The following is a 55,209-nucleotide window of genomic DNA, read 5'->3' on the forward strand; positions in this document are numbered from 1 at the left end:
CGACATCGCCCGTGACCTCACCATCTGGATGGCCGCCCGAGACTTCCCCGGACGGCCAAACAGGCAGGTCACCGCGTTCTAAAACACCGCCTAGGGCCGTACGCGCGAAGGGGCCGCCCCGGCCGGGGCGGCCCCTCGACGCGCGGAACGTCAGCCGTTGGCCACGCCGTTGCCCGAGAGGATCGGGATGTCCTCCAGCAGGTGCGACAGCGGCTCGTCGCCCTTGGCCTGCGTCGAGTTCTCGACGCACTGCTGGTTCTGCGGGGAGGACAGGACGTTGACGTCCTGGACCGAGATCGGGACGAGACCGACGAGCGAACCGGCGTTGAGCTTCGCCGGCAGGCCCACGCACGGCTTGTTCAGGGAGCCCTGGACGAGCGCGAACTGCGGGCTCATGTTCCCGTAGGTGGCGGAGTTGCCGTACGACTGGTGGGCGAAGTTGCCGCTCGCGGAGGTGGTGCCGCCGTCGTCGGCGATGGCGAGGGCGGGGGTGGCCGCGGCGGCGGAGGCGCCGACGATCGAGGCGGCGGCAGCCGCGGTGGCCATGACCTTCTTGATCACGGGAGTTCCCTTCTAGAACCGGCTCCGTGCAGGGAGCCACCTGATCAACTCGCTCCGGACCGGCGGGTTCCGCCCTGTCACCCCGATGGCGGAGCGCACGTGGCAGCGCTCGGGGCGCACCCCAGTCGATCGGGTGAAGCCCCGGAACCTCCCTCCGTACCCGCAGGTTGATCGGTCGCATCAATCAGGTCGATTGGTGGGAACAGAACGGATTCACCGTGATCAAGAAGATGATGACTGCCGCGGCCGTCACCGCTTCGGCCGTCGGCGTCGCCGCCGCGGCCGCCGCCCCCGCGATGGCCATCGCCAACGACGGCGGCACGACCTCCCTCTCCGGGAACGGCGCCCACCAGGCGTTCGGCAACTCCAAGACCGCCGGTGACATGAGCCCGCAGTTCTCCGCCGTCCAGGGCTCGCTGAACAAGCTCTGCCTGGGTGTCCCGGTCAAGGGCAACGTCGGCTCGGTCGTCGGTGTCCTCGTCCCGGTCGCCGTCCAGGACGTCAACGTCCTGTCCTCCCCGCAGAACCAGCAGTGCGCGGAGAACTCGACCCAGGCCAAGGGCGACGAGCCGCTGTCGCACGTCCTGGAGGACATCCCGGTCCTCTCCGGGAACGGCATCGGCAACGGCTGATCCGCAGCGCCGCCGCAGGGCCGGAGGAATTCCTTCCTCCGGCCCTGTGTCGTGCGCGCAACGGAGTGAATGCCGGAGTGGGAACCGGATCCGCGGTTTCCTTCGCGAGAGGTTGTCGTTGTCCCTGTGTGTGACGGAAGCCGATCTTCCGCCGCGGAAAGGAACCAGACGAAATGAAGTGCAAGAAGGCTGCTGCCGTCATTGCCGGAGTCATCATGGCCATGGGTGCGGCCACGCCCGCCTTCGCCGACGCCGACGCGCACGGTGCCGCCGTCGGTTCGCCGGGTGTCCTCTCGGGCAACGTCGTCCAGATCCCGATCCACGTGCCGATCAACCTGTGCGGCAACAGCATCAACGTCATCGGCGCGCTGAACCCGGCCGCCGGCAACGTCTGCGTCAACGCCTGACCCAGGCCGCCGCGTTCGCGGGCCCGGCACGGACCGGCCCCGGGGAGAGCATCCGCTCCCCGGGGCCGGTCCGCGTCTACGCCCCCACCGCCGCCGCCCGCTCCCCGCTGCGCGGCCGGCCCACCGAGCCGCCGCCCCGTCCGCCGGACCGCAGCCGCTGCCGCACCCCCCTCACCAGCCGCCCCGCCGTGTACCCCGCGCCGAACACGAACCGCATGGAGGGGCCGTACGAGGGGGCGGTGAGCAGCCCGGCGAGGAAGAGGCCCGGCCACGAGGACTCGAAGAGGACGCCGGTCTCCGGGGCCCCGACCGGCCCGACCGTGCGCAGCGCGGAGCGCAGCGCCGGGTCCAGGACACCGGCCCGGTCGAGCGAGGGGACGAAGCCGGTGGCCGCGACGACGTGGTCGGTCTCCAGGGCGACCGCACCGCCGGGCCCCTCGATCTCCAGCCGGAGGCGGTCGTCGCCGGTGACGGCCGCCGCGGTGATCCGGTGGCCGAGGCGCACGTCGGCGACGGCGCCGAACCGCTCGCGCAGCCACCAGGCGCCGGCCGGCCCGAGCGCCGAGTCGAAGAGGCGCGCCCGCGTGGCGGCGGGCAGCCGGCGGAAGACGCCCGGGGCGTCGGCGTAGAGCTTGTTCCGCCAGCCGCAGCCGAGTCCCGTGTGCGGTGCGCGCAGACCGCGCCACGGGCCGCGGTCGAGGGCGGGCGGCAGGGTGTTCCAGTTCAGCCGGTCCGCCCGGGCGACGATCCGGACGGCGGCGGCCCCGGCCTCGGCGAGGAGCGCGGCGGTCTCCAGGGCGGCCTGTCCGGCGCCGACGACGGTGACGTCCCGCCCGGCGAGGAGGCCGAGTTCGCCGTGGTGGCCGGAGTGGGTGACGTACCGCCGGGGGAGGTGCCGGAGCGGGCCCGGTACCTCCAGGAAGGGGAGGACGCCGACGGCGAGGGCGACCGTGCGGGCCCGCAGCCGGGCCCCGTCCTCGGCGGTGAGGAGGAAGCCGTCCGGCGCGGGTGCCACCGAGGTGATCAGCCGCTCGTCCACGGCGGGGACGGCCTGCCGGGCGAACCAGTCGCCGTAGTCGGCGAAGAAGGAGACCGGCAGCGGCACCCCGTGCTCGGCGCGGACGCCCCGCCGGGCCGCGTAGGCGTCGAGCCCGTACGCCCCCGCGGGGTCGGAGAGGTGCGAGGCCCAGGGCTCGGACTTGAGGAACATCCCGGACGGCATGGCGTGCCAGGACTCCATGGGGCGGCCGAAGGTCACCGGTTCGAGCCCGTGGGCCGCCGCGTGCGCGGCCACCGAGAGCCCGTACGGACCGGCCCCGACGACCACGAGGTCGTGCACCGGATTCGCCTTCGCCATCGCGTTCGCCATCGTGTCTTCCGTCTTCATCGCTGGGTGAGCTGGGTGGAGGAGCCGCGGCCCGAGGGGCCGGGCAGGGTGGCCGGGTGCCGGGGCCGTTCGGCCGCGAGCCGCCGGCGCACCGCCGCCAGGGACCTGCGCAGCAGGTGGGCGGACCAGGCGCGGCCCATGGCCAGCGCGGGCGCCGGGTCGTCGGCGGCGAACCAGGCCCGCTCGGTGGACCGCAGGGCGGTGTCGGGTCCGGCGGCGTACCGGCGGCGCGGCGAGGCGAGCAGCGACAGCGCCGCGTAGTTCTCCACCACGAACCGGCGGCCGTACGCGGGGGAGTGCGGCGGCACCGGGCGGCCGGTGAGGTCCAGGTGCAGGGCCCGCACCACGTCGAGCCCGGAGTGGTCGGCGAAGAGCCGGAACTGGGCGCCGGGGCGCGGGTTGAAGTCGAGCAGGTGGTACGCGCCGGTGGCCCGGTCGAGCCGGAAGTCGAGGTCGCACACGCCCCGGTAGCCGAGCGCGTCGAGCAGTGCGCGGGCCGCCCGGTCCACCTCCGGGTTGGGCGCCCAGCGGCCGACGGCGGTGAGCCCGGCCCCGTCCGGCCAGGAGCGCTCCTTGCGGCCGGTGGCCCCGGCGGCGCAGCCCCCGGCCGAGTCCGCGTACCCGTGGAAGAACCAGTCCAGGCCCCGGCCCGGCGGCAGCAGCTCCTGGAGCAGCAGCCGGCTGCCCGCCTGCGGGGTGCGGCCGTACAGCTCCCGCACCTCGGCGAGCGACCGGAGGATCGTCGTGCTGCGCAGCCCCGAACCGGTGGGCAGCAGCCAGGGGCGGCTCCACTTGGCGACCACCGGCAGACCCAGGTTCCACGCCATGGCGGCGGCCTCGTCCGCTCCGGCGGGAAGTTCGGTGCGGGGGTGCGGCAGTCCCAGTTCGGCGCAGGTCGCGGCGAGCGCCGCCTTGTCCGCGACCCGCAGCAGCTGCTCCTCGCTCTGCTCGGGCAGCAGGATCCTGTCCGCCAGGTCGGCGCGGCGGCGGGCGAGCGCGAGGGCGCTGATGTCGTCCAGCGGCACGGCGAGCACCGGATCTGACGGCGTGTCGGTGATCTCGCCGGCCACGCGCAGGAGCAGCGCGGCCAGTTCGGTGGAGACCGGGGAGCCGGGACGGGGCCGGGCCGAGCGCACGTACCGCGAGCGGGCGACCGGGCTGTCGGCCGCCTCGACGACCGCGTGGACGGGGATCCCGGCCCGGCCGAGGGAGCGGGCCGCGCCCAGGGTTCCGTGATGGAAGGGGTTCCGGTCGAGCCGCACGAGGACTGCGGGTACGCGGGTGTCGAAAGGCGGCACGGGCATTGCACCTTCATCTCGGGTGCCCCAACTGGGCGATGAAATCCTCTAATGGACTACGGAGGGGTGGATAGCGGCGTTCACGGTCGGCTCATTAGGAATACTTTCGGAACATCGGAATGACTGATCGTCAAGTGGCATGCGTGTGAAGGAGCGGCCCGTGGATCCTTTCGGAGGAACACCGAGAAAGAGAAGAAGATGGCTGGGGGTGATCACCGCGGGCCTCCTCGTCTCGGGTTCGGTCGTGCTGTCGGCACCCGCCCACGCCGCCGCATCCCTAACGACGGAGGACCCCGGTCCGACTCTCTCCGCCGCCACCGCCATGGGGGCCTTCCTCGATTCCGGTTCGCTCGGGGTCGCCCGGATCGGCCAGCTGGAGCGGTGGCTCGGCGGCCGTGAACTCCGCGTCGGCCACACGTACCTGCCCGGCGACCTCTGGTCCAACATCGAGGGACCGCCCGGCTTCCTCGACGCCTGGGCCGACTGGCGCAACGCGAAGCGGGACCGGCTCTTCGTCCTCAACGTCCCCATGCTGGAACGGAACGAGGCCGGCGTCTCCGACCCGGAGGTCCGCCGCCAGCTCCGGCTCGGCGCCGCCGGCTACTACGACCACCACTTCCGCACCCTCGCCCGCCGCCTCGTCGAGGCCGGAGCCCTGGACACGGTCCTCGTCCTCGGCTGGGAGATGAACGGCACCACGTACACCCACCGCTGCGGTCCGGACCCGGAGGCCTGGAAGAAGTACTGGAACCGCATCGTCACGACCATGCGGTCCGTGCCCGGCCAGAAGTTCCGCTTCGACTTCAACCCGAGCCGGGGCCGGGACGCGGTGCCGTGGACCGAGTGCTACCCGGGCGACGACGTCGTCGACATCATCGGCATGGACTCGTACGACCAGCCGCCCGGCTCCGACTTCGACCGCCACGTGAACGAGCCGTACGGGCTCCAGAAGCAGGTCGATTTCGCGGCCGAGCACGGAAAGCAGATCTCCTATCCCGAATGGGGGCTCTTCCGGAACGGCGACAATCCGACGTACATGCGGCGGATGCTGGAATGGATCCGCGACCACAAGCCGCTCTACCACACGATCACGGACTACTGTCCGCACGGCGTCTGGCAGTGCGACAGCAACCCGCAGTCGTCCCGGGTGTTCCGGGAAATGCTGTACGGGGTGGAGCCGTCGGTGCCGGTGGATCCCGTGGATCCGGTGGATCCCGTTGACCCGGTGGACCCGGTGGACCCGGTGGACCCGGTGGATCCTGTGGATCCTGTGGATCCTGTGGATCCTGTGGATCCTGTGGATCCTGTGGACCCGGTGGATCCCGTTGATCCGGTCGATCCCGTGGATCCGGTGGACCCGACCAAGCCTGAGCCGAAGCCTGAGCCCAAGCCGGAACCGAAGCCTGAACCGAAGCCTGAGCCGAAGCCGGAACCGAAGCCGGAACCGAAGCCGGAACCGAAGCCTGAGCCCAAGCCTGAGCCCAAGCCGGAACCGAAGCCGGAACCGAAGCCTGAGCCGAAGCCTGAGCCCAAGCCGGAACCGAAGCCCGAGCCCGCTCCTGATCCCGACTGCTGGAAGGTCGAGCTCGGGGAGTGGGTGGAGAGCTGGATCGGCGGGCCGGTGTGCGTGCCGAACGACACCGGCGCCGTCGACACCGGACCCGTGGTCACCGGACCCGTGGACACCGGCGCCGGTGCGGACGGCACCGTCCTGGAGGACACCGGCTGGAAGGAGCAGTTGAGCGACGCACTCGACTGGAAGGGGGCCCTGAACGGCGTCTGGCCCTTCTGACGGTCAGCCGCCGGGCGTGCGGGCGGGCAGGCGGGCGAGGAGCCGGCCCGCCCAGGCCCGCTCCCGCGCCTGCCGGGCCGCCCAGCGCCGCGCGTCGGCCGCGCCGGCGTGGAGCCAGAGGAGCGGGGCCGTACCGCGACCGGTGAGCAGCAGCCGCCGGTTGCGGACCGGCTCGGGGCGCCAGTGGTGCTTGTACGGTTCGCTGCCCCGCAGCATGCTCAGCGTGGCCCGGCCGCCCGCGCTGGTCTCCCGGGCCCCGTGCCGCAGCAGCATCGCGGCGACGTCGACCTTGCGCTCCCGGAGCACCGGGTCCGCGCCGTACAGGTAGCCGCCGGCGAGCCGCGGGGACATCAGGGTCAGGTCGGCGGCGACGACGTCGCCGCCGAGCCGGAACTCGGTGACCATCGCGTCGCCGCGCTCCACCATCGGCCGGACCGCCCGGGCCAGGTGCTGGGCGAACCGCTCGCTGGTGTGCTCGGCGGTGACCCCGCGTCCCCGCCACTGGAGCCGGTGGAGGGTCAGCAGGCGGTCGAGGGCCGCCGGCACGTCGGGCGCCGTCACCACCCGCGCGTCGATGCCGAGGGCGTCGAGCTTGCGCAGCTTGGCCCGGACCCGCTGGGCCTTCCCGGAGGGGATCCGTTCGAGCAGTCCTTCCATGGGGACGGCGGGCAGCTCCAGGCAGAGCGAGTCGGGCAGCCGGCGGCGCGGTCCGCGCCAGTGGGTGAAGATCCGTTCGGCGGCGGCGCCCGGGCGTACCTCCCGCAGGTCGACGACCGCGCCCCGGGCCGTCCGGGCGATCGCTCCGGCCAGTGCCTCCGCCGCCTCGGGGCGCTCGTCGTCGAGGAGGACGTCGGTGAAGTCGGTGATGGCGCCGCCGAGCTGGGTCAGCACCGGCAGCGGCCCGCGCGCCCGCATCAGGGGCGCCGCGGCGACGAGCGCGCCGGCCCCGTCCCGTACGAGCACCACCCGCAGGGCGCCGGGACGCCCGTACGAGACCCACCAGGAGTGCAGCCAGGAGTGGGACTGGAACGGGGTCGCCGAGGAGCAGCGCGCGTACAGGTCCGTCCACTCCGCCGCCAGCCGCCCGAAGGCCTCCGTGTCACGACAGAGCTCGATCCGCGGTGTTCTCGGCGTGGTCACACCGCCTCCGGTGCCGGCTGGTGGGCGGCGGGCGCGGGCACGGCGGCCCCGCCGGTGGGGGCGGCGGGGCGCGAGTGGCGGCCCTCGGGGCGCCCCGCGGCCCGCTTCGGCCGGACCAGCAGCGCGAGCCCGCCGAGGAGCCCGCCGGCGCAGGCGCCGACCAGCGCGGAGAGCGGTGCGGACGGCGACACGGGGGCGGTCGGCCGGGTCGCGCGGGAGAACTGGACGACCTTCACGCCCGTGCTGGCGGCGACGTGCGAGGAGTTGACGACCAGCGAGCGGGCCACCCCGTCGGCGATCGTCACCGCTCGCGAGGGCTTCGCGGCGCGGGCGGTGACGGCGATCATCGGCGCGTCCGGGGAGGTCTCCGCCAGCACGCTCTCGCGGAGGGTGGCGGCGGTGACTCCCGCCCACACCTGGGCGTCGCCGGTCACCGCGATGTCGGTCGCGACCTTCCCGTACGCCTGGGCGAAGCCGAGCGCCGCCGCCGGGTCGGACTTCTCGCCGGGGACGACGATGACGTAGCTGGTCGCCGCGTACTCGGGGGTCTTCAGGACCCCGTAGCCGCCGCCGAGGGCCGCCCCGGCGACCACGGCGGCGGGCAGCACCGCCCAGCGGCCGGGGGAGCGCAGTCGGGCGGGGAGTCGGACGGCACGGGGTGGTGTGGTGGTCATGACGGGCTCTCTCGCTTCACGGGACGCCGACAGGGACGTCGGAGGGACAGGGGCAGGGGCTTCAGGGGGAGGGCGCGGGGGCGCCGCGGCCGTGGACGGCCCGGTCGTACAGGGTCATCAGCCGGTCGGCGCTGCGCGCGATGTCGTAGCGGCGGGCGGCGGCGGGCGCGGGGAGGCGTACGGGGAGGGAGCCCCGCGCGGCCCGCAGCTCGCCCAGGGCGCCGATCAGTTCCGGCACCGACTCGCCGATCCGGCGGGCGCCCGGCGCCGCGTCCGTCGGCAGGTCCTCGATCGCCGGGCACGCCACGTAGAGCACAGGCAGCCCGGCGGCGAGCGCCTCGACGACGGCGAGGCCGAAGGTCTCGTCCGGGGAGGTGGAGACGAAGACGTCCATCGCGGCGAGGAGTTCGGGCAGCATCGGCCCGGCGGGGCCGTCCGAGGGCGGATCCTCGCAGGCGCCGAAGAAGAGGACGCGGTCGGCGGCGCCGCACTCGCGCGCCACCGCCCGCAGCTCCTCGCGCCGCTCCCCGTCGCCGACGAGCAGCAGCCGGGCCTCCGGCACCGACGCCACGGCCCGGATCAGCCGGTCGAAGCGCTTCCCCGGCGCCAGCCGCCCGACCCCGCCGACCACGAACGCGTCCTCCGGGATCCCGAGGACACCCCGGGTGAGGCGGCGGGCGCGCGGGGCGAAGGCGAAGCGGCCGGTCTCGATGCCGTTCGGCACCACCTCGATCCGCTCCGGCGCCACCCCCCAGTCGGCGAGCCGGCGGGCGACGCTCGCCGAGACCGCGACCGTCGAGGTGCCGAGCCGCTCCGACGCCAGATAGAGCGCGCGGGTGCCCGCGGAGAGCGGACGGCCCTCGATCTGCGTGGTGCCGAGCGAGTGCTCGGTGGCGATGACCCGGCGGACCCCGCCGAGCCGGGCGGCGAGCCGGCCGTAGACGCAGGCCCGGTAGAGGTGGGTGTGGACGAGGTCGTAGCCGCCCTCGCGGACGAGCCGGGCCAGCCGGGGCAGCGCGCCGAGGTCCCTGTTCCCCGTCATGCCCAGGTGGGTGACCGGGGTGCCGTCGGCCTCGATGCCGAGCGCGACCGGGCCCGGGTTGGTGAGGGTCACCACCCGCCCCTGGACCGGCAGATGGCGCAGCAGCAGCCGCAGCTGCTGCTCGGCGCCGCCGATGCCGAGACCGGTGATGACGTGCAGGACCTTCAGCCCGCTCATCCCAGCACCGCCGCGGCCGGGCCCGCCTGCGCGGGGATCAGCTCGGCGGGGTGGCGGCGGCGCAGCGGGTGCAGGGCCCGCTTCGCGGTCAGCCGCCACGAGGTGTCGGCCTCGCCGATGTGGATCCGAGGAAGTGCGTACGTGCTGGTCAGCGGGCCGGGATCGATGGCGCAGGCGTAGCCGTACCCGGCCTTGCGCACCGCGCGGACCACGCGCGGGTCGACCGCCCCGTACGGGTAGCAGAAGCCGTCCACCGGCCCGCCGGTGATCTCCTCCAGGAGGGTCCGGGAGTGCCGGGTCTCGTCGGCGAGGGTGGCGTCGTCGGCCTCCGTCAGCCGACGGTGGGTCAGGCCGTGCGAGCCGATCTCCATGCCGGCGGCGGCGATCCGCTCGATGCCCTCCTCGGTGAGCAGCCGCTTGCGCGGGCCCGCGGTGTCCCATTCGTTGGCGCCGCCGAGGCGTCCCGGCAGGACGTACACGGTGGCGGTGAAGCCGTGCCGGCGCAGCAGCGGCAGCGCCGAGTCGAGGAAGTCGGCGTAGCCGTCGTCGAAGGTGAGGCCGACCAGCCCCTTCGCCCGCCCCGCCGCGGTCGCCGCGAGCAGCTCCCGCACCGACACCCCGCGCAGCCCCCGGTCGCCCAGCCAGTGGAGCTGCCGGGCGAAGCGCACGGGCGAGACGGTCACCCGGTACGGGTCGTCACCGGTGTCCGTGATCGAGTGGTACATCGCCACCCACAGGGGCGGCTTCGCCCACAGGGGCGGCTTCGGCAGCAGACGGCGCAGCGCGGTGGGGGCGGGCATGGGCGGTCCTTCGGCGTCGGAGGGAGCGGTGGGGGAGGGGAGGGATCTCCGGCGCCTTGGCGGCGCAGGCGATGAAGAGCAGGAAGACGCCGGCCACGACCAGGCCGGCGACGGCGAGGGAGAGCGCGGCGGGGCCGATCGCCAGGGAGCAGAGCCACCCCGCGCCGGTCGCCCAGGCGGCCGCGGTGGCGAGCCGCAGCAGGCCCTCGCCGAGCCGGTCCGCGCGCACCGGCACGGTCTGCCGGTGTGCGCCGCGCAGCAGCAGGACGGCGGTCAGGGTGATGCCGAGGGCGTTGGCGGCGGCGATCCCGACGGCGCCCCAGGCACGGGCGCCGGGCACCCCGGCCGCGGCGGTGGCGGCGAGCCCGGCGGCCATCGCGGCGGCCGGGTACCAGAGGGGGCGGGCGGCGGAGAAGTAGCAGCGGACGAGGGCGCCGACCATGGTCTGGCCGAGCAGGCCGAGGGCGTAGACGCGCATCACCGCGGCGGTGGCGACCGTGTCCGTACGATCGAACTCGCCGCGCTGGAAGAGCAGTTCGACGATCTGGGGGGCGGCGGCGATCACCACGGAGGCGCCCACCAGGACCACCACCGCCGCCAGCAGCAGATCCCGCTCGACCCGCCGCCGCGCCCCCTCCGGATCGCCGGCGGCCAGTGCCCGCGCGACCACCGGGAAGCTGACCGTGCACAGCATCAGCGACAGGATCATCGGCATCTGCGCGATCTTCTGCGCGTAGTTCAGGTGCGAGATCGCCCCGGACGGCAGCGGCGCGGCCAGGAAGCGCTCGATCAGCGTCTGCGACTGGCGGATCAGCGAGAAGGCCACCACCGGCGCGATCAGCCCCAGCACGATCAGCCGCCCGTCCACGCCCGCCCCCGGCGCGAGCGCCTCGGGCTCACGCGACGGCACCGGCCGCGCGCGCAGCTCCCGCACCAGCGCGGGCGCCTGCACCAGCACCATCAGCACCCCGCCGACCGCGACCCCGGCCGCCGCCGACCGCACCCCCCACGGCTCCCGGAGCAGGACCATCGTGCCGATGATGCCGACGTTGTACGCCACGTAGATCGCGGCCGGCGGCAGGAAGACGTGGTGCGCGCGCAGCGCCGCCGAGCAGTAGCCGACCAGCGCGAAGGTCAGCACGCAGGTCGAGGTCAGCCGGGTGCAGTCCACCGCGAGCCCCGGGTCGGAGAGCCCCGGCGCGAGGACCCCGACGACCGCCGGGGCCGCCACGATCAGGCCGGCCGCGACGAGCCCCACCCCGAGCGTCAGCCGCGGCAGCGTCCCCCGCACCAGATCCCGCACCGGATCCCCGGACAGCGCCCCCGGGCGGCGGGCGAGCGCCCGCGAGAAGGCCGGCACCAGGATCAGCGCCATCGCGTCCTCGATGAGCAGCGTCGACGCGAACTCCGGCACCGTCCACGCCACCAGGAACGCGTCCGTCTCCGCGCCCGCCCCGAAGTACCCGGCGAGGATCTGGTCCCGGACGAGCCCGAGCACCGCCCCGACCGCGGTCAGCGCCGCCGTCACCGCCGCCGCCCTGGCCAGGAACCCGCGCCCCTGTCCGCCCGCCGCCGGACCCTTCACCCGCGCGTGCGCCCGCCGCCCGGTCCGCGGAACCGCCGGACGGGCGGTCGTCGGCGTGGCCGCCGCGGGGCCGGGCGCGGCCGGACGCGGGGACCCCGCGGGACCGGGCACCGCGGGACCGGGCACCGCCGTACCGGACACCGTCGCACCCCCGGACACCCCAAGCCCGGAGGACACCGCCGGCGCGGCCCCGGCCGCCGCCCCCTCGCCCGCTCCCGTACCGGCCCCCGGCAGCACGGCGGCCCCCGGGGCGCACGGGGAGTCCGTGGCGCCCGGGGGCATGGGGGACCAGGGGTCGGTCAGCGGCTCGCGGCGCGGTGGGCACGGCGGGCACGGCGGGACGGCGCCGGGACCGCCGGGCCCCGGGGGCGCGACGGACGCGTCCGTGGGATCCGGCGGACCGGCCCACGGGTCACGCACCACGCACCCCCACCGCACCCTCCGGGCCGGGCGCGAGGGCCCACCACGCGGCGAGGCCGAAGACCACCGACATCAGCACCGTCGACGGGCCGCCGATGTCCGCGTAGAAGAAGTCGATCAGCTGCCAGGCGAGCAGCCCGCTCGCCACCAGCGCGCAGTCCGCGCCCGCCCGGCGCCGCCGCAGCGCCCCCACGAGCAGCGCCAGCCAGCTGCCCGCCAGCGCGAGCAGCCCGATCAGACCCTGCTCGCCGAGCACCAGCAGGTACATGTTGTGCGGGGAGAGCAGCGGCTGCTTCCGGAAGCCCGCGCCCGCGCCGGCCGTGTCGCTGCCGGAGGAGAGCGCCACCGACGCGTGCGAGTCCCGGTACTGCGGGAAGCCCTTCAGCCCCACGCCGGTCAGCGGCTCCGAGCTCCACATCCGGCCCGCCGCCGCCCACATCGTGTACCGGTCCGTCACCGACTGGTCCGGCGCCGCCGTCACCCGCGTGATGCTGGCGACCCGCTCCTTCACCATCGACGAACCGATCCCGAGGCCGCCGACCAGCACCACCGCGAGCGCGCCCACCGCGAGCGCCACCCGCGCCGCCCGGCGCACCCCGCCCAGCAGCAGCTGGATCCCGCAGGCCAGCACGGTCGCGATCCACGCGCCCCGGCTGAACGACAGCACCAGCGGCACCACCAGCAGACCCGCGCAGACCAGCGCCGCCGTCCGGGTGCGGCCGGCCGGCGAGCCCAGCGCGATCCCGGTGACGACCACCAGCCCGTACGCCACCACCGTCGCCATGCCCATCACGTCGGTCGCCCCGAAGGTGCCCACCGCCCGGATGTCCTCGCCCTGGTACGAGGCGCCCGTCCCCGTCAGGTACTGCGTCACGCCCACCGCGCCCTGGAGCAGCGCCAGCGACACCAGGCCCCACGCCACCACGGCGAAGTCCCGCCGGTCCCGGATCGTCAGCAGCACCGCCGCCGGGACCAGCACGAAGACCTGCACGTACCGGGCGACCCCGGGCAGGCTCGACGCCGGGTCGTTCGAGGTCACCGCCGCCAGGCAGACCCCGAACACCGGCAGTCCCAGCACCACCGCCGCGGTCCGCGTCAGAGGCCGGTGGCCCCCGCGCAGGATCCGTACGAGGCAGATCAGCACCAGCAGCCCGGAGGCCGCGTCGGCGACCGTGCCCGTGCCGCCCGTCCCGCCCTGCGCGCCGCCGCCGCCCGGCACCAGGAGCAGCGCGATCACCGCGAGGACCGGGGAGAGCGCCCCGGCCCGGCGCGCCCACCCCCGGACGTCCGGCGACCCCGCGAGGACCGGCACCGTCGTCACGGCCGCGGCCATCCTCAGCTCCCCGTCGGTCGGACGAGACCGGCCGCGGTGCGGACCAGGATGCAGACGTCCTGCCAGAGCGACCAGTGGTCGATGTAGTGGTTGTCGAAGCGGCAGCGGTCCTCGATCGAGGTGTCGCCGCGCAGGCCGTTCACCTGTGCCAGGCCGGTGAGCCCGACCGGCATCCGGTGGCGGGTCGCGTACCCCGCGTGGATCTTGCTGAACTGGGCGACGAAGTACGGGCGTTCCGGCCGCGGCCCGACCAGGCTCATGTCGCCGCGGAGCACGTTCCACAACTGCGGCAGCTCGTCCAGCGAGGACTTCCGCAGGAAGCCTCCCGCCGCGCTCATCCGCCGGTCCCCGGCCACGTTCCACCGGGTCGCCGACTCCGTGTCGTCGGACGGCCGGAGCGTACGGAACTTCAGCAGCGTGAAGAGGCGCCCGTGCTGCCCCACCCGCTCCTGCCGGAACAGCACCCCCGGCCCGTCCGAGAGCCGCACCGCCAGCGCGCACACCGCGAGCACCGGCAGCGCGAGCGCCAGCGCCGGACCGGCCAGCGCGATGTCCAGCGCCCGCTTGGCCCGCGCGCCGCGCCGCTCGGTCACCGGGACCAGCCGGCGGCGGGCGTACCCCCACACGTGCTCGCCCATCGGCCCCTCGTACCGCTCCCCGCCGACCCGCCAGGTCACACAGCCGTAGTGCTGGAAGAGCGTCACCAGCTCCGGCTCGTCCCCGAGGAAGACCGCCTCGCGGACCGTGTTCTGGATGACCGCCCGGCGGATCTCCTCCGCCGTCGTCAGCAGCGGCAGCCCCGGCTCCACCGGGCGCTGCTCACCGACCGTCCCGTCCGGCAGCCCCACCACGCCGACCGGCCGCATCCCGTACTCGGGGTGCTGGAGCGCCGCCGCCGCGAACCGGCGCGCCGCCGCCGGCGGGCCGACCACCAGCGCGGACCGCGGCCGTTCGCGGGCGATCCGCCGCCCGCGCGCGAGCAGCACCGCCCGCAGCACGGCCGCCACCCCGACGTGCACGGCGTACGCCCCGCACAGCCGCAGCGGTCCGATCGCCAGATCCGGGGACCAGGCGGCGGCCGTCGCGGCGGCCACGCACCACACCACCCCGGCCCGGGAGGCCAGCGCGGGCAGCTCGTCGAGCAGCCGGACGTGCGCCGCCGGCCGGTACAGCCCGCCGCGCCCGTCCAGGACGAGCAGCAGCGCGAGGACCGGCAGCAGCAGCCGCGGATCCTGATGGACGGGGCCGAGCAGCGCGGCACCGGCGAACACGGCGAGGCAGTCGACGGCCCGCAGCCCCGTCGGACCCGGAACCGGCGCGGCGGCCGCCCGCGGGCGCGGAAGCGCCGGCCGGCGGGACCGCCCCCGGCGGGGGGCGAGCGTGACGGGCCCGAACGCCGGGCCGGCGACCGGCCACGGGCCGGCAGAGGAGGGAACGCTGGTACTTTCCGTGGTCACTGCGCAATCGGCTCTCTGTGTTCGGGGCCCCGCACTCCGGCCAGCTCGCGGTAGATCTCCGCGACGGCCGCGCCGGTGCGCCGCACATCGAAACTGCTGAGGACGTGCTCATGGGCCTCGCGGCCCAGGCGGTGCCGCAGCTCCGGCCGGCCGAGGAGGCGGCCGAGAGCGGCGGCGAGGGCGGCCGGGTCCTCGGACGGGACCAGGCACGGGGCTTCATGACCGGGCGGCAGGCTCTCGCGCGCCCCGTCGACATCGGTGACGACGACCGGCCGGCCCGCCGCCATCGCCTCCAGCGGCGCCAGGGCCATGCCCTCCCAGCGGGAGGGCAGCACGACGACGTCCGCCGCCCGGTACCAGGGCGCGGTGTCGCCGACAGCGCCGGTGAACCGCACCGAGGGCCCGGCGGCGGCCCGCAGCCGCTCGCCGTCCGGCCCGTCGCCGACCAGCACCAGACGCGCGTCCGGGACCTCGGCGAGGACCGCGGGCCAGGCGGCGAGCAGCACGTCCTGGCCCTTCTGCCGGCAGAGCCGGCCCACGCACACCGCGGTCGGCGCCGGGTTCCGGGCCGGGCCGTCGGTCGCGAAGCGCGCCACGTCCACGCCGTTGTGCACCACCGACCAGGCCGCCTCGACCCCGGCCGCCTCGCCGGTACGCCGCTCCGCCCCGCTCACGCACAGGATCCGGTCGGTCCAGCGGGCGCCGAACCGCTCCCAGCGGCGGGCCAGTTCGGCGGTGGTGCCGGTGACGGCCTCGAAGGACCAGGCGTGCGGCTGGTACACGGTGGGGATCCGGCCGCGCACCGCGAGCCGGGCGCACAGGCCCGCCTTCGCGGAGTGCGCGTGGACGAGTCCGGGCCGCACGGCCCGGACCACCCGGGCCAGTTCACGGGTCTCCCGGACCAGCGCGGGGCCGGGGTCGCGGCCGGCCCGCCAGTCGTGGACCTCGGCGCCCTCGGCGCGCAGCTCCGCGGCGAGCGCGGTGCCGGGCGGACAGGCGGTCACGGGGCGCAGCCCGGCGGCGCGCTGGGCGCGCACCAGGTCGACGACGACCCGGGCGACCCCGCCGTCGCCGGGCTGGACCGCGTGCAGGACGGTGACGGACCCGGGGTCCGCCTCGACAGTGCCCACGTCAGCGCCGCACGTCCGCCTGCAGGAAGAGCGCACCGAGCCAGACGGTGTCCTCACGGCTGCCCAGCCGGACGTGGACACGGTCGGCTCCTCGGTGCAGCGCCCCCCGCAGATCGAAGACGTCGGAGTCGTACCCCAGGGTGTTCCCGGCGTTCGGGAAGCGCGTGCTCCCGGCCTTGCCGAATTCGGTGATGCTGGAGTTCAGGACGTCGTTCACGGAATTGGCGGAATCGCCGATCGGGGTGATCTTCCGACGGCTCGTCCGCACCTCCAGGTAATCCCCGGAAGTTCCCCGGTCACCGTCATAGGCGATGACTCCGAGCCGTCCCTCCGTGCCCTTCGGATAACGGTGCCGGTCGAGGGTGACGCGCAGCTCTCCGGAGCGCGGGCCGACCGTCTCGAAGCCGTCCCAGACGCTCAGCCGGCGCAGCGGTTCGTCCGCCTTCTCGTACGCGGCCACCAGCGTCCAGCCGCCCCAGCCGCCCACCGCGCTGCGGCCCATGGCGACGTTCACCTGCGCGACCGTCCACTGTCCGGGCGTGGCCCAGCGGACCAGCTCGGTCACGTCCGCGGACGCCTGGAAGGCGTCGGCACCCTCGGCGGTGCGGTGCCCCACGAGGGTGTCGGCGAGGACCGCCTTGTACCGCCCGCCGGGCTCCGCGACCAGCACCCGCCCGTTGTCCTTCGGCGGCTTCTGCTCGCCGACCCGCAGGTTCCCGCCCCAGTACAGCCGGGCCCAGGCGACCCGGGCCCCCTCCGGCACCCGCAGTTCGGCACGGCTGGAGTTGTACGTGTCGGGGTTGTCGTCCACGTCGACATAACCGATCGCCACCCCGTCGTTGGCCGTCCCGGTGCCCTCGCCGCCCTTCGCCGAGGCGTTGGCGGCGCGCACGATCCCGCCGTGCAGTTCGGCCTGGTAGCGCGCGGCGAAGGGGACGCGGGCCGCCTCCCCGGGCACGGGCGCCGCGGCGGAGGCGAGTGCCGGCGTGGCGGCCAGCACCGCGCACGACAGGGCACCCGACACGCCGCGACGCACGGCAAGAACCGCTGAATTCCGCATACAGGTTCTCCGCTTTGATGAGAGAAGGGAGGGAAGACCCGCGAAGACCGGGGGAGGGGAAGGTGTCGTCCGCACGAAATGGGTGAACGCGCGGCGGGCCCGGAAGCAACGTTCGGGAACGTTATAACCCCGGCGCGGAGCGATAGTAAGCATTAGATGCTCGGAAACGCTAACTCCCGTATCCGTGCGGCAGGTTCCTCGTTGTGCGTGTTGCGCCATTCCCAGGGCCGTCGCCCGAATGGCCCTCCGCCGGGCCAAAGATCGGTTGAACGTCACCCGTTCGGGAGAGCAACCGATGGAAATCCGCGGCGTTGTTGAGGGAGCCGGGCCGAACAGTCCGCGCAGTCCGAGTTGGAATTCGATCGAGGAGAACTTCTCCATGTCCCGTATCGCGAAGGCCGTTGTCCTGACCGTGGGTGCCGCCGCCGCCGTCGCCGGTGCCGCCGGTGCCGCCGCCGCCGACTCCATCGCCGAGGGCGCCGCCGTGAAGTCCCCCGGCGTCGGCTCCGGCAACGTCGTGCAGGTCCCGGTCCACGTGCCGGTCAACGTGTGCGGCAACACCGTGAGCGTCATCGGCGCGCTGAACCCGACCTTCGGCAACGCCTGCGTCAACGCCTGATCTCGCACGTCGGATCGGTCCTTCCGAAGCCGGTGCGCCCACCCCTCGGGGTGGGCGCACCGGCTTTTCCCTTGTGTCCGTTGGGTCGGTACTCGTTCGGACGCACCCCCGTGCGCGCCGCCCGGTGCAACGGCGTACGCCCCTCGGAGGGGCAGTCCGGCGGACAGATTCACTCGAACGGAGGCGTGGCGCTCAGTAGTTCTGCGGTTGCGGAGGGCTATACCCGCAGGCACGGTGGGAGAGCAGTTGTCCGACGCATAAGGAAAAGGAACACATATGCGTCCCCTGGCTTCACGCCGTCTCACCGCCCTGGCGATATCCGCCGCCCTCACTCTCACCCTCGGCATGGCGGGATCCGCCGTCGCCGACGAGCTCCCCCCGTCCCTCGCGGCCGACCGCGCCGCCCGTGCCCCGCTCCCCGACGCGGCCGCCCTGCTGGCCCAGGCCGAGGCCCTCGGCGACGTCGGCGGGGTGACGACCCCCGTGGCCGAACTCGTCACGGCGGCCCTGGAGGCCGACGACGGTCAGGTCCCGGCGGCCGACGCCGAGGCCCTCAAGGCCAAGATCCAGGCCGCGGTCGACCAGGCGAAGGAGACCGCCCCCGCCCCGCTGCCGGAGACCCCGGCCGCCCCGGAGGCCCCGGTCTCCCCGCCCACCGACGACGCCCCCGTCGCCCCGCCTGCCGTGGAGGCCCCGGGCGGGCTCCCCGTGGCGCCGCCGGTCGCCCTGCCCGTCGCGGCCGGGGCCAAGGCCGCGCAGGCCGCGCCCGCCGATCTGGTGGACGACGCCCTCGCCTCCGTGGAGGAGGCCGTCGCCGGACTGGTCGCGGTCATCACCTCCGGGGGCGCCGCCGGAGTCGTCCCGCAGGTCACGGCCGCGCTGACCTCCCTGGTCAACCTCGCCGTCGCCACCGTGCTCGGCAGCGGACTGCCCGCGCCGGACCTGGCCGGACTGCCCGCGCTGCCCGCGCTCCCGGTGGAGGCGCCCGAGCTGCCCGCGGTCCCGCCGGCGGAGGTCCCGGAGCTTCCCGCCGACGTCCCGGCGGCGCCGCCGGTGGCGGCGCCCGAGCTCCCGGCGCCGCTGCCGCTCCCCGTCGGCTGACGCGCGACCGCACCCCCGACCCGTACCGGTCCGGCCTCCCGCCGGGCCGGTACGGGCATGCTCGGGTCCGGTCATCCGACCATCACACCGGTCCCCTTCGATCGGGTGCAGTGTCGAGAAATCCTTCCTTCTGGAGTTTCCGGGGAGCGCACCTCTCGTTACAGAAGGGAAAGCGCGTACAGGAATTCCCCAAGAACCCTGTATGGAACGCGAGTTGAAAGTACAGAGGAAGGATTCTCCTGATGAAGCCCACCAAGGTCGCCGCAGTCGTCGCCGGTTCGCTCATGGCCCTCGGAGCCGCCGCCCCCGCCATGGCCGCCGAGGCGATGACCCCGACCAGCCTCAACGGCGGCCTGGAGGCGATCGCCGCCAACGGACTGAAGTCGGACGTGCTCAGCAGCACCACCGACGGTTCCCCGGTCAAGACCGTCACCGACACCGCGACCCAGCTGAACCAGACCGGCAAGGGCCTTCCCCTGATCGGCGGCCTGCCGGCGAGCCCGCTCGGCGGCTGATCGAATGATTTTCTGACCGGTCGCCGTGTGGCCTGGGCTCCACACGGTGCGCCGCTCCCTACTCTCTGGACCGTCCCCACGCGAACGTCGGCGGGGACTCGGCCGGACGGAGCGAGGGGGGATCCTCGCCGGTCTCTCCCTTTCTCCCGAGGAAGAGCGGTATGCGGTCCATCATCAACAGGAAAGTACTCACGGCGGCGGCTGCGACCGGCATCCTGTCGCTGACCGGCGGCCTCGCACTGGCCGCGAGCGCGCACCCCGGTACGGGCGATTCCCCGGGACCGGGCAGCGGGCAGGCCCACGCCCCGCTCCCGCCGGAACTCTGCGGCGCGAGCATGGACCTGGGCGGCTACGTGGCGTCGGCCGTCGGAGACCTCTGCGCCCACGCGGCGGAGGACCCCGACGGCGGCTACGGCGAGGAGCCCACTCCGACGCACCCGCCCACCAAGCCCCCCACCAAGCCCCCCACGCATCCGCCGACCAAGCCCCCCACGCATCCGCCGACCAAGCCTCCGACGACTCCGCCGACGAAGCCGCCCACGACTCCGCCGACGAAGCCGCCGACCAAGCCGCCGACCAAGCCCCCCACGAAGCCTCCGACGAAGCCTCCGACGACTCCGCCCACGAAGCCGCCGACGAAGCCTCCGACGAAGCCCCCCACGAAGCCTCCGACGACTCCGCCGACGAAGCCGCCCACGACTCCGCCGACGAAGCCGCCGACCAAGCCCCCCACCAAGCCCCCCACCAAGCCTCCGACGAAGCCTCCGACGACTCCGCCCACGAAGCCGCCGACCAAGCCTCCGACGAAGCCGCCGACGCACCCGCCCACCAAGCCGCCCACCACGTCTCCGCCCACCACCCCGCCGGGGGAGTGCGAGGAGCCGAAGCCGGGCTGTGAGCCGACCAAGCCGCCCACCAAGCCGCCGCACGGCGGTCCCGGCAAGCCGGAACTCCCCGACACGGGCAGCGATCCCGCCCTGTGGGGAGCGGCAGCCGTCAGCGCCGCCCTCATCATCGGCGGCACCGTCGTCCAGCTCCGCGGCGGACGCCTCGTCCGCAACCGCCGCCACTGACGTACCGACGCCACCGATGTGACGCCGCCGCCGACCCACCGGCGCCGCTGACGTGACGTCGACCGAGGCCCCCGCCTGACCGGCGGGGGCCTCGGGCGTTGCTGCACATGGGGGAACGCGCCGCGACGTTTCGGCCAAGAGACTCGTTCACACGTCATGACTCTGCGCTCCCAGGCCGGCATGGGCCTTCTCATGACCGCGCTCGCCTCCGCCGCCATGGCCGTCCCGGCCTCCGCCGTCGAGGCCCCGGTGGTCGTCCCGCTCCAGGGCCTCGAACCGGTCCTGCCGATGGACGCCCCCACCGTCGCGACCGGGGTGCCGGTGCCGGTGCCCGGCGCCCCGACCGGATTCCAGAAGGGCCTCGGCGCGCTGCCCGACGTGACCCTGCCGAGCGTCCCGCTCGCCGGCACCCTGCCCGAGACCGCCGTGGACGCCCCGCTCCCCGAGGTCCTGGAGGGCAGCGAGCCCGGCAGGGCGCTCTTCTCCTCCCCGCACTCCGAGATGCGGGCCTCGACCCCCGGCGCCACGCTCGGCAACCCCGTCGAGGCCCCCCGCGGCGACGGCCTCGCAGGCCTGCCCGACCTCGCCCCGCCGCAGCTCGGCCTCATCGCCCCCACCCTGAGCGGCGCTCTCGACTCCCAGCTCGGCCTCGCCCCCGGACAGCGCTGAACCCCTCCGGGATTCCCACCCCCTCTTTCGAAATTCCGTACGGAATCGGTCCGCGCGGGTGAAGACACGATTCTTCCCCGCTACCGCAAGGGTCTTCCGTCGTTGCACCGGAAGGCTTGTCGCATGGCCGCGGCCCGCGGTCCGGTGCGTCGCCGTCGTAATCCGACGACGGTCGACCACCGGACCGCGGGCCATTTCTCCGCCTCCGTCCGAGGACTTTTCGATTTCGTTTCTCCCGTTCGGCCCCAAAGCCGTGACCCGGTCCGTGGTGCGGCGTTGAACGGGAGTGACGGCCGTGATCCCTGCGGTCGCTCGACCCACCCAAGGAGTTCTGATGTCTCGCATCGCCAAGGCTGCCGCCGTTCTGGCCGGCACCGGTGCCGTCGCCCTCACCGGAGCCGGCCTGGCCGTCGCCGACTCGGGCGCCGAGGCCGTCGCCGCCCACTCGCCCGGTGTCGCCTCCGGCAACGTCGTCCAGGTCCCGGTCCACGTCCCGGTCAACCTCTGCGGCAACACCGTCAACGTCATCGGCCTGCTGAACCCGGCCTTCGGCAACAGCTGCGCCAACGTCGACGCCCCGCACGACAACGGCGGCTACGGCGGCTGAACCCGCCCCCGCTCCCCCCAGGCGTCCCCCCGGCCCCACCAGGGCCGGGGGGACGCCCGCGTCCGGAGCCGTACCGCGCTCAGGCGTACCGGTAGACCGCGGAGTGGTCGAACATCTCCGCCGGCGTCACGCCCCACGGCGCCATCGGCTGGTGCCGGGCGACCACCTTCCGGTACTGGGCGTCGCCCAGCGGCGGCGGCTCCGCCGGCAGGTACGCGGCCCCCGGATTGCGCTGCTGCCACCGCGACCACACCAGGTCGACGAAGGAGTGGTGCAGCCAGAACACCGGATCGTTCACCGAGCCGCCGCCCAGCATCAGGCCGCCCACCCAGCGGTGCACCCGGTTGTGGATCCGGAACCGCTCGTTGCCCGAGCCCGGCGCCCAGCCCTCCAGGCGGTTGCGGAAGCCCGACGGGCTGGTCGAGTTCCACGGAGCCGTGTCGTACGTCCGCTCCCGCATCACCTCGTCCAGCTGGGCCGACGTCGGCAGTGACACCGGGTCGCGCGGCCGGCCGAAGTCCCTGGTCAGATACGAGATCTCGGTCATCGCGTGCCGCACCGTCCACTTCCCCCCGGCGTACGCGAAGGGGCCGGTGGTCACCTGGAGGTCCGAGCGGCGCCCGTTGCCGCCCATGAAGTCCGCCGACCAGATCGACGCCGCCGGGGAGGAGTCCCGGGTCCAGTCCCAGTACGGGACCGTCACCGTCGCGTCGATCCGGCGCAGCGCCCGCTCGAACTCCAGCAGGAACTTCCGGTGCCACGGCAGGAAGCTCGGCGCCATGTGGGCCGTCCGCAGCCGGCCCGCGCCGTCGGCCGTGTAGTGGTCGATGTGCAGGCGGACGAACTCGTCGTACGTGCCCCGGCGCTTCATCTCGAGCACCGCGGCCACGAACCGGCGGCGTTCGGACGCCGTCAGATCGCGCTGGTTCTTACGCGTGTACACCACGGGGGTTCCCTCCCGTCGGGTCGGAGTGGAGGCCGTGCCCCGCCGCGTACCGGGAGAGCGGAGCCGCCCCCGCGGCGTCCACCGCCGCGCGGACGGCGGCGACCGGCGTCGGACAGGACGCGTAGTGGTCGAGCGGGGTCACCCAGCCGCCGTCGGCGCACCGCATCAGATGCAGCGGCCGGCCGTCCACCAGTGCCACCGGCTCACCACCGGGTCCGGTGAGGCCGCGGATCCGGCGGCCCGCGTACATCTCGTCGAAGAGGTACGGTCCGGCTTCCGGGGAGCGGGCGGCGATCCGGCCGAGGGCGCCGCCGGTGACGGCGGTGACGGCCAGCGCGAACAGGGACCGGAGGGCGACACGGCGCGGGAATGGCATCGGCGATCTCCTGGTGTCGACAAGGGGGCCTCAGGGCACAACGATGAAAACCCGTGTTCGTTGCGGCCGGGAGTTCGAGCGGGCGAATGTCGGCCGGATGAGTGAATTCGGTACGGGGAAAGGGTGGTTGCCCCACTAGCATCCCCTTCCATGACCACTCCCCACGTCCTTTCCGAGGCGCGCAGCGTCTCTCCGCTGGGTACGCTCACGGTGATTCCGTGGTCCAGCGAAGTCACCGAAGACTCCGCCGGCACGCCTTTCCTCATGGCGTATTCGCTCGGCGACGGCCGCGACGGGCCGGACGCCGGTCAGCAGGCGATGCGCACGGCCCTGGAGTCCATGGGCCTCTCCGTCGGCGACCGGCTCTTCGACCTGGAGAAGGACGCCGGGATCAGCGCCACGCTGCTCGTCGAGGCCGGCACCGCCGTGCTCACCCTGCCCTTCCTGAAGGTCCAGTGCCCGGTGCCGGACGAGTGGCAGGCCGCCGCCCGCGAGGCCGGCAAGGTCTACTTCCTCTGCTCGGTGCGCCCCTGGGCCGAGGGCGTCCCCGGGCAGCCGGTGGACGAGGACCGGCTGCGCGCCTTCGTCGCCGACGAGGAGACGCTCGCGGACTGCGCCCACGTCCTGCTGCCGGTCCGGCGCGTGCAGGGCTGAGCGGAAGGGGCGGCGCGATGACGACGCTCGGGGTACGGGACGGTGCGCCCGGCCGGTGGCAGGAGGACGGTCCGGCGGAGGCCGGCCGGCGGGCGGACGGGACGGTCGGCGCGGGCCGTGCGCTCGGTTGGCTGCTGATCGTGACCGGCGCGGCCGGGATCCTGGCCGCGTGGGTGATCACGATCGACAAGTTCAAGCTCCTGGAGGACCCGGGCTTCCAGCCGGGGTGCAGCCTGAACCCGGTCGTGTCCTGCGGGAACATCATGAAGAGCGAGCAGGCGGCGGTCTTCGGCTTCCCCAACCCGATGCTCGGTCTCGTCACCTACGGCGTCGTCGTCGCCGTCGGTGCCGGACTCCTCGCGGGGGCGCGGTACCGGGGATGGTTCTGGCTCGGGCTGAACGGCGGGATGCTCTTCGGCGTCGGCTTCTGCACCTGGCTGATGCAGCAGTCGCTGTACGAGATCAACGCGCTCTGCCTGTGGTGCTGCCTCGCCTGGGCGGCGACCATCACCATGTTCTGGTACGTCACCGCGCACAACGTCAGGACCGGCGTGCTGCCCGCCCCGGCCGCGGTGCGGGGCTTCCTCGGCGACTTCGCCTTCGCCCTGCCCGTCCTGCACATCGGGATCATCGGGATGCTGATCCTGACCCGCTGGTGGGAATTCTGGACCGGATGACGTGACCCGGTCCTCCACGTGGCCGCGGGCCGCACTCCTGGTGCTGCTCGCGGCCGCTCTCGCGCTCCTGCTGGTGCCCGAGCGGCTCGCGCCCGGCGAGCGGCACACCGGCGCCCGGGCCGCGCCCGATCCCGTACCGCCGCCGGAGGTGGCCTCCGGCTTCTTCACCGGCTCCGACGAGGAGGGGGTGCGGCGGATCTCCGGGGTGGAGGCATGGCTCGGCGGCGGCGAGCTGCGGGTCGGACACACCTATCTGCCGGGCGACCGGTGGTCCAACATCGAGGGGCATCCGGCGCTCTTCGCGCCCTGGGCGCGGTGGAAGGCCGAGCGGCCGGGGCGGCTCTTCGTGCTGAACGTGCCGATGATGGACCGCAACGAGGCCGGGCTGACCGACGCCGAGGTGCGCGCCGGGCTGCGGCGCGGCGCGGCCGGGGACTTCGACGGGCACTTCAGGACGCTGGGCGGGCGGCTGGTGGAGCACGGCCTCGGGGACGCGGTCCTGGTGCTCGGCTGGGAGATGAACGGCACCACGTACGGGCACCGCTGCGGTCCCGACCCGGCGGCCTGGAAGGCGTACTGGCGGTCGGCGGTCGGCGCGCTGCGCGGGGTGGCGGGCCAGCGCTTCCGCTTCGACTTCACGCCGAGCCGCGGCCGGGACGCGGTGCCGTGGCCGGAGTGCTACCCGGGGGACGACGTCGTCGACATCATCGGGATGGACGCCTACGACCAGCCCGCCGGGGTCACCTTCGAGGAGCAGGTGAGCGAGGAGTACGGGCTCGCGCACCACGTGGCCTTCGCCCGGGCGCGCGGCAAGCCGGTCTCGTACCCGGAGTGGGGACTCTTCCGGAACGGGGACAACCCGGCGTACGTGCGGGGGATGCTCGAATGGTTCGCCGCCTACCGGCCGGTCTACCAGACGGTGACCGACTACTGCCCGCACGGGGTGTGGGGGTGCGCGGACAATCCGCGCTCGGCCGAGGTGGTCAGGGGCGCGCTGGGAGCGCCGGCCCGGCCTTGAGGGTGTCGACGGTGCGGTGCAGCAGCGCCATCAGATCCTCGGTGAGGCCGCGTTCCGCCCAGTAGAGGGTGGCCTCGCGGAGCGCGCCGAGGACGGCCGCGGTGAAGACCCGTACCTCCAGGTCGTCGGGGGCGCGGCCGGTGCGGTCGGCGAGGGCGCGGGCGAGCCGGCGGCCGGTCTCGGCGGTGGTCTCGGTGAGCCGGGCGCGGACGGCGGGCGTGCCGGCCATCAGCCGGGCGCGGAGCCGGATCTCCTCCGGGTCGGCCTCCAGGGCGGTGCCGATCGCCTCGGTGAGGACGGCGCGGAGCGATTCGAGCGGGTCCTCACCGGCGGGGCGGGCGCGCAGCAGCGCTTCCAGGCGCTCGTCGTTGTCGTCGGTGAGGACGATGTCCTCGCGGACGGGGAAGTAGCGGACGACGGTGGAGGGGGAGACCTCCGCCTCTGCGGCGATGCGCTCGATGGTGGCCGCCTCCCAGCCGTGGGCGGCGGCGATGCGGCGCGTGGCCCGGCGGATGTCCGCCCGGGTCCGTTCCTTCTTCCGTTCCCTCAGGCTCTGGGACATGGGGTCGTCCTGCCTGGTCAGGACTGGTAGGCGACGAGCGAGATGCCGACGTAGTGGACGATGAACGCGGCCAGGGTCAGCGAGTGGAAGACCTCGTGGAAGCCGAACCAGCGCGGGGACGGGTTGGGGCGCTTCATGCCGTAGATGATCCCGCCGGCGCTGTAGAGGAGCCCGCCCACGATGACGAGGACCAGGACGGCGATGCCGCCGGTCCGCATGAAGTCGGGGAGGAAGAAGACGGCGGCCCAGCCCATCGCGATGTAGCAGGGGGTGTACAGCCAGCGGGGGGCGCCGACCCAGAAGACGCGGAAGGCGATGCCGGCGAGCGCGGCGGCCCAGACCGCCCACATGAGCGGCTTCGCGGTGGAGTCCGGGAGCAGCAGCAGGGTGAGCGGGGTGTAGGTGCCCGCGATGATCAGGAAGATGTTGGCGTGGTCGAGGCGGCGCAGGACGGCCTCGCCGCGCGGGCCCCAGTCGCCGCGGTGGTACAGCGCGCTGATGCCGAAGAGCAGGCAGGCGGTGAGGACGTAGATCCCGCAGGCGATGCGGGCGCGGGGGGTGTCCGCGAGGGCGACCAGGACCAGGCCGGCGACGATCACGGCGGGGAACATGCCCGCGTGCAGCCAGCCTCTGAGCCGTGGCTTGATCGGGAGCGACGGGGTCAGGGCGGTCGTAACGGGCTCGACCGGGGTGACGTCCGGCGTGGCTGCAGTCATGACACCGAATCGTACCTACGGCCCCGTAGGTCCTCGATATGAGTGGCGATGCTCACGTGTGCACCCCCCTGGACATATGGGCGTTCTCGGCGGATGATCAAATGAGTGCGGTCGGCACCGGATGAGCAGCTACGACGCATCCGGGTCGCAGCCCCCACGGGGCATACAGCGAACAAACCCCTCTACAAGGAGCAATCGTGGCGCGCGACAACGCGGCTCCCCTTCCCACCCAGCACCAGGAGCTCGTCTCCTGGGTGAACGAGATCGCAGAGATCACCCAGCCGGACAGCATCGTCTGGTGCGACGGCTCCGAGGCCGAGTACGAGCGCCTGTGCGAGGAGCTCGTCGCCAAGGGAACGTTCACGAAGCTCGACCCGGTGAAGCGCCCGAACTCGTACTACGCCGCCTCCGACCCGACCGACGTCGCGCGCGTCGAGGACCGGACCTTCATCTGCTCCGAGAAGGAGGAGGACGCGGGCCCGACCAACCACTGGAAGGCCCCGGCCGAGATGAAGGAGCTCTTCGCGGGCTCCCAGGGCATCTTCCGCGGCTCCATGAAGGGCCGCACCATGTACGTGGTCCCCTTCTGCATGGGCCCGGTCGGCTCCCCGCTCTCCGCCATCGGCGTCGAGATCACCGACTCCGCGTACGTCGCGGTCTCCATGCGCACCATGACCCGCATGGGTCAGGCCGTCCTCGACGAGCTCGGCACCGACGGCTTCTTCGTCAAGGCCGTCCACACCCTCGGCGCCCCCCTCGCGGAGGGCCAGGAGGACGTGCCATGGCCGTGCAACTCCACCAAGTACATCTCGCACTTCCCGGAGACCCGCGAGATCTGGTCCTACGGCTCCGGCTACGGCGGCAACGCGCTCCTCGGCAAGAAGTGCTACGCCCTGCGCATCGCCTCCGTCATGGCCCGTGACGAGGGCTGGCTCGCCGAGCACATGCTCATCCTCAAGCTCACCCCGCCGCAGGGCGAGGCGAAGTACGTCGCCGCCGCCTTCCCGTCGGCCTGCGGCAAGACCAACCTCGCCATGCTGGAGCCGACGATCCCCGGCTGGACGGTCGAGACCATCGGCGACGACATCGCCTGGATGCGCTTCGGCGAGGACGGCCGCCTCCGCGCCATCAACCCCGAGGCCGGCTTCTTCGGCGTCGCCCCCGGCACCGGCGAGCACACCAACGCCAACGCCATGAAGACCCTCTGGGGCAACTCCGTCTTCACCAACGTCGCGCTCACCGACGACGGCGACGTCTGGTGGGAGGGCATGACCGAGGACGAGCCCAAGCACCTCACGGACTGGAAGGGCAACGACTGGACGCCGGAGTCCGCGACCCCGGCCGCCCACCCGAACGCCCGCTTCACCGTTCCGGCCGCCCAGTGCCCGACGATCGCCCCCGAGTGGGAGGACCCCAAGGGCGTCCCGATCTCCGCGATCCTCTTCGGCGGCCGCCGCGCCTCCGCCGTACCGCTGGTCACCGAGTCCTTCGACTGGAACCACGGCGTCTTCCTCGGCGCCAACGTGGCCTCCGAGAAGACCGCCGCCGCCGAGGGCAAGGTCGGCGAGCTGCGCCGCGACCCCTTCGCGATGCTGCCCTTCTGCGGCTACAACATGGGCGACTACATGGCCCACTGGGTCAAGGTCGGCGCCTCCGCGGACGCCGCCAAGCTGCCGAAGATCTACTACGTCAACTGGTTCCGCAAGAACGACGCCGGCCAGTTCGTGTGGCCCGGCTTCGGCGAGAACAGCCGCGTCCTCAAGTGGATCGTCGAGCGCCTCGACGGCAAGGCCGAGGGCGTCGAGACCCCCATCGGCGTCCTGCCGACCAGGGACTCCCTCGACACCGACGGCCTGGACCTGGCCGACGAGGACCTGGAGTTCCTGCTCACCGTCGACAAGGACGTGTGGCGCGAGGAGGCCGGCCTGGTCCCCGCGCACCTGGAGACCTTCGGCGAGCACACCCCGAAGGAGCTGTGGGACGAGTACAAGGCGCTGGTCGCGCGCCTGGGCTGATCCCGCAGCACCACCGAGACTCGTGGTGGGCTGCCCCGACATTCCGCCCTGACCAGTGGGGTCACGACGGTTCACCACGACGCATCCGGCCCCGGAGCCCCCTCAGGCTCCGGGGCCGGCGCAACTCCCCGGCCCCCGGTCCTCCAGGTAGCGGGTGTGCGCCCGCTGGCGGAGTTCCTCCGCCTCCTGGAGGGCCGCGGCGATCCCGCCGGCCTCCTCGCGCAGTGCCGCCAGCTGCCGCTCCAGATGCCGCTCGGGCGGCTCGGAGCCCGGATTCACCCGGGACCACCAGCGGGTCCGCACGAAGGCGTCGACCGCCTCCGGCACGTCCTGCCGCACCGCGCGCGCCAGCACGCGCAGATGCTCCGGGTCGCTGACCCAGCCCGGCTCCAGCAGCGCCTCGACGAGCGCGTCCAGTTCGTCGAGCCGCTCCCGCGCCGCCTCCGGCAGCTCCACCTCCGCCAGGTACTCCCGCAGGGTCGCGTGGTCCGCGCGCAGCGACTCCAGCTGCTCGTCGGTGCTCGGGAAGTCCGGGGCGTCCGGCCGCTCGGGCGGGGCGATCAGCGCGCCCGCGCCGTACAGCCCCAGGACCACCAGCGGCCACAGGCCGCCGGCCGCGCCGGTCAGGCCGATGCCGAGACCGGCCAGGCCGCAGACGCAGCCCGTCAGGTTCTTGCGGGACTCCGCGTAGCGGAGCACCGGGTTACTGGTAGCCACGGATCTCCTCGAAGGCGCCGTTCAGGGAGCCCTCCGCCGACTCGAAGAGCCTGCCGCCGGTCAGGTCGGCGATGTGTTCCAGCTCCTCCCGGTCGGAGTCGCCGAAGAGGATCGGGAAGACCGGGGTGCGCCGCTGCTCGGCGGGGAGGGCGGCGAAGAAGGCGTCGAAGTCGCCGGCGGGCATCCCGTCGGTGTTCTCGCCGTCGGTCATGAGCACGACCGAGGTGAAGGTGTCGCGGGGGGCCGCGCCCAGGCTGCGGTACGCCTCCGTGAGGCTGGAGTAGACCGCCGTGCCGCCGGAGGCGGACAGCTTCCCCGCGTCGGCCCGGATCGCGTCCCTCGCCCGCGCCGGGTCCGCCGGGTCCACCGTGTACGTCCGCACCTCGCTGGTCTTCACGGAGCTGCCGAAGGGCATCAGGGTGACCTCCTCGCGGTCCCGGAAGTCCCCGGTCAGCTCGACCAGCGCCTCCTTCAGCCGGTCCAGCCGCTCACCGCCCATCGACCCGGAGGTGTCCAGGACGTAGACCGTGCGGGAGGGCCTGCGGAGTGTGTTGTCGTACGCGTCGAGCAGGCCGTCCGCGACGGACCGGCTGCCCGGGAAGGGCAGTTCGCGCCGCAGGCCGCGGTCGAGCCGGGGCGACGGGGCCACTCCCGCGACCACCGGGCGGCGCAGGGTGGTCTCGGTGATCCGGCGCTGCGCCTCGGGGGTGCGGAGCCAGGTGGTGAGCCGCTGGGCGGTCTCCTTCGCCCCGGCGGAGGCCGCGGTGAGGAGGGTGAGCGGGTAGTCGGCGGTGACCACGCCGTCGGAGGGGCGGATCACGGTGAGCGCGCCGGGCGCGGAGAGCAGCACCGACTCGTAGTTGACGAGCGCGTCGACGTCCTCGCGCCGGCCGTAGGCGGTGGCGAGCCAGCCGGAGGACCCGGAGGTGAGCTTCTGGCCGGTGAAGAACTCGCGGAGCTTCGGCGTCGCCTTCCGCACGTCGCCGTCGCTGAGCGCGGACTGGGCGCCGGAGAGCCCCGAGGCGACCGAGACCAGCGCGGCGAAACCGGAGTTGGAGCGTTTCGGGTCGGTCATGCCGTATGTGAGCTTGCCGGCGGCGACCGCCTGGTGGAGCTGTGACCAGGTGACCTTCCCCGGGTCCCAGCCGAGCCGGGTGACGGCCTCGGGGCGGACGCCGAGCGCCACCGGGGAGGTCATCACGGGCGTCTCGTTGGTGATCCGGCGGGCGGTGTCGGGGCGGAGCCTGAGGTAGTCGTTGGAGGAGAGCCAGACGGCGTCGTACTCCTTCTCGGCCCGGCCCGAGGCGATCTGCTCGACGGCGTCGAGGGTGCCCGCGTACGTGGCGCGGACGGTGACGCCGGTGGCCTTGCGGGCCTCCTCCAGGACCGGTGCCATGTCGGCGAGTTCGGAGGAGGCGAGGACCCGCAGGGTGCCGGGGGCGGCGGGTGTGCCGTCCCTCCTGTCGAACTGCTCGCCGGTGCCGCCGGCCGAGTTGTCGACCGTGCCGCAGGAGCCGGCGGTGGAGGTGAGGAGGAGGGTGAGCGCGAGACCCGCCAGCAGGCGGTGCAGGGTGCGGCCTCTCATGCCGGGGAACCGCCTTCCAGTGCGCCGGTGCGCCGGCTGCGGTCCACGTGGGCGCTCGCTTCCCGGAGTTCGCCCGTGAGGGAGGAGACCGTCGCGGCCATCGCCTCGGTCGCCCGGACCTTGTAGGTGTCGATGGCGTCGAGCGTGCGGTAGATCTGCTGGAAGGCGGTGCGCAGGGTCTCGGCGCCGACCGCGGGGTCGGCGGCGATCCGCTGGATCTCGCCGGCCTGGGTGGACAGCATCTCGGCGTTGCCCCTGATCAGGTCCTCGGTGGTCGCGCGCAGCACGCCGACCTGCTCGGCGACCTTGCGCTGATCGTCCAGGGCGGAGGCGAGCATGACCGCGATCCGCAGCGCCGACAGGGTCGTCGTCGCGGCCCGGTCCACCCCCTTGACCAGCTCGTCGTTGTTCCGCCGGACCACGTCCATCGCCAGGTACCCCTGGGCGCAGACGGCGAGCTGGGTGAGCAGGTCCTGGTGCTTCTGGCGGACCGGGAAGAGGACGTCGGCGCGGAGCGCGTCGGCCTGCGCCGGGTCGCCGGTGCCCGCGATCCGCTGCTCCACCGCCGCGTCGAGGGCCTCGGTGAGGACGGCGAACTCCTGGAGCTTGCCCATGGTCTCCCAGAGCCGGGCGCGCTCGGTCTGCAAGGCGGCGTTGTCGCGCCGGAGTTCGTCCTGGCCGCCGCGGAGCGAGCCGACGATCCGGTTGAGGGTGGCCTGCGAGGAGGCGTACTTCGCCACGTGGTCGCGGAACCTGCTGCCGCCGGGCAGCTTCGCCAGGAGGCGCCGGGCACCCCTGGCGGGGGCGTCGCGCGGGTCGAGGTCCTCGACGGTGCGGCGCAGCTCCACCAGGGAGGTGCCGACGCGGGCCGAGGCGTCGCCGCCGCCCCTGCCGAGGGAGCGGACCGTGCGGTCCAGCATCCGGTTGGACTGCTGGGCGGCGGCCCGCATCTCGCCGGAGCCGAGCGAGGCGATCTCGCCGATACGGCCGGCGAACTCGGGGGAGCGCGGGTCGAGTCCGGCGAGCGAGCCGACGTACTCCTCGGCGCGGCGGGACATCTCCGCGCGCACCGACTCGTCCAGCGGCACGAGGCCGGAGGCCTGCTCGGCGCGGATCGCGGGGGGCGGCGCGGGCGGGGTGAGGACGAGCGGGGTGTCGTGCTCGGGCGGGGTCAGGACGAAGGTGCCCTCGGGCGGCCCGGCGTACGGGTTCCGGGGCTGCCCGCCGGAACGCGGGTCGGTGTGCTCGGTCATGCGGTGCCCCCCTGGTCACGGGCCCGCCGCGCCATGTCGCGCAGCACCGCGCCGGTCGGCACGGGTGCCTGGCGGACCCCGGTCAGTGTCTGGTTCAGGTATTCGCCGTGCTTGCCGGTGGCCTCGGTGAACTCGGGCGAGGCGCCCTGCGGCCGGAAGCCGTGCCGGACGGCGAGGCGGCGCAGCTCCGGGTCCTCGGCGAGCAGCCGGCCCAGCTCCTTGCCGCCCTCGCTGAGCGGGACGAGGGTGTGGTCGCTGTTGACCGTGGTGTCCGGGTAGAGCACGACGAGGTCGCCCATCGGCCGGCCGGCGATGAGCTGGGCGGCGACCTGCGACTCGTACACGAGCACCAGCGGGTTGCCGACTCCGCTCACGAAGTCCCGGAAGGGCGCGTCGGAGCTGGTCTGCTGGGCGCCCTGCACCTGGGTCAGCTTGCGCAGCAGCGGGGCGGTGCGGCCGACGGCCTCCTTGCCGTCGGCGACCCGTCCGCCGTCGGCGACGTAGCTCGCGGCGGCGAGGTAGAGCGCGCCGGAGTTGGAGGCCACCGGGTCGGTGGAGGTGATGAAGAGGGTGCCGCTCAGTTCGGCGTGCCGTTCGGCGCCCTTGAGCTGCCGCCAGCCGCGGTCGGCGCGGACGGCGGCCAGGTAGGCGTCCATCTTCAGGATGCCGCTGGTGCCCCGGGTGCCGAGGGTGGCCAGGCCGTTGCCGGCGAGGACGCGGGCGGCGTTGCTGTGCGCGACCACGACCAGCGGCGAGTAGAAGGGGCGCAGGGGTGCGGCGACGGCCTTGTCGGGGGCGTCGGCGCGCAGTTCGTCGGCCGGTCCCTTCGAGGACGGGAACGCGAAGTCGTATCCCTTGAGGGGGAGTTGCTCCATGTCCCAGGACCCCGAGGTCTCGGTCCGCACGGTGAGGCCCTTGGCTCGCAGGGCCTCCACGACGTCGGGATCGGCGAAGAACTCGCTCTTCTCCGACCCGATGACTCCTCGCACGGTCTTCGTCGCCGTGCCCTTGTCCTGATCGCCGCCCGTCACGAGGACGACGGCCACGCCGCCGAGGAGCAGGACGGCCAGGACGATTCCCAGAATGCGTCTCACGCGGGCAGAGTGCTCGCGGAAACCCACATTCCAGGGCGAGTTGGGTGGACGGGGGGTGAAGGAGCGATCCCGGTAGGGAACCGGAGGAGGACCCGCCGGAACGGGCCGGTGGCGCCCGGGTGGAGGGCGCCCGGGTCGCGCGGTTCGTGCCGCGCGGCCCGGGGCCGTCTAGGGGGCGGCGACCAGGGAGTCGCCGGTCAGCGCCGCGGTGTGCGCGTCCATCCGCTCCGCCGCGAGGATCGCGGCGGCGGTGTCCGCGCGGGAGGCGGCGACGACCAGCGCGCGGCCCGCGAGCGCGTGCGCCTTGCGGTGCAGGGTCTCGGGGGAGGCGCCGCTCAGTCCGGCGTGGCGGGCGGGCGGCGCGCCGCGCAGGCGGGCCACCTCCCGGGCGATCAGCTCGCCGCCCTCGTCGTCGCCGAGCTCGTCGGTCACGGCGAGCAGGGCGGAGAGGTGGCCGGCGAGCTGGATGTCCAGCTCCTCCTCGCGGGAGCGGTGCGGGTATGCGCCGGGGTCGCCGGCCGTCGTGTGCACCGACTTGGCGCGGATCGGTTCGTACATGGGGACGGCCTCCTGACTGCTCGGAGACCAGCCTAGCTTAGATTCTGTCTAAAGTTGATTCCGGTCCGATTCAAGGGCGGGTCAAGAACGGAGGGGGCGGTTCAGCGTCGACCGCGAGGGGCGGTCCCGTGCCGGCACCGAGGGTCCGGGGCCGGCTCCGGCGGTTCGGGCCCGGGTCCGAGGGCGCGCGGTTCAGGGCTGGCTGTAGCCGTCCAGGAAGCGGCCGATCCGGGTCACCGCGTCCGTGAGGTCCGCCACCGACGGCAGCGTCACGATCCGGAAGTGGTCCGGCTCGTGCCAGTTGAAGCCCGTCCCGTGCACCACCATGATCTTCTCGGCCCGCAGCAGGTCCAGGACCATCTGCCGGTCGTCCTTGACCTTGTAGACGTTCGGGTCGAGGCGCGGGAAGAGGTACAGCGCGCCCTTCGGCTTCACGCAGGTGACGCCCGGGATCGAGGTCAGCAGCTCGTACGCCGTGTTCCGCTGCTCCAGGAGCCGGCCGCCCGGCAGGACCAGGTCCTCGATCGACTGCCGCCCCTGGAGCGCGGCGGCCACCGCGTGCTGGGCCGGCATGTTCGCGCACAGGCGCATGTTGGCGAGGATCGTCAGCCCCTCGATGTACGAGGACGCGTGGTGCTTCGGACCGCAGACCGCGAGCCAGCCGGAGCGGAAACCGGCCACCCGGTAGTTCTTGCTCATGCCGTTGAAGGTGAGGCAGAGCAGGTCGGGGGCGATCGCGGCGGTCGGGGTGTGGGTCGCCCCGTCGTAGAGGATCTTGTCGTAGATCTCGTCCGAGCAGACGACCAGGCCGTGGCGGCGGGCGATCTCGGTGAGCGAGCGGAGCGTCTCGTCGTCGTAGACGGCGCCCGTCGGGTTGTTCGGGTTGATGATCACGATCGCCTTGGTGCGGTCGGTGATCTTCCGCTCGATGTCCGCGAGGTCCGGCATCCAGTCCGACTGCTCGTCGCAGCGGTAGTGCACGGCGGTACCGCCCGCGAGGGAGACCGAGGCCGTCCACAGGGGGTAGTCCGGGGCCGGCACGAGGACCTCGTCGCCGTCGTCGAGCAGCGCCTGCATCGACATCTGGATGAGCTCGGAGACGCCGTTGCCGAGGTAGATGTCCTCGACGGAGAGGTGGATGCCCTTGGTCTCGTAGTGGCTCATCACCGCGCGGCGGGCCGCGAGGAGGCCCTTAGCGTCGCCGTACCCGTGCGCCTCCGAGAGGTTCCGGAGGACGTCCTCCAGGATCGCGGGCGGGCACTCGAAGCCGAAGGCGGCCGGGTTGCCGGTGTTGAGCTTGAGGATGCGATGACCCGCGGCTTCGAGCCGCATCGCCTCTTCGAGCACCGGACCGCGGATTTCGTAACAGACGTTGGCGAGCTTCGTGGACTGGATCACCTGCATGACGAGAGCTTACGGCGGGGGCGGGGGGAGTGCGGCGTGTTCTGGGCCACGTCGGGGGTGGCGCGGGGCGGAGCGGCCGCCGTCGCCGCGGCCGCGGTGACGGCGGTGGAGCCGGACCGCGGGGCCGGGGGCCGGGGCGGGCGGGGTAGGTTGGCTGGTCATGTGGGTGGTGAGTGCTTCCGGGTGCCGGTGGCTGGGCGCGGCGGGGTCGCTCGCCGTGGCCGTGGGCGGGTACGCCGCGGGCGCGCTGCCCGTCATCGGCGGGGGCCCGCTGTGGTCCCCCCGGGCGAGCGGCGCCGAGACCGCCGGCGCCGTCCTGGCGGCCCTCGGTCTCACCCTGCTCGTCGCCGCCTGGTGGCGGTACGGCGTGCTGCTCGCCCGCGGGGCGGCCGGCGGCGCGCTCGGCACGCTCACCGCCTGGGCCGCGCCCCTGCTCCTCGCGCCACCGCTGCACAGCGCCGACGTGTACAGCTACATCGCGCAGGGCGCGATGGTCCTGGAGGGGTACGACGTCTACGACGCCGGGCCCTCGGCGCTCCGCCCCGACCAGCTCGGGGCCGACGCGGCCGCGAGCGTCGGCGGGAACTGGACCGACACCCCCGCCCCGTACGGTCCCGCCTTCCTCCTCCTCGCCGAGGCGGTCGTCCGGCTGACCGGCGGGGCCGTCGTCCCGGCCGCCCTGCTGTTCCGGCTGGTCGCGGTCGGATCGCTCGCCCTGATCGTCTGGGCCGTCCGGGGCTTCGGGCGCGGCGACGGGGCCCTCTGGCTCGCCGCGCTCAACCCGCTGCTCCTCGTCCACGTCGTCGGCGGCGTGCACAACGACGGGCTCATGATCGGACTCATGCTCGCCGGCGTGCTGCTCGCCGTGCGCGGCCGGTGGGTCCTCGGCAGCGTGCTCGTCGGCTGCGCCGTGATGGTGAAGTCGCCGGCCGCCGTCGCGCTGCTCTTCATCGCGGTGATCGTCGCCCGGCGGGGCACCCTCCTGAAGGGGCTGCTGCCCCCGGCCGTCGCCGGCGCGGTGGCCGCCGGCGCGAGCCTGCTCTCCGGCACCGGCTTCGGCTGGCTGGGGACGCAGTCCGTGGCCGGGGCCATCCACACCCCGCTCTCACTCACCAGTGACCTCGGCCTCGCGCTCGGCACGCTCGTCGCGGACGACCCCGAGCCGGTCAAGGGCGTGGTGCAGCAGCTGGGACTGCTCGCCGCCGCGGTGATCATCGCGGTCCTGGCCCTGCGCGCGTACCGGGGGCGGATCGACCCCGTCCTCGGGCTCGGGTACGGGCTCGTCGCGCTGGTCGCGCTCTCGCCGATGGTGCAGCCCTGGTACCTGCTGTGGGGCACGGCCGTCGTCGCGGCCGTCGCCTGGCACAGCCGGGCCGGTCAGGTGCTCGCCGTGTTCTCGGCGGCGCTCGTCTACGAGACCCAGCCCGCCGGCCACACCCCCTGGTACGGCTTCGCCGCCGCCGGGCTCGTCCTCGCGATCGGCCTCCTGTGGCTCCGCCGGGAGCGGTGGCCGGCCCCCGCCCCGCCGGCACCGCTCCCGACGACCGCCCGGCCGGCCGGACCCTAGAGCCGGTCGGCCTGGAACGGCGTCCGCCGGATCGCCCGGCCCGCCAGGATGTCCGTGCGGCGCCCGTCCTCGATCACGAAACGCCCGTCGACGAGCACGTGCGGGATGCCGGTGGGCAGGGTGCGCGGGGCGTCGTACGTGGCTCCCGCCGCGACCGTCGCCGGATCGAGGAGCACCAGGTCCGCCACGTACCCCTCCCGCACGAGCCCCCGGTCGGGGAGGCGCAGCCGGGCCGCCGGGCGCGAGGTCAGATGGGCCACGCACTCCTCCAGGGAGAGCACGCCCTCCTCGCGCACATAGCGGCCCAGGTACTCCGGGAAGGTGCCGTAGGCGCGCGGATGCGGCTTGGCGCCCTGGAGGATGCCGTCCGAGCCGCCCGTGTGCACCCGGTGGCGCATGATCGCCCGGACGTTCTCCTCGTGCCCGACGTGCTGGAGGATCGTCGAGCCGAGACGGTCGGCCAGGAGCAGCCCGCGCGCCTCCGCCCAGGAGGTGAGGCGCCGCCCGACCCGGTCCGTCAGGGACGGGTCCGCGGTCCCCGAGATCTCGATCGTCGACCAGTCGACCGGCACCCCGTGGCAGCCGTCCGAGCCGGTCACCTCCAGGTCGTGCCGGATCCGCTCCGCCGTCGTCCCGTCCGCGAGCCGCCCGAGGACCGCCTCCGGGCCGCCCTCCTGCGCCCACGAGGGCAGCAGCGCGAGCAGGGTCGTGCACCCGGGGGTGTAGGGGTACGTGTCGAGGCTGATGTCGCCGCCCGCGTCCAGCGCCCGGTCGAGGAGGGCCAGCAGCTCCGGCGCCCGGCCCTCGTTCTCCCCGAAGTTCATGGTGGCGTGGGCGAGGTGGAGGGCGCAGCCCGCCTCCCGGGTGAGCGCGATCATCTCCTCGTAGGCGCGCAGCGCCCCCGCCCCGTAGCTGCGGTGGTGCGGGCAGTAGTAGCCGCCGTGCGCCGCCACCACCCGGCACAGCTCGGTCAGCTCGGCGTCGGGGGCGTACATCCCGGGGGTGTACGTCAGGCCGGAGGACATGCCGACCGCGCCCTGTTCCAGGCCCTCGGCGACCAGCCGGCGCATCCGGTCCAGCTCGGCGGGGGTCGCGGGCCGGTCGTCCCAGCCCATCGCGTACATCCGGACGGTGCCCTGCGGGACGAGGTAGGCGGCGTTCACCGCGATGCCCTCGCCGCCGTGGGCGCCGTCGAGCCGGTCCAGGTACTCGCCGACCGTCCGCCAGTCCAGGTCGACGGTCGTGTCGTCGGGGCCACCGCCGTTCCAGCCGACGATCGTCCGCCGGACCTCTTCCCGGGTGCGGTCGTCCACGGGCGCGTACGACAGGCCGTCCTGGCCCAGCACCTCCAGGGTCACGCCCTGCGCGGCCTTCGCGCTGTGGTCCGGGTCGCGGAGCAGCGCGAGGTCGCTGTGGGCGTGCATGTCGACGAAGCCGGGGCAGAGGACCAGGCCCTCCGCGTCCACGGAGCGGCGGGCGGCGGGCCGCTGGCAGCCGGCCGCCGCGGCCTCCTTCACGATCGACACGATCCGGCCCCCGGCCAGGGCCACGTCGGCCCGGTAGGAGGGGTCACCGGAGCCGTCGACCACCTCGGCGTCCCGGAAGACGAGATCCATCATCCTCTGTCCCCTGTCGGCAGGAAGGGCTGCGTCATCCCGGCCCCGTCAGAAGAAGGTGCGGACGTAGTCGACGACCGTGCCGTCCGCCTCGACCAGCGGGATGAGCTGCCACTTGTCGAAGGAGGTGCACGGGTGCGACAGGCCCATCCCCACCCAGTCGCCGACCTCCACGTCCGCGCCGTCCTCGGTGCGCAGCCAGGCGTGCTGGTCGGAGAGGCCGGTCACGCTCACCCCGTCGGCCGGGCGGATCTCCCCGGTCCGGGCGTCCCGCACCACCTGCGCCTCCGGCAGGTGCAGGTCGTACGCCGCGTCCCGCTTGCCCGCGTTGGTGAAGGCCTGCCCGGCGGACGGCCGCGACACCACCTGCGACCAGAGGCGGAACGCCGGCTGGAGGGCGCCCTCCTCGGGGATCCGGTTGAACGGCGTCTTCTCCCGGTACTGACCGTCGTCGTGCGAGACGTACGCGCCGGAACGCAGCAGCTTCAGGACGGGGCGGGAGAGCGCGGGGATCTCCGCGAAGACGTCGGCGACCGCGTCGAACCAGGCGCTGCCGCCCGCGCTCACCACGATCTCGTCCAGCTCCGGGGCGAACCGGCCGTCCTTGTCGAAGGCGGCGGCGAGCCCGGTGAGGCGGCGCAGCCAGCCGCGGACCGACTCCGCGTCGGCGCCCGGCACCTCGGCCTCGTACCCGGCGACGCCGACGAGCCGGAGGGTGGCGGTCGCGGCGATCGCGTCGGCGACCACCGCGCACTCCGCCTCGGTCCGGGCGCCGGTCCGGGCGCCCTCGCCCGCGCCCAGCTCCACGACCACGTCCAGCGGGCGCCGGGCCCCGGCCGCGCGCAGCGCCTCGTCCATCAGCTCGACCCCGCGCACCGAGTCGGCGTAGCAGACGAGCCGGAAGTCCGGGTGCGCGTCCAGCTCGGCGGAGAGCCAGCGCAGCGCCACCGGGTCGACGACCTCGTTGGCCAGGAAGATCCGGTCGACGCCGTGGGCGCGGTAGACCCGCACCTGGTGCGGGACGGCGGCCGTGATGCCCCAGGCGCCGTGCTCGATCTGGCGGTGGAGGAGGACGGGTGCCATCGAGGTCTTGCCGTGCGGGGCGAAGGCGAGGCCGTGCCGCTCGGCGTACTCCTCCAGGGCGCGCAGGTTGTGCGCGAGCGACTCGGCGGAGAGCGCGAGGACCGGAGTGGTGAAGCCGCCGGTGAAGAGGGAGCGGCGCTGGGCGGCGAGCTCGCCGACGGTCAGGCCGTCCGCGTCCGGCGGCAGGCCCTTGAAGCGGTGGTCGACGCGCTCGTCCGACAGGTCGGTCGGCATGATCCCTCCTCCAGGGTGTTGCATTGTATGCAACGTCCATTGCGTATATCGCTCATGGCTGTCTAACATCCGGGCCGAGGCCGGGTCAATGGACCCGACCTCCCGCAGCACCGCTGAACCGCAGAACGCAGCACCGCTGAACCGCAGAACGCAGCACCGCTGAACCGCAGAACGCAGCACCGCTGAACCGCAGACCCGTAGACCCGCAGACCGCAGGAGCGTGACCGTGGCCGGACCACCCCCCGAGGTCGTCTGCGTCGGCGAGTCCATGGTGACCTTCCTGCCCTCCAGGCCGGGCCGCCTCGCCGACGTCCCCGCCTTCACCCGCGCCATCGGCGGCGCCGAGTCCAACGTCGCCTGCGCCCTCGCCGCCGCCGGCCACCGCGCCCGCTGGGTCGGCCGGGTCGGCACGGACGGCTTCGGCGACCATCTGGTCGACACCATCGCAGCGTACGGAGTCGACGTCGGCGCCGTCCGCCGCGACCCGCACCGGCCCACCGGCGTCTACTTCCGCACCGACGCCGACCGCGCCACCGACGCCCACGAGGTCGTCTACTACCGGGCCGGCTCCGCCGCCTCCGCGATGGACCCCGACTCCGTCCCGTACGACACCGTCGCCGACGGCCGGATCCTCCACCTCACCGGCATCACCGCCGCGCTCTCGCCCGGCTGCCGGACACTGCTGCACGAGCTGACCGAGCCCCGCCCCGGCCGCCCGCTGGTCTCCTTCGACGTCAACCACCGGCCCACGCTCTGGCGCGACGACGCGGCCCCCGAGGTGCTGCGGAGGCTCGCCGCCCGCGCCGACCTCGTCCTCGTCGGCGCCGACGAGGCCGACCGGCTCTGGGGCACCGCGGACCCCGCCGCCGTCCGCGCCCTCCTGCCCGAGCCGGCCGTCCTGGTCGTCAAGGGCGGCGAGGGCCCCGCCGTCGCCTTCGAACGCCCCGGAGGAGGCGGGACGGCGCGGGAGGACGCCGTCACCACCGTCCCGGCACCCCGCGTCGACGTCCTCGCCTCCGTCGGCGCCGGGGACGGCTTCGCCGCCGGCTACCTCTCCGCCGTCCTCCGCGGACTCGGCGCCCGCGCCCGCCTCCGCCACGGCCACCTCGCCGCCGCCGCCGCCCTCACCGCCCCCGGCGACCTCGCCGCCCCACCCCGGCGCGCCCACGCCGACCGCCTCGCCGCCCTCGACGAGCGCGCCTGGGGGAGACTGCACCTCGGCCCCGGGTGGACGTCCGCCGGCACGGAGGCCGACGAGGAGGTACGTACCGGATGAGCCAGACCGTCGACCGCGCGCTCAGCATCCTGCCGCTGCTCGCGCAGGGCCCCGCCGACCTGGGCCAGGTCGCCGAGCGCCTCGGCGTGCACAAGTCCACCGCCCTGCGGCTTTTGCGCACCCTCCACGAGCACGGCCTCGTCTACCGCCAGGAGGACCAGCGCTACCGCCTCGGCGCCCGCCTCTTCGCCCTCGCCCAGGAGGCCGTCGAGAACCTCGACGTCCGCGAGATCGCCCACCCCCACCTCGCCGCCCTCAACGAGCGCACCGGGCACACCGTCCACCTCGCCGTCCACGAGGACGGCGAGGTCCTCTACATCGACAAGGTCGAGAGCCGCTACCCCGTCCGCATGTACTCGCGGATCGGCAAGCCCGTCGCGATCACCGTCGCCGCCGTCGCCAAGCTGCTCCTCGGCGACCTGCCCGAGCCCGAGCGGCGCGCCCTCGCCGCCAAGCTCGACTACCCCCGCTACACGCCCCGTTCGACCCCCGACGCCGCCGCCTTCCTCCAGGAGCTCGCGACCGTGCGGGAACAGGGCTGGGCCACCGACCTCGGCGGCCACGAGGAGTCCATCAACTGCGTCGCCGCCCCGATCCGCGGCGCCGACGGCCGGGTCGTCGCGGCCATGTCGGTCTCGGCGCCCAACGTCGTCGTCACCGCCGAGGAACTGCTCGCCCTGCTGCCGCTGGTGCGGCGCACGGCGGAGGCGATCAGCCACGACTACTCCGGCACCACCCCACCCAAGGAAGCAGAGGTCACCGATGATGAGTGAGAAGACCGCGATCACCCCCGCGACCCACACCGCCCCGCCCGCGAAGTTCTCGCACGGCGTCCGCAAGGGCAACATCCTCCAGGTCGCCGGGCAGGTCGGCTTCCTGCCGGCCGTCGAGGGGCAGCCGCCGACGCCGGCCGGCCCGACCCTGCGCGAGCAGACCCTCCAGACCTTCGCCAACGTCAAGGCGATCCTGGAGGAGGGCGGGGCGAGCTGGGACGACGTGATGATGATGCGCGTCTACCTCACGGACGTGGACCACTTCGCCGAGATGAACGCGCTCTACAACCAGTACTTCGAGGAGCAGGACCTCAAGGCCCCGCCCGCCGCCCGCACCACGGTCTACGTCGGGCTGCCCGCGGGACTCCTCATCGAGATCGACGCGCTCGCCGTCCTCGGCTGAGCCCGCTTGCCCCGCTCACAGGGGCGTCGGCCATACTGCCGCCGTGGAGCAGAGCAACGGACCCATACAGCAGCCCCTGCGCGCCGCTTCGGCCGACCCGGGCTTCATCCCCGGCCTCACGGGAGCGGCGAGCCCGTTCAAGGACGCCGTGCCCAGGGGCTCGGCCGAGGACGCGCCCCAGGACGCCGTGAAGGACGGCGACGTCCAGGACGCCGTTCCCGAGGCCGAGGACGCCGTCAAGGACGCCCCGGAGGCCGAGGAGGCGCCCGAGGCGTCCGAGGCCGCGGCCGACGGCCCGGCCCGGCCCGCGCCGGGTGACGGACCCTCCTTCGAGGCCGCCGACCGGCGCGGACGGATCGTCGCCGACGCCGAGGGCGTGCGGCTGAGCTACGACGAGGAGGCGTGCGAGTTCCGCTGGGACGAACTCGCCGCCGTCGAGAGCGGGAAGGGACGCTTCGGCAAGCGGTTCACCGTCACGGTGCACACCCCCGACCGGCGCTGGTACCCGATCGACATCGTGGCACCGGACAGGGGCCGCATCGCCGCGTGGGAGTCGGAGCTGGACGAGGTGCTGGACGCCTACTTCGACGAGACGGCCTGACACCCCGGGCGCTCCGGCGCCCGCTCAGCTCGCGCAGTACTGCGCCTGCTTGCCGATCGACCGGTACATGCAGTCCGCGTTCTCCAGGAGCTGGAGCACGGCGTCCCGGTTGCGGCTGGTCTCGCGCTCGATCACCTCGTCCGGCGGGTAGAAGCCGCCGCCCCCGGACGAGGCCGGGTACATCTCGAAGGTGTACCCGAAGATCTTGTGCGCGCCCCAGAGGTAGTCGTCGATCGACCCGTCGGTGATGTAGAGGTCGCTCGACTGCTCGGCGGTGTAGCCGTTGCTCGCCGCCATGCTCCGGCCGACCGCGGCGAAGGCGTTGCGGTCGTCCTGGGTCATGCCCGGCGCGGTGTCCGCGTACGTCCAGCCGAACGGCCACAGCACCAGCTCGCTGTACGTGTGGAAGTCGACGCCGGCCTTGATCTGCTGCTTGCCGCCGACGACCCGGGAGCGTACGAAGTCGGCGACGACCTTCACCTCGGGGGCGGACTCGGGGGCGGCGCCCCGGTAGGTGTCGGAGCTCTTGGAGCCGGAGGAGCCGCCGCAGCAGCCCCACTTGTAGTCCCAGTTCCGGTTCATGTCGGTGCCGATGGCCGAGGAGCCGGAGTTGGGCTGCCGGTTCTTGCGCCAGGTGCGGTAGGAGCCGGTGGCGATGTCGTACTCGCCGCCGTCCGGGTTGAGGTCCGGCACGATCCAGATCTCGCGCCCGTTCACGGCGTTGGTGACCCGGGAGTCGGAGCCGTACCCCGCGCCCAGCTCGCGCAGCAGGTAGAGCGCCATCTCGACGGTGAGGTGCTCGCGGGCGTGCTGGTGGTGGGTGAAGAGGACCTCCGGCTCGTTCTCGTCCACGGCCACGTTGTCGCTGATCTTGATGGCGACGATGTCACGGCCCTGGTAGCTCTTGCCGATGACCCGCTTGCTCATGATCGACGGGTAGGCCGCGAGCCGCTGGTCGATCTCCGCCGTCATCTCGGCGTAGTTGTGGTACCTGGCGTCGGCGGAGGGGAAGTCGAGCGGGCCGAGGGAGGACCGGACGGGCTCGCCCCGGTCCGGCGGCGCCGGGAGGGCGACCGTCTTGTAGCCGAGGGCCTTGAGCCGCTCCAGCTGCGGGCCGTCGGCGCTGACCACGACCGAACGGGCGTCGACCTCGTCGATCGAGACGCCGGTGGCGGCGAGCGCGGTGCGGGCGGCGGGGGTGGAGGGCCCGGCGATCTCGTACTGCCGGATCACCTCCTCGCCGCCCCGTGCGGCGGTCGGCGCGTCGGCGCCGGCGGGTGAGGTGAGGGCGGAGAGGGGCGCCGCGAGGGCGAGCGCCACGAGGGCCGCGAGGGTGGCGGACCTTCTGCCGCGTCGGGGACGTCGCATGGTGTCTCCTGGGTGGGGAGTGTGGGGGAGTGCGACAACAGGTGCGGGTGTCCGGGGCACATGGTGGCGCCATGTCATGCACGGGTCAAGGTGGGGGGTTCGGCCATGATCGGCCGTGTGCGGTCACGGTAGGCGACGCGCCCAGGGGACGCGGCGAGGCGCCGCCGGAAGACCGGCGACGCCTCGCGGGAAGGGTCCGTCAGGGTTACGGGCCCGTGGGGGGATCCGTCGGGACCGGGGTCCCGTGGGGGGATCCGCTGGGGGTTACGGGAGGCCGTGGACGTGCGGGCCGACCGCGTTCGACCAGGCGTTCCCGGCCGTCGCGTCCCAGTTGGTCGACCAGGTCATCGCGCCCCGCAGGGTCGGCCACGCCTGGGCGGGCTTGAAGGCGCCGCAGCCGGTCAGCTTCGTCAGGCAGTCGAGCGCGTTGTTCACGACCGACGGGGCGACGTAGCCGCTGCCCGCGCCCCGGGTGGAGGCGGGGACGCCCAGACCGACCTGGGACGGGTCGAGACCGCCCTGGATCTGGATGCAGGCCAGCGCGGTGAGGAAGTCCACCGAGCCCTGGCTGTAGACCTTGCCGTCGCAGCCCAGCATCGAACCGCTGTTGTAGTACTGGGTGTTGACGACCGTGAGGATGTCCTTCACGGCGAGCGCGAGCTTGAAGTACTCGGTGCCCGTGTTCTGCATGTCGATGGTCTGCGGAGCCATCGTCAGGACCATCTTCGGGCCCGCCAGGGCGGACAGCTGGCGCAGCGCCTTGGTCAGGTAGGTGGAGTTGATGCCGTGCTCGAGGTCGATGTCGACCCCGTTGAAGCCGTACTCCTGGAAGAGCGCGTAGGCGCTGTTCGCGAAGGCGGTGGCGCTGGCGTCACTGTTGATCGTGACGTTGCCCTTCTCGCCGCCGACCGAGATGATCACCGACTTGCCGGCCGCCTTCTTGGCCGCGATGTCGGCCTTGAAGTCGGCGACCGAGGTGTAGCCGACGGCCGGGTCCAGGTTGAAGACGATCTGGCCGGGCGTGGCCGTCGAGTCCGCGAAGGAGACCGCGATGATGTCGTAGGCGGCCTGGACGTCGCGCAGCTTCTGCTTGGTCGCGCCGTTGTCGAAGTTCTGCCAGTAGCCGGTGACCGCGTGCTTCGGGACGGCCGGGTTGTCCCCGCCGCCACCGCCGGTCTTCGCCGTACGGGCGCTGACGGCCGCGGACTTGGCGGACTCGCCCGCCGCGTTGGCGGCCGCGACCTGGAAGGAGTACGCGGTGTCGGCGGACAGGCCGGTCACCGTGGTGGAGTTGCCGGTCACGGTGGCGGCCAGCGTGCCGTCCCGGTAGACCTTGTAGCTCGTGGCACCGGAGACCGCGTTCCAGCTCAGCGGGACCGAGCTGGTCGTGGGGGTGCCCGCGGCGAGCCCGGCCGGGGTGGTCGGGACGACCGGGTCGGGGTCCTGGCCGCCGCCCCCGTCGGGCCCGAAGACGCTCACGTCGTCCACGAAGTAGGCGGAGGTGCCGTACCACCCGTGGGTGAAGATCTCGACCGAGGTCGTCGAGGCGCCGGTGGTGAAGGTGGTGGTCAGCTGCTTCCAGGACGGCGAGTCGGGCGTCCAGGTGGAGACGGTGCCGGTGCCGGTCCCGGTGCCGCTCGCGCCGAGGTAGGCGTAGCCGCCCTGCACCCAGGCGCTGAGCGTGTAGGTGGAGTTGGGCTTGACGGTCACGGTCTGCACGCACTTGGCGTTGTCGAGACCGGCGGGGCTCGCCTTGAGGGCGCCGGCCCCGGTGCGGGCCGGGGTGGCGACGGCGGTGCCGCTGCCGGCCGAGCAGGCCCAGTTGGCGAGGCCGTTCTCGAAGCCGGCGTTCCGGGCGTTGTTCACGTCCGCGGCGAGCGCCGTGCCGGTGCCGCCGACCAGGGCGAGCCCGGATCCGACGGCGAGCGCGAGCGCTCCGCCGAGCCAGCGACGCGCGGCCGGTCGGGTGGTGGTGCGGTCCACGTGCATCCTCCGGTGGGGGAGTCGGGAGCTGGAGGTGCCGTACGTCGTCGTACGGGGGGAACTGCGTCAGGTCAGGGGGTTCGGGAGGTGGCCACCGCCGTCGTCGCACCAAGTTGGTCCAGACCAATTGGGTTGTCAAGACCTCTGACACGGACCGCCCTCAACCGGACTCCCGGACTCCGGTGACAGGAAAGGGGGCGGGAGTTGACGGATTGTGTGTTCAGAACCCCGGTCCGCGTGGATAAGGTGCAGAACAGTCGTGATGTACGGCCCCCGGGGCCCGCGGGCCCGGAGGCCGGCCGGGCCGGGAAAGCCGGAGGGGGACGGGAAGGCGGGGGGATCACCACGTGCCGACAGCGATCGCGGTCACCGGCGCCGACCTCGTGCTGCCGCCCACCGACCCGGGGACCCCCAACGCCGCCGTGCTCGCCGACCCCGCCGCCCGCGGCCTCGACGACTCCGTCACCGAACTCCGCCGCCTCGTCGACCGCTTCGGTCACGTCGTCGTCATCTGCCCCGCCTCAGCCCCGCCCGCCGTCGCCCACCGCCTCCACACCGTCCGCGGCCTCCTGGAGAGCGACCGGATCGCCCTGGTCAGGACCGACCTCCCGCCGCTCGGCACCGCCGTCCTCGTCCGCCAGCTGCGCCAGCTCTCCGCCTGCGACTTCAGCCCCGGAGTCCTCGCCTCCGCCGCCCGGCTCCTCGCCCACTACATCTACGCGGGCGCCGTCCTCGGCTCCGTGTCCCGCCTCGACCGCGTCCCCGTCACCCTCGGCTCCCACCTCAAGAGCTGGCTCCCCGGCGCCCACTTCGCCGTCCTCGCCGGACCCACCCCCCGGATCGTCCGCGTCGGCACCGACGAGACCGCCTTCACCGGACCCGAGTTCACCACCCGCCTGCTGATCGCCCGCGGCCAGCTCGCCACCGAATGGCCCACCACCGACCTCGCCCCCCGCTGGTCCGTCGCGGGCCCCGTCGAGGAGACCGCCCTGCCCGCCGGATCCCCCGCCTGGTGGGGCACCCCCAAACTCGTCGAGTTCGCCGCGTACCTCCCCGACCTGCCCGTCCTCCACCAGCTCGTCGCCTCGGTCCGCCGCGAGACCTGTCACTGGTGCGGCATGGAACTCATCGGCGACCGCTGCGGCTTCTGCGCCGCCCCGCTCGCCGCCGCCCTCCCGGCCCAGGCCGGACCGCCCCGATGACGCCCGCCGACAGCCCGACGGCGCCCGCCGGCGACCTGACGGCACCCGCACCACCCCGCCGACGACCCGCCGGCGCCCGCCGGCGACCCGACGGCACCCGCACCACCCCGCCGACGACCCGATGACGACCCGATGAACCCGCCCCAGCCCCCGACCCAGGAAGACCGGCCATGAACTCCCGCCAGCGCCGCGGCGTCATCCTGCTGCTGCTCTCCGTCCTCTGCGCCCTCGGCGCCTTCGCCGGCGTCCTCGCGGTCATCAGCGACGTGAACGCCAAGGTCGGGCCGGAGACCACCGCGTACCGGGTCAAGCAGGACGTCAAGCCCTACGAGCGGCTGAGGGCGAGCGACTTCGAGAAGATCACCATGCCCGAGCGCTGGCTCTCCGGCACCGCCGTCACCGACCTCGCCCAGATCGACGGCAAGATCGCCGTCACCACCCTCAGGAAGGGCTCGCTCCTCCAGCGGGACATGATCGTCCCCCGCCCCGAACTCCGCCCCGGCGAGCAGGAGATCGCGATCATGATCGACGCCGCCACCGGCGTCGCGGGCAAGATCGACCCCGGCGCCACCGTCAACATCTACGCCACCTTCGCCGGCGACCAGAAGGGCGAACCCAGCCAGTCCAGGCTCCTCGTCGCCGCCGCCCGGGTCATCGACGTCGGCACCCTCAGCTCCATCAAGGCGAAGCGCGATTCCCGCACCGCCACCGAGGCCGTTCCCATCACCTTCGCCCTCTCCGCCCAGGACACCCAGCGCGTCGCCTACGCCGAATCCTTCGCGGAGCACGTACGCCTCGCGCTCGTCGCCCCCTCCGCCGACGGAGCGCCCGCCGCGCCCGCCCCGGGCGACCGCACCTACACGCTCGACAAGGACAAGTGAGGCCCGGCCATGCCCACCAGGATCCTGCCGGCCGTCGGCGACCCCGACGCCGCCCGGGCCGTCGCCACCCTCCTCGGCCAGCTCCCCGACGCCGAGCCCGCCCCGCCCGTCCCGGACTCCACCCAGCTCGTCGACGCCCTCGCCCGGCTCGCCGCCGAATCCCTCGACGCCCTCCCCGAGGTCGTCCTCGTCCACGAGCGGATCGGCCCCGTCCCCGCCCTCGACCTCGTCCGCGAGGTCGCCCTCCGCTTCCCCGCCGTCGGCGTCGTCCTCATCACCTCCGACTCCGGCCCCGGCGTGCTCTCCGCCGCCATGGACGCCGGCGCCCGCGGCCTCGTCCCCCTCCCGCTCGGCTACGAGGAACTCGCCGTCCGCGTCCAGGCGGCCGCCCAGTGGTCCGCCGGGTTCCGCCGCCACCTCGGCGGCGCCACCGCCGAACTCGTCGCGGGACCCGGCGGCACCGTCGTCACCGTCAGCGGCGCCAAGGGCGGCGTCGGCACCACCCTCACCGCCGTCCAGCTCGCCCTCGCCGCCCGCGCCGCCGGCCGCACCGTCGCCCTCGTCGACCTCGACCTCCAGAGCGGTGACATCGCCTCCTACCTCGACGTGCAGTTCCGCCGCTCCGCCGCCGACCTCGCCGCCATCAACGACATCTCGCCCCGCGTCCTCCAGGACGCCGTCTACGTCCACGAGACCGGCCTCTCCCTCCTCCTCGCCCCCGCCGAGGGCGAACGCGGCGAAGAGGTCACCGACCGCGCCGCCCGCCAGATCGTCAGCGCCCTGCGCGCCCGGCACGAGGTCGTCGTCGTCGACTGCGGCTCCCGCCTCGACAGCGCCAACGCCGCCGCCGTCGAACTGGCCGACACCGCCCTCCTCGTCACCACCCCCGACGTCATCGCCGTCCGCGCCGCCAAGCGCACCGTCCGCATGTGGGAACGGCTCCAGGTCCGCAAGGCCGAGGCGAGCATCGCCCTCGTGAACCAGTACGCCCGCTCCACCGAGATCCAGCCCGCACTCGTCCAGAAGATCACCGGCACCCGCATCGCCGGCGTCACCGTCCCCGCCGCCTACAAGGAGCTCCAGGCCGTCGTCGACGCCGGCCGCCTCCACGAACTCGACGCCCGCTCCACCGTCAAGCAGGCCCTCTGGACCCTCGCCGGCGAACTCGGCCTCACCGGCCCCCCGGCCCCCACCGCCCCCGGCAAGCAGCTCGCCCGCGCCGGCGACCGCGGATCGCTGGGGCTGCGCCGCCGCGGCGGAGGACGCTGACCCATGGACGGGCAGCGGGGACGCGGCGACCGGGGCCAAGTGGCGGTGGAGTTCACCGGCATGGTCCCGGTCATCCTGCTGACCCTCGCGCTGCTCTGGCAGGTGGTGCTGGTCGGGTACACCTACATCCTGGCCGGGAACGCGGCGGACGAGGCGGCGCGTGCCGCCGCCGTCGACGGCGGCGACTGCGACGGCGCCGCCCGCAGACACCTCGACGGGGCGTGGGCGGGAGCCACGGTGGACTGCGGAGATCCGTCCGGCGGCATGGTCACCGTGACCGTCACGGTCCCGGTCCCGGTCCTCTTCCCCGGCCTCGGCTCCTTCGACGGCGTCCCCGCGACGGCCGGAGCGATCGACGAGAGGCCGGTGACCACCCCGTGAACCGGAAGAGGGTGGGGCGGGCCGGCGCCCCCGCGGGCGGTACGGGCCTGCCGGGCGACGCCCCTCGGAGCCGTACCGCATCCCGTCCTCACCGCCGGGACCGCGGCCAGGCGGCCATCGAATACCTCGGCTTCCTGCCCATCCTGCTCATCGTCGGGCTCGCCGGACTCCAGCTCGGACTGGCCGCCTACGCGGCGCAGCAGGCGGGGACGGCCGCGCGGGCGGGGGCCCGGGCCGCGTCCAGCGACGCCGAGGAAGCCCCGGGCGCGGAGGCGGCCCAGCGGGCCGCCGTCAGCGGATGGCTCGATCTGACCCCCGGCACGGCCGTCGAGGGAGACGGACAGGTGACGGTCACCGCCGTCGTCCGCGTCCCCCAGGTCGTCCCCTTCTGGACCTTCGACCCGGTCCGCAAGACCGCCACCATGCCCCTGCCTCGGACCCCGGAGGAGGACGAGATCCCATGAGCCTGCGCGCCCGCATCCACCACGCCGGTGACGACCCGCGCGCCCTCGGGCCCGGCGGGGGCCGGGAGGACGGCCACCTCGTCGCGTCCTTCCGGGCGAAGCTCCTGGAGGAGATCGACCTCACCGAGATGTCCGCGCTCGCGGCGGCCGAACGCCGGGCCCGGCTCGAACGCGTCCTCGGGCACATCATCAGCCGCGAGGGCCCGGTCCTCTCCACCGCCGAACGCGGCCGGCTGATCCGCCGGGTCGTCGACGAGGCCCTCGGGCTCGGTGTCCTCGAACCGCTCCTCGAAGACGCCTCCATCACCGAGATCATGGTCAACGGCCCCGACCAGATCTACATCGAGCGCGGCGGACGGGTCGAACTCCTCCCGCTGCGCTTCGCCTCCCACGAGCAGCTGATGCAGACCATCGAGCGGATCGTCTCCACCGTCAACCGGCGCGTGGACGAGTCCAACCCGATGGTCGACGCCCGCCTGCCCTCCGGCGAGCGCGTCAACGTGATCATCCCGCCGCTCTCCCTGACCGGCGCCACGCTCACCATCCGCCGCTTCCCCCGCGCCTACACCCTCCACGAGATGATCGGCCTCGGCTCGCTCGACGAGCAGATGCTGCTGCTCCTCTCCGGCCTGGTCCAGGCGAAGTTCAACATCATCGTGTCCGGCGCCACCGGCACCGGCAAGACGACCCTCCTCAACGCCCTCTCCGGCCTCGTCCCCGAGGGCGAGCGGATCATCACCATCGAGGACTCCGCCGAGCTCCAGCTCCAGCAGTCCCACGTCATCCGCCTCGAAGCGCGGCCGCCCAACATCGAGGGCCGCGGCCAGGTCACCATCCGCGACCTCGTCCGCAACTCGCTCCGCATGCGCCCCGACCGGATCATCGTCGGCGAGGTCCGCGGCGGCGAGACCCTCGACATGCTCCAGGCCATGTCCACCGGCCACGACGGCTCCCTCGCCACCGTCCACGCCAACGCGGCCGAGGACGCCCTCATGCGCCTCCAGACCCTCGCCTCCATGTCCGAGGTCAAGGTCCCCTTCGAGGCGCTGCGCGACCAGATCAACAGCGCCGTCGACGTCCTCGTGCAGCTCACCCGGCACCCCGACGGCACCCGCCGCGTCACCGAGATCGCCATCCTCGCCTCGCACGGCCGCGAACGCTTCCTCCTCGCCACCGTCTGCCACTTCCAGGCCGAACCGCTCTCCGCCGACGGGCGCGTCCACGGCCGGTACGTCCACCACCCGCTCCCGCGCCGCGTCGCCGAGCGCCTCTACATGGCCGGCCAGCCGATACCGCCCGCGTTCGGCGTGGCCGCCGACGACACCCACCTCGCCACCCGCGAAGCGACCTAGGAGGCCCCGATGACGGACCTGGGAGGGCCCCGATGGCCTCGCTGACCGACCCCTTCTGGCTGACGGCCGGAGCGGCGCTGCTCGCCGGCGTCCTCGGCGTCGTCGGCGTACAGGCGTACGCGAACGGGGCGCGGCGCCACGCCGCGCTCGTCGCCCGCCTCGACGACACCGCCGCGCCCGAGGCGACCGGCCGGCGCCGGCGTCGCTTCCCCGCACTGGATCGACGGGTCCGGGGCACCGCGCCCGGCCGGGCCCTGGAGCGCCGGATCGCCGCGACGGGGCTCGACCTGACGCCCGGGGAGTTCACGGTCGCGCTGGCGGCGTCGGTGGCCGTCCTCTGGATCATCGGCCAGGCCGCGCTCTCGCCCTTCTTCGGCCCGATCTGCGGCCTACTGGGGATATGGGTGGCGCTCGGCTACCTCGGCTGGCAGCGGCAGAAGCGCATCGAGCGCTTCATCAACCAGCTCCCGGAACTCTCCCGCATCCTGGCCAACGCCACCCAGGCCGGTCTCGCCCTCCGCATGGCGATCAGCCTGGCGGCGGACGAGATGGAGTCCCCGGCGGGCGACGAACTGGAGAAGGTGGCACAGCAGCTGGCCGTCGGCACGTCCCTCGACGACGCCCTCGACGAACTCGCCGAACGGCTCCCCTCCCGGGAACTCGTCGTCCTCGTCACGACCCTGGTCCTCGCCAACCGGGCCGGCGGCACCGTCGTCTCCTCGCTCCGCAACCTCACCGACACGCTGGAGCAGCGCAAGGAGACCCGGCGCGAGGTCCGCACCCAGCTCTCCCAGGTGAGCATGACGGCGTACGCGGTGCCGGTCATCGGCTTCGGCTCGCTCCTCCTCATCGACAACATGCAGCCGGGCGCGCTGGACCGGATGACCGGCTCGCCGCTGGGCCAGGGCGCGGTCGTGATCGCCTGCGCCCTGTACGTCCTCGGCTTCGCTGTCATCCGCCGCTTCTCGAAGATCGACGTGTAGGGGACTGGTACGGATGCTGGAACTGTCCCTCGCCCTCCTCGCCGCCCTCTCGGTCGCCGGCCTCGCGTACGGGCTCCGCCTCTACCACGCCGACGCCCGGCTCCCCGACGACCTCCGCCTCGCCCTGGAGGTCGGCGCGACCCGCACCGGCGCGGTCGACTCCGCCGTCGACCGCCTCGGCATGCGCTGGTCCCCGACGGTCCTGCGCTGGATGGGCCCGAAGCGGGTCGGCGCGGTCCGCCGCCGCATCGACCTGGCCGGAAACCCCGGCGGCCTCACCATCGACCGCTACGGGGCGCGCAGGGCCGTGTACGGCTTCCTGGGCGGCCTCGGCGGCCTGCTGATGCTGACCCGGGGCTCGTACGTCACGGCGGCGCTGCTCTTCGCCTTCGGGGCGCTCTGGACGGAGGTCGGCATCTGGTCGGCGGTCCGCATCCGCAAGGACCAGATCGAACGCACCCTCCCCGACTTCCTCGACGTCCTCGCGGTCGTCGTCTCGGCGGGCCTCGGCTTCCGCCAGGCCCTGGAGCGGGTCGCGGACAAGTACTCGGGCCCCTGGTCCGACGAACTCCGCATCACCCTGCGCCAGATGGACATGGGCGTCACCCGCCGCCAGGCCTTCGACGAACTGCGCCGCCGCAACGACTCGGAGCAGGTGGCCCAGTTCGTGACCGCCCTCCAGCAGGGCGAGGAGCTGGGCGCCCCCATCGTCGACACGCTGATCCAGATCGCCGAGGACATGCGCCGCACGGACGCGCAGAACGCGCGCCGCAAGGCCGCGAAGGCGGTGCCCAAGGCGACGATGGTCATCACGACCCTGATGGTCCCCGCCACCATGATCCTCCTGGGCGCGGGCCTCTTCCTGGGCACGGGGACCGACCTCGACTCGATCGCCGGCGAATGAGGCGGCCCCCGATGTCACTTCCCCCAACTCCCCGCGAGACCCCCACCCCAGGCCATAACCTGCCGGAGTACAAGGTCCCGCCCATGCCCAGATCTGACGAACGACTCCCGGGACCCTGTGCACCACGGGGACCACGGGCGTACCGTGCGACTGCGCAAGCGTCAGACCGCGGAGGGGACCACGATGAACGACGCGCTGCTGAAGGCCCTGACAAAGGCCCGACTCCACTGGTCGGCCCGGGGAGACCGGGGTCAGACGGCGGTGGAGTATTTGGGGATCATTGTGGTGGTGGTGGCGATTGTGGTGGCCATTACCGGTACGGATATCGGCACGACGATTCTGACGGCCATCAAGAACAAGATCGCGGATCTCACTGGCTGACGGTGCGGCGCGGAGGGCGTGAGTCAGGTCAGGCGTTTCCCGCCTACATTGCGGTCATCGCCGGGCTGTTGTTTCTCGCCCTCGTGTACTTCGCCGTAGGGCAGGCCGCCGTTTTGCGCAATGGCGCTCAGACTGCTGCCGACGCAGCAGCCCTAGGAGCTGCGCAAGATGCCCGCGATCAGCTCCGGGAGGGTTGGCTTGATGTGATCGGTGATCCGGTTCAATGGCCTCGATTCGTCCGGGGCGAGGTGTACGAGACCGATCTGGCGTGTCAGAGTGCCACCGCCCTCGCCTCCGCGAACGGTGCCTCGCTTCTGCCTGAAGACTGTGTGCCGTTGGACTTCGGCTTCGCCGTGACCGTTCACACCAGGGAAACCGTAGGGGAATCGATCGTCCCGGGAACGGATGATCAGCAGGCTGAGGCCACAGCTTCAGCCGTGATCGAGCCGCTCTGTACGTTCTATCCGCCCGAACCGACTTCCGAACCGACCTTGGATCCGAGCACGGAACCGGATCCGTCCAGTACGCCGTCGGAGGAGCCACCCGATCCAATCTCAGACCTCATCTGCGAGGACCAGGTTTGGGGGATCGACCCGGATGAGCCAGTGCTTCCTGGGGCCGATGTCCTGTTCCGCGTCCGATTGACTGGCGACGACGAGTAAGGAAGCGCATTCATGAACGTCTCGTACGCGAGAGGAGGGTTCATCGCCCTCGCGGTCTCGGCCTCGTTGCTGGTTGCCGGTTGCGGCACCGACGAAGAGCCCAAGGCGTCCAATAAGCCGAGTACGGCTTCTTCGCCCTCTCAGCAGGCCACCCCCACGGAGGCGGAGCAGGGTGCGGAGGAATCGCCTGAAGAGCAGCAGGAGCCATTGGTCGTTGCGAAGGGGCAGGACGGCTTCGAGCTGGCCATCGGTTCGGCGGAGCGCGATGCGGGCGGATTTCTCACGGTGAAGGGGACCCTGAAGAACACGTCGGCGAAGGGGCGCGCGGTACCCGATGCGGTGAGGGGCAACGAGACGGAGGTGCTGAAGCACGGCACTTCGCTCGGTGGCGCTACCCTCGTGGACGGCTCGGCAAAGAAGCGCTACTACGTCCTGCGTGACACGGACGGCCGCCCGTTGGCCACCACGGGACTGAGCATCGTCGCGGCAGGGAAGTCTCTTGATGTGTTCATGCAATTCCCCGCACCCCCCGCCTCCACCACCGAGGTCTCCTTCCAGCTGCCCACCTTCGAGCCCGCCACGCTCAAGCTGTCCTGAGGTGACGTCATGACTACGACGACTACGGGGCGACGAAGCAGACTGGCCGCGCTGGTGACCGTGGCGGTCGTCACGGTGTGGGCCGCGGGGGGAGGCGTCGCGGTCGCGGACGATCCGCCCGGCAGCACCAGTTCCTCGCCGCCGCCCGCCATCGAATCGAACTCGCCCGGGCTGA

The 55,209-nt window shown here is 73.5% G+C and carries 56 protein-coding genes (1 of these 56 only partly in view); 30 read left to right on the plus strand and 26 right to left on the minus strand.

The genetic code is table 11. From position 1 onward, the window contains the following. Positions 1-150 precede the first annotated feature (150 nt). Positions 151-561 carry a rodlin gene (locus ACF1BN_RS34225; protein ID WP_392335482.1) on the minus strand — a complete coding sequence of 137 codons (411 nt, stop codon included), beginning with the start codon at positions 559-561 and terminating at the stop codon, positions 151-153. Between the two features lie 218 nt (positions 562-779). On the opposite strand from ACF1BN_RS34225, the gene ACF1BN_RS34230 reads away from it, so the two are divergent. Together ACF1BN_RS34230 and ACF1BN_RS34235 are read left to right on the plus strand one after the other, a co-directional pair. Continuing rightward, complete coding sequence (locus ACF1BN_RS34230; RefSeq protein ID WP_376606126.1) at positions 780-1,193, plus strand: rodlin; 414 nt, start codon at positions 780-782, stop codon at positions 1,191-1,193. Positions 1,194-1,366: 173 nt separating this feature from the next. Continuing rightward, on the plus strand, positions 1,367-1,600 hold the full coding sequence (locus tag ACF1BN_RS34235) for a chaplin (RefSeq protein ID WP_392335483.1): 234 nt from the start codon (positions 1,367-1,369) through the stop codon (positions 1,598-1,600). A gap of 76 nt (positions 1,601-1,676) precedes the next feature. Here the strand turns inward: ACF1BN_RS34235 and ACF1BN_RS34240 are convergent, their stop codons facing one another. Beyond that, positions 1,677-2,939, minus strand: a complete 1,263-nt coding sequence (locus ACF1BN_RS34240; RefSeq protein ID WP_392335565.1) for an FAD-dependent oxidoreductase — start codon at positions 2,937-2,939, stop codon at positions 1,677-1,679. A gap of 44 nt (positions 2,940-2,983) precedes the next feature. Further along, on the minus strand, positions 2,984-4,291 hold the full coding sequence (locus ACF1BN_RS34245) for an ATP-grasp domain-containing protein (protein ID WP_392335484.1): 1,308 nt from the start codon (positions 4,289-4,291) through the stop codon (positions 2,984-2,986). A 202-nt stretch (positions 4,292-4,493) separates the two neighbouring features. Between ACF1BN_RS34245 and ACF1BN_RS34250 the strand changes: the two genes are divergently transcribed. Further along, the gene (locus ACF1BN_RS34250) at positions 4,494-6,077 is read left to right on the plus strand and encodes a glycoside hydrolase family 26 protein (RefSeq protein ID WP_392335485.1); all 1,584 of its coding nucleotides are present in this window, start codon (positions 4,494-4,496) and stop codon (positions 6,075-6,077) included. A gap of 3 nt (positions 6,078-6,080) precedes the next feature. Here the strand turns inward: ACF1BN_RS34250 and ACF1BN_RS34255 are convergent, their stop codons facing one another. The 9 genes from ACF1BN_RS34255 to ACF1BN_RS34295 all read right to left on the minus strand — a co-directional run bounded on the left by ACF1BN_RS34255 (position 6,081) and on the right by ACF1BN_RS34295 (position 16,895). Continuing rightward, complete coding sequence (locus tag ACF1BN_RS34255; RefSeq protein ID WP_392335486.1) at positions 6,081-7,217, minus strand: GNAT family N-acetyltransferase; 1,137 nt, start codon at positions 7,215-7,217, stop codon at positions 6,081-6,083. After that, positions 7,214-7,891, minus strand: a complete 678-nt coding sequence (locus tag ACF1BN_RS34260; RefSeq protein ID WP_392335487.1) for a lipopolysaccharide biosynthesis protein — start codon at positions 7,889-7,891, stop codon at positions 7,214-7,216. The genes ACF1BN_RS34255 and ACF1BN_RS34260 overlap by 4 nt, the downstream gene beginning before the upstream one ends. A gap of 61 nt (positions 7,892-7,952) precedes the next feature. Further along, positions 7,953-9,110: a glycosyltransferase gene (locus ACF1BN_RS34265; RefSeq protein WP_392335488.1), complete on the minus strand. Its 1,158-nt coding sequence runs from the start codon at positions 9,108-9,110 to the stop codon at positions 7,953-7,955. Then, complete coding sequence (locus tag ACF1BN_RS34270; protein WP_392335489.1) at positions 9,107-9,910, minus strand: polysaccharide deacetylase family protein; 804 nt, start codon at positions 9,908-9,910, stop codon at positions 9,107-9,109. The genes ACF1BN_RS34265 and ACF1BN_RS34270 overlap by 4 nt, the downstream gene beginning before the upstream one ends. Then, a complete protein-coding gene (locus tag ACF1BN_RS34275; RefSeq protein ID WP_392335490.1) occupies positions 9,807-11,438 on the minus strand; it encodes a lipid II flippase MurJ in 1,632 nt (543 codons plus the stop codon). The genes ACF1BN_RS34270 and ACF1BN_RS34275 overlap by 104 nt, the downstream gene beginning before the upstream one ends. A gap of 469 nt (positions 11,439-11,907) precedes the next feature. After that, positions 11,908-13,248, minus strand: a complete 1,341-nt coding sequence (locus tag ACF1BN_RS34280; RefSeq protein WP_392335491.1) for an O-antigen ligase family protein — start codon at positions 13,246-13,248, stop codon at positions 11,908-11,910. 2 nt (positions 13,249-13,250) lie between these two features. Next, complete coding sequence (locus ACF1BN_RS34285; RefSeq protein ID WP_392335492.1) at positions 13,251-14,705, minus strand: sugar transferase; 1,455 nt, start codon at positions 14,703-14,705, stop codon at positions 13,251-13,253. Further along, positions 14,702-15,835: a glycosyltransferase gene (locus ACF1BN_RS34290; RefSeq protein ID WP_392335493.1), complete on the minus strand. Its 1,134-nt coding sequence runs from the start codon at positions 15,833-15,835 to the stop codon at positions 14,702-14,704. The genes ACF1BN_RS34285 and ACF1BN_RS34290 overlap by 4 nt, the downstream gene beginning before the upstream one ends. 1 nt (position 15,836) lies before the next feature. Continuing rightward, complete coding sequence (locus ACF1BN_RS34295) at positions 15,837-16,895, minus strand: DUF3344 domain-containing protein (RefSeq protein WP_392335494.1); 1,059 nt, start codon at positions 16,893-16,895, stop codon at positions 15,837-15,839. Between the two features lie 379 nt (positions 16,896-17,274). On the opposite strand from ACF1BN_RS34295, the gene ACF1BN_RS34300 reads away from it, so the two are divergent. The 6 genes from ACF1BN_RS34300 (at position 17,275) to ACF1BN_RS34325 (ending at position 21,479) form a co-directional block, all read left to right on the plus strand. Further along, positions 17,275-17,514, plus strand: a complete 240-nt coding sequence (locus ACF1BN_RS34300; protein WP_360310750.1) for a chaplin — start codon at positions 17,275-17,277, stop codon at positions 17,512-17,514. 276 nt (positions 17,515-17,790) lie between these two features. Beyond that, a complete protein-coding gene (locus ACF1BN_RS34305) occupies positions 17,791-18,615 on the plus strand; it encodes a hypothetical protein (protein ID WP_392335495.1) in 825 nt (274 codons plus the stop codon). Positions 18,616-18,857: 242 nt separating this feature from the next. Then, the gene (locus ACF1BN_RS34310) at positions 18,858-19,130 is read left to right on the plus strand and encodes a hypothetical protein (protein ID WP_360310746.1); all 273 of its coding nucleotides are present in this window, start codon (positions 18,858-18,860) and stop codon (positions 19,128-19,130) included. A gap of 335 nt (positions 19,131-19,465) precedes the next feature. Next, entirely contained in the window at positions 19,466-20,203 is a 738-nt protein-coding gene (locus ACF1BN_RS34315) for a hypothetical protein (protein WP_392335496.1), read from the plus strand. Positions 20,204-20,359: 156 nt separating this feature from the next. Next, entirely contained in the window at positions 20,360-20,872 is a 513-nt protein-coding gene (locus ACF1BN_RS34320) for a hypothetical protein (RefSeq protein WP_392335497.1), read from the plus strand. A gap of 334 nt (positions 20,873-21,206) precedes the next feature. After that, entirely contained in the window at positions 21,207-21,479 is a 273-nt protein-coding gene (locus ACF1BN_RS34325; protein ID WP_387272757.1) for a chaplin, read from the plus strand. Between the two features lie 79 nt (positions 21,480-21,558). Here ACF1BN_RS34325 and ACF1BN_RS34330 read toward each other — a convergent pair whose 3' ends face one another. Together ACF1BN_RS34330 and ACF1BN_RS34335 are read right to left on the minus strand one after the other, a co-directional pair. Further along, entirely contained in the window at positions 21,559-22,425 is an 867-nt protein-coding gene (locus ACF1BN_RS34330) for a tyrosinase family protein (protein ID WP_392335498.1), read from the minus strand. Continuing rightward, a complete protein-coding gene (locus ACF1BN_RS34335) occupies positions 22,409-22,801 on the minus strand; it encodes a tyrosinase family oxidase copper chaperone (RefSeq protein WP_376597536.1) in 393 nt (130 codons plus the stop codon). Before ACF1BN_RS34335 ends, ACF1BN_RS34330 begins: the two co-directional genes overlap by 17 nt. A gap of 150 nt (positions 22,802-22,951) precedes the next feature. Between ACF1BN_RS34335 and ACF1BN_RS34340 the strand changes: the two genes are divergently transcribed. From ACF1BN_RS34340 to ACF1BN_RS34350, 3 genes are read left to right on the plus strand one after another with little or no spacing between them, the layout of a single operon-like run. Then, the gene (locus ACF1BN_RS34340) at positions 22,952-23,455 is read left to right on the plus strand and encodes a DUF5949 family protein (RefSeq protein WP_392335499.1); all 504 of its coding nucleotides are present in this window, start codon (positions 22,952-22,954) and stop codon (positions 23,453-23,455) included. A 17-nt stretch (positions 23,456-23,472) separates the two neighbouring features. Continuing rightward, positions 23,473-24,132, plus strand: coding sequence for a vitamin K epoxide reductase family protein (locus ACF1BN_RS34345; protein WP_392335500.1), 660 nt, complete (start codon positions 23,473-23,475; stop codon positions 24,130-24,132). A 1-nt stretch (position 24,133) separates the two neighbouring features. Further along, a complete protein-coding gene (locus ACF1BN_RS34350) occupies positions 24,134-25,150 on the plus strand; it encodes a glycoside hydrolase family 26 protein (protein ID WP_392335501.1) in 1,017 nt (338 codons plus the stop codon). Here ACF1BN_RS34350 and ACF1BN_RS34355 read toward each other — a convergent pair. Next, positions 25,116-25,712: a TetR family transcriptional regulator gene (locus tag ACF1BN_RS34355; RefSeq protein WP_392335502.1), complete on the minus strand. Its 597-nt coding sequence runs from the start codon at positions 25,710-25,712 to the stop codon at positions 25,116-25,118. The two genes, ACF1BN_RS34350 and ACF1BN_RS34355, sit on opposite strands and share 35 nt — an antisense overlap. A 17-nt stretch (positions 25,713-25,729) precedes the next feature. Then, on the minus strand, positions 25,730-26,428 hold the full coding sequence (locus ACF1BN_RS34360) for a hemolysin III family protein (protein WP_392335503.1): 699 nt from the start codon (positions 26,426-26,428) through the stop codon (positions 25,730-25,732). Between the two features lie 197 nt (positions 26,429-26,625). Between ACF1BN_RS34360 and ACF1BN_RS34365 the strand changes: the two genes are divergently transcribed. Next, complete coding sequence (locus ACF1BN_RS34365) at positions 26,626-28,443, plus strand: phosphoenolpyruvate carboxykinase (GTP) (RefSeq protein ID WP_392335504.1); 1,818 nt, start codon at positions 26,626-26,628, stop codon at positions 28,441-28,443. 102 nt (positions 28,444-28,545) lie between these two features. Here the strand turns inward: ACF1BN_RS34365 and ACF1BN_RS34370 are convergent, their stop codons facing one another. From ACF1BN_RS34370 to ACF1BN_RS34395, 6 genes are all read right to left on the minus strand, one after another. Next, positions 28,546-29,160, minus strand: a complete 615-nt coding sequence (locus ACF1BN_RS34370) for a hypothetical protein (RefSeq protein ID WP_392335505.1) — start codon at positions 29,158-29,160, stop codon at positions 28,546-28,548. Continuing rightward, positions 29,147-30,745 (minus strand): substrate-binding domain-containing protein, encoded by a 1,599-nt coding sequence (locus tag ACF1BN_RS34375; RefSeq protein ID WP_392335506.1) that lies wholly within the window; start codon positions 30,743-30,745, stop codon positions 29,147-29,149. The genes ACF1BN_RS34370 and ACF1BN_RS34375 overlap by 14 nt, the downstream gene beginning before the upstream one ends. Beyond that, positions 30,742-31,998 (minus strand): toxic anion resistance protein, encoded by a 1,257-nt coding sequence (locus ACF1BN_RS34380; protein ID WP_392335507.1) that lies wholly within the window; start codon positions 31,996-31,998, stop codon positions 30,742-30,744. The genes ACF1BN_RS34375 and ACF1BN_RS34380 overlap by 4 nt, the downstream gene beginning before the upstream one ends. Next, a complete protein-coding gene (locus ACF1BN_RS34385; RefSeq protein WP_392335508.1) occupies positions 31,995-33,119 on the minus strand; it encodes a hypothetical protein in 1,125 nt (374 codons plus the stop codon). Before ACF1BN_RS34385 ends, ACF1BN_RS34380 begins: the two co-directional genes overlap by 4 nt. 141 nt (positions 33,120-33,260) lie before the next feature. Then, complete coding sequence (locus tag ACF1BN_RS34390; RefSeq protein ID WP_392335509.1) at positions 33,261-33,650, minus strand: hypothetical protein; 390 nt, start codon at positions 33,648-33,650, stop codon at positions 33,261-33,263. Positions 33,651-33,842: 192 nt separating this feature from the next. Then, the gene (locus ACF1BN_RS34395) at positions 33,843-35,054 is read right to left on the minus strand and encodes a pyridoxal phosphate-dependent aminotransferase (RefSeq protein ID WP_392335510.1); all 1,212 of its coding nucleotides are present in this window, start codon (positions 35,052-35,054) and stop codon (positions 33,843-33,845) included. Positions 35,055-35,214: 160 nt separating this feature from the next. Between ACF1BN_RS34395 and mptB the strand changes: the two genes are divergently transcribed. Then, positions 35,215-36,621: a polyprenol phosphomannose-dependent alpha 1,6 mannosyltransferase MptB gene (gene mptB / locus ACF1BN_RS34400; protein WP_392335511.1), complete on the plus strand. Its 1,407-nt coding sequence runs from the start codon at positions 35,215-35,217 to the stop codon at positions 36,619-36,621. On the opposite strand, the gene ACF1BN_RS34405 is transcribed toward mptB, so the two are convergent. Both ACF1BN_RS34405 and ACF1BN_RS34410 read right to left on the minus strand, forming a co-directional pair. After that, entirely contained in the window at positions 36,618-38,240 is a 1,623-nt protein-coding gene (locus ACF1BN_RS34405; protein ID WP_392335512.1) for an amidohydrolase family protein, read from the minus strand. The two genes, mptB and ACF1BN_RS34405, sit on opposite strands and share 4 nt — an antisense overlap. A gap of 45 nt (positions 38,241-38,285) precedes the next feature. After that, a complete protein-coding gene (locus tag ACF1BN_RS34410; protein WP_392335513.1) occupies positions 38,286-39,554 on the minus strand; it encodes an amino acid deaminase in 1,269 nt (422 codons plus the stop codon). A gap of 226 nt (positions 39,555-39,780) precedes the next feature. Here ACF1BN_RS34410 and ACF1BN_RS34415 point away from each other — a divergent pair, with 226 nt between their 5' ends. Genes ACF1BN_RS34415 through ACF1BN_RS34430 form a run of 4 tightly spaced genes read left to right on the plus strand, consistent with a single transcriptional unit; the run spans position 39,781 to position 42,607 of the window. Further along, positions 39,781-40,830, plus strand: coding sequence for a sugar kinase (locus tag ACF1BN_RS34415; RefSeq protein WP_392335514.1), 1,050 nt, complete (start codon positions 39,781-39,783; stop codon positions 40,828-40,830). Beyond that, positions 40,827-41,603, plus strand: coding sequence for an IclR family transcriptional regulator (locus ACF1BN_RS34420; protein WP_392335515.1), 777 nt, complete (start codon positions 40,827-40,829; stop codon positions 41,601-41,603). The genes ACF1BN_RS34415 and ACF1BN_RS34420 overlap by 4 nt, the downstream gene beginning before the upstream one ends. Then, positions 41,596-42,006: a RidA family protein gene (locus ACF1BN_RS34425; RefSeq protein WP_392335566.1), complete on the plus strand. Its 411-nt coding sequence runs from the start codon at positions 41,596-41,598 to the stop codon at positions 42,004-42,006. Before ACF1BN_RS34420 ends, ACF1BN_RS34425 begins: the two co-directional genes overlap by 8 nt. A gap of 43 nt (positions 42,007-42,049) precedes the next feature. Continuing rightward, positions 42,050-42,607 (plus strand): hypothetical protein, encoded by a 558-nt coding sequence (locus tag ACF1BN_RS34430; protein ID WP_392335516.1) that lies wholly within the window; start codon positions 42,050-42,052, stop codon positions 42,605-42,607. A 24-nt stretch (positions 42,608-42,631) separates the two neighbouring features. On the opposite strand, the gene ACF1BN_RS34435 is transcribed toward ACF1BN_RS34430, so the two are convergent. Together ACF1BN_RS34435 and ACF1BN_RS34440 are read right to left on the minus strand one after the other, a co-directional pair. Then, positions 42,632-43,975 carry a M14 family metallopeptidase gene (locus ACF1BN_RS34435; protein ID WP_392335517.1) on the minus strand — a complete coding sequence of 448 codons (1,344 nt, stop codon included), beginning with the start codon at positions 43,973-43,975 and terminating at the stop codon, positions 42,632-42,634. Positions 43,976-44,239: 264 nt separating this feature from the next. After that, positions 44,240-45,964, minus strand: coding sequence for a chitinase (locus ACF1BN_RS34440; protein WP_392335518.1), 1,725 nt, complete (start codon positions 45,962-45,964; stop codon positions 44,240-44,242). A gap of 341 nt (positions 45,965-46,305) precedes the next feature. Here ACF1BN_RS34440 and ACF1BN_RS34445 point away from each other — a divergent pair, with 341 nt between their 5' ends. The 12 genes from ACF1BN_RS34445 to ACF1BN_RS34500 form a co-directional block, all read left to right on the plus strand. Continuing rightward, complete coding sequence (locus ACF1BN_RS34445) at positions 46,306-47,160, plus strand: hypothetical protein (RefSeq protein WP_392335519.1); 855 nt, start codon at positions 46,306-46,308, stop codon at positions 47,158-47,160. A gap of 170 nt (positions 47,161-47,330) precedes the next feature. Beyond that, positions 47,331-48,041 carry a Flp pilus assembly protein CpaB gene (gene cpaB / locus ACF1BN_RS34450; RefSeq protein ID WP_392335520.1) on the plus strand — a complete coding sequence of 237 codons (711 nt, stop codon included), beginning with the start codon at positions 47,331-47,333 and terminating at the stop codon, positions 48,039-48,041. Positions 48,042-48,050: 9 nt separating this feature from the next. Beyond that, positions 48,051-49,310, plus strand: coding sequence for a CpaE family protein (locus ACF1BN_RS34455; protein ID WP_392335521.1), 1,260 nt, complete (start codon positions 48,051-48,053; stop codon positions 49,308-49,310). A 3-nt stretch (positions 49,311-49,313) separates the two neighbouring features. Further along, positions 49,314-49,691: a TadE/TadG family type IV pilus assembly protein gene (locus tag ACF1BN_RS34460; protein WP_392335522.1), complete on the plus strand. Its 378-nt coding sequence runs from the start codon at positions 49,314-49,316 to the stop codon at positions 49,689-49,691. Further along, positions 49,688-50,155: a TadE/TadG family type IV pilus assembly protein gene (locus ACF1BN_RS34465; RefSeq protein ID WP_392335523.1), complete on the plus strand. Its 468-nt coding sequence runs from the start codon at positions 49,688-49,690 to the stop codon at positions 50,153-50,155. The genes ACF1BN_RS34460 and ACF1BN_RS34465 overlap by 4 nt, the downstream gene beginning before the upstream one ends. Next, a complete protein-coding gene (locus ACF1BN_RS34470; RefSeq protein WP_392335524.1) occupies positions 50,152-51,507 on the plus strand; it encodes a CpaF family protein in 1,356 nt (451 codons plus the stop codon). Before ACF1BN_RS34465 ends, ACF1BN_RS34470 begins: the two co-directional genes overlap by 4 nt. 32 nt (positions 51,508-51,539) lie before the next feature. After that, a complete protein-coding gene (locus ACF1BN_RS34475; protein ID WP_392335525.1) occupies positions 51,540-52,490 on the plus strand; it encodes a type II secretion system F family protein in 951 nt (316 codons plus the stop codon). A 16-nt stretch (positions 52,491-52,506) separates the two neighbouring features. Continuing rightward, a complete protein-coding gene (locus ACF1BN_RS34480) occupies positions 52,507-53,394 on the plus strand; it encodes a DUF5936 domain-containing protein (RefSeq protein ID WP_392335567.1) in 888 nt (295 codons plus the stop codon). A gap of 183 nt (positions 53,395-53,577) precedes the next feature. After that, on the plus strand, positions 53,578-53,775 hold the full coding sequence (locus ACF1BN_RS34485; protein ID WP_392335526.1) for a Flp family type IVb pilin: 198 nt from the start codon (positions 53,578-53,580) through the stop codon (positions 53,773-53,775). Between the two features lie 2 nt (positions 53,776-53,777). Then, a complete protein-coding gene (locus ACF1BN_RS34490; protein ID WP_392335527.1) occupies positions 53,778-54,437 on the plus strand; it encodes a pilus assembly protein TadG-related protein in 660 nt (219 codons plus the stop codon). Positions 54,438-54,449: 12 nt separating this feature from the next. Next, on the plus strand, positions 54,450-55,034 hold the full coding sequence (locus tag ACF1BN_RS34495) for a hypothetical protein (RefSeq protein ID WP_392335528.1): 585 nt from the start codon (positions 54,450-54,452) through the stop codon (positions 55,032-55,034). A gap of 9 nt (positions 55,035-55,043) precedes the next feature. Further along, a protein-coding gene (locus ACF1BN_RS34500) for an OmpA family protein (protein ID WP_392335529.1) crosses the window boundary here: on the plus strand, positions 55,044-55,209 show its beginning. It continues 470 nt past the right edge of the window; the window shows 166 of its 636 coding nt (coding positions 1-166); it begins with the start codon at positions 55,044-55,046; its stop codon lies off the right edge, out of view.

The sequence above is a fragment of the Streptomyces sp. NPDC014861 genome, from assembly GCF_043081625.1.
Taxonomy (GTDB): domain Bacteria; phylum Actinomycetota; class Actinomycetes; order Streptomycetales; family Streptomycetaceae; genus Streptomyces.

Coding starts and splice junctions, on each gene's coding strand:
- ACF1BN_RS34300 (WP_360310750.1), top strand. CDS start 17,275: ATGTCCCGTATCGCGAAGGCCGTTGTCCTGACCGTGGGTGCCGCCGCC.
- ACF1BN_RS34475 (WP_392335525.1), top strand. CDS start 51,540: ATGGCCTCGCTGACCGACCCCTTCTGGCTGACGGCCGGAGCGGCGCTG.
- ACF1BN_RS34425 (WP_392335566.1), top strand. CDS start 41,596: ATGAGTGAGAAGACCGCGATCACCCCCGCGACCCACACCGCCCCGCCC.
- ACF1BN_RS34345 (WP_392335500.1), top strand. CDS start 23,473: ATGACGACGCTCGGGGTACGGGACGGTGCGCCCGGCCGGTGGCAGGAG.
- ACF1BN_RS34335 (WP_376597536.1), bottom strand. CDS start 22,801: ATGCCATTCCCGCGCCGTGTCGCCCTCCGGTCCCTGTTCGCGCTGGCC.
- ACF1BN_RS34460 (WP_392335522.1), top strand. CDS start 49,314: ATGGACGGGCAGCGGGGACGCGGCGACCGGGGCCAAGTGGCGGTGGAG.
- ACF1BN_RS34470 (WP_392335524.1), top strand. CDS start 50,152: ATGAGCCTGCGCGCCCGCATCCACCACGCCGGTGACGACCCGCGCGCC.
- ACF1BN_RS34260 (WP_392335487.1), bottom strand. CDS start 7,891: ATGACCACCACACCACCCCGTGCCGTCCGACTCCCCGCCCGACTGCGC.
- ACF1BN_RS34355 (WP_392335502.1), bottom strand. CDS start 25,712: ATGTCCCAGAGCCTGAGGGAACGGAAGAAGGAACGGACCCGGGCGGAC.
- mptB (WP_392335511.1), top strand. CDS start 35,215: ATGTGGGTGGTGAGTGCTTCCGGGTGCCGGTGGCTGGGCGCGGCGGGG.
- ACF1BN_RS34235 (WP_392335483.1), top strand. CDS start 1,367: ATGAAGTGCAAGAAGGCTGCTGCCGTCATTGCCGGAGTCATCATGGCC.
- ACF1BN_RS34375 (WP_392335506.1), bottom strand. CDS start 30,745: ATGAGAGGCCGCACCCTGCACCGCCTGCTGGCGGGTCTCGCGCTCACC.
- ACF1BN_RS34245 (WP_392335484.1), bottom strand. CDS start 4,291: ATGCCCGTGCCGCCTTTCGACACCCGCGTACCCGCAGTCCTCGTGCGG.
- ACF1BN_RS34265 (WP_392335488.1), bottom strand. CDS start 9,110: ATGAGCGGGCTGAAGGTCCTGCACGTCATCACCGGTCTCGGCATCGGC.
- ACF1BN_RS34380 (WP_392335507.1), bottom strand. CDS start 31,998: ATGACCGAGCACACCGACCCGCGTTCCGGCGGGCAGCCCCGGAACCCG.
- ACF1BN_RS34405 (WP_392335512.1), bottom strand. CDS start 38,240: ATGATGGATCTCGTCTTCCGGGACGCCGAGGTGGTCGACGGCTCCGGT.
- ACF1BN_RS34435 (WP_392335517.1), bottom strand. CDS start 43,975: ATGCGACGTCCCCGACGCGGCAGAAGGTCCGCCACCCTCGCGGCCCTC.
- cpaB (WP_392335520.1), top strand. CDS start 47,331: ATGAACTCCCGCCAGCGCCGCGGCGTCATCCTGCTGCTGCTCTCCGTC.
- ACF1BN_RS34305 (WP_392335495.1), top strand. CDS start 17,791: ATGCGTCCCCTGGCTTCACGCCGTCTCACCGCCCTGGCGATATCCGCC.
- ACF1BN_RS34485 (WP_392335526.1), top strand. CDS start 53,578: ATGAACGACGCGCTGCTGAAGGCCCTGACAAAGGCCCGACTCCACTGG.
- ACF1BN_RS34315 (WP_392335496.1), top strand. CDS start 19,466: ATGGACCTGGGCGGCTACGTGGCGTCGGCCGTCGGAGACCTCTGCGCC.
- ACF1BN_RS34440 (WP_392335518.1), bottom strand. CDS start 45,964: ATGCACGTGGACCGCACCACCACCCGACCGGCCGCGCGTCGCTGGCTC.
- ACF1BN_RS34455 (WP_392335521.1), top strand. CDS start 48,051: ATGCCCACCAGGATCCTGCCGGCCGTCGGCGACCCCGACGCCGCCCGG.
- ACF1BN_RS34360 (WP_392335503.1), bottom strand. CDS start 26,428: ATGACTGCAGCCACGCCGGACGTCACCCCGGTCGAGCCCGTTACGACC.
- ACF1BN_RS34270 (WP_392335489.1), bottom strand. CDS start 9,910: ATGCCCGCCCCCACCGCGCTGCGCCGTCTGCTGCCGAAGCCGCCCCTG.
- ACF1BN_RS34390 (WP_392335509.1), bottom strand. CDS start 33,650: ATGTACGAACCGATCCGCGCCAAGTCGGTGCACACGACGGCCGGCGAC.
- ACF1BN_RS34410 (WP_392335513.1), bottom strand. CDS start 39,554: ATGCCGACCGACCTGTCGGACGAGCGCGTCGACCACCGCTTCAAGGGC.
- ACF1BN_RS34420 (WP_392335515.1), top strand. CDS start 40,827: ATGAGCCAGACCGTCGACCGCGCGCTCAGCATCCTGCCGCTGCTCGCG.
- ACF1BN_RS34325 (WP_387272757.1), top strand. CDS start 21,207: ATGTCTCGCATCGCCAAGGCTGCCGCCGTTCTGGCCGGCACCGGTGCC.
- ACF1BN_RS34310 (WP_360310746.1), top strand. CDS start 18,858: ATGAAGCCCACCAAGGTCGCCGCAGTCGTCGCCGGTTCGCTCATGGCC.
- ACF1BN_RS34295 (WP_392335494.1), bottom strand. CDS start 16,895: ATGCGGAATTCAGCGGTTCTTGCCGTGCGTCGCGGCGTGTCGGGTGCC.
- ACF1BN_RS34340 (WP_392335499.1), top strand. CDS start 22,952: ATGACCACTCCCCACGTCCTTTCCGAGGCGCGCAGCGTCTCTCCGCTG.
- ACF1BN_RS34495 (WP_392335528.1), top strand. CDS start 54,450: ATGAACGTCTCGTACGCGAGAGGAGGGTTCATCGCCCTCGCGGTCTCG.
- ACF1BN_RS34395 (WP_392335510.1), bottom strand. CDS start 35,054: ATGCAGGTGATCCAGTCCACGAAGCTCGCCAACGTCTGTTACGAAATC.
- ACF1BN_RS34280 (WP_392335491.1), bottom strand. CDS start 13,248: ATGGCCGCGGCCGTGACGACGGTGCCGGTCCTCGCGGGGTCGCCGGAC.
- ACF1BN_RS34320 (WP_392335497.1), top strand. CDS start 20,360: ATGACTCTGCGCTCCCAGGCCGGCATGGGCCTTCTCATGACCGCGCTC.